The sequence below is a fragment of the Rugamonas sp. GW822-FHT03B10 genome (genome assembly GCF_058801745.1).
Window position 1 is genome coordinate 221110 of sequence record NZ_JBXANP010000004.1, and the last position, 54918, is coordinate 276027.

General features: G+C 67.3%; 56 protein-coding genes, 1 pseudogene and 1 riboswitch (1 of these 58 only partly in view). Of the genes and pseudogenes, 29 read left to right on the forward strand and 28 right to left on the reverse strand.

Annotated elements, in window-relative coordinates; translation table 11 throughout:
- Positions 1–452, reverse strand: the 5' portion of a protein-coding gene (locus AC1RQG_RS09060; protein WP_493130448.1) for a DJ-1/PfpI family protein. The gene continues 442 nt to the left of window position 1, outside the view; 452 of the gene's 894 nt are visible here — the first part of the coding sequence; its start codon is at positions 450–452; its stop codon lies beyond the left edge, outside the window.
- A 150-nt stretch (positions 453–602) separates the two neighbouring features.
- Here AC1RQG_RS09060 and AC1RQG_RS09065 point away from each other — a divergent pair, with 150 nt between their 5' ends.
- From AC1RQG_RS09065 to AC1RQG_RS09075, 3 genes are all read left to right on the forward strand, one after another.
- Positions 603–1691, forward strand: coding sequence for a sensor histidine kinase (locus tag AC1RQG_RS09065; RefSeq protein WP_493130450.1), 1089 nt, complete (start codon positions 603–605; stop codon positions 1689–1691).
- Positions 1688–2410 (forward strand): LytR/AlgR family response regulator transcription factor, encoded by a 723-nt coding sequence (locus AC1RQG_RS09070; RefSeq protein ID WP_493130452.1) that lies wholly within the window; start codon positions 1688–1690, stop codon positions 2408–2410. Before AC1RQG_RS09065 ends, AC1RQG_RS09070 begins: the two co-directional genes overlap by 4 nt.
- Before the next feature lie 92 nt (positions 2411–2502).
- Positions 2503–2970, forward strand: a complete 468-nt coding sequence (locus AC1RQG_RS09075) for an acyl-CoA thioesterase (protein ID WP_493130454.1) — start codon at positions 2503–2505, stop codon at positions 2968–2970.
- Positions 2971–2977: 7 nt separating this feature from the next.
- Here the strand turns inward: AC1RQG_RS09075 and AC1RQG_RS09080 are convergent, their stop codons facing one another.
- From AC1RQG_RS09080 to AC1RQG_RS09090, 3 genes are read right to left on the reverse strand one after another with little or no spacing between them, the layout of a single operon-like run.
- Positions 2978–3421, reverse strand: coding sequence for a MarR family winged helix-turn-helix transcriptional regulator (locus tag AC1RQG_RS09080; protein ID WP_493130456.1), 444 nt, complete (start codon positions 3419–3421; stop codon positions 2978–2980).
- Positions 3418–3894 (reverse strand): adenylyltransferase/cytidyltransferase family protein, encoded by a 477-nt coding sequence (locus tag AC1RQG_RS09085; protein WP_493130458.1) that lies wholly within the window; start codon positions 3892–3894, stop codon positions 3418–3420. Before AC1RQG_RS09085 ends, AC1RQG_RS09080 begins: the two co-directional genes overlap by 4 nt.
- 17 nt (positions 3895–3911) lie before the next feature.
- Positions 3912–5084: a PilT/PilU family type 4a pilus ATPase gene (locus AC1RQG_RS09090; protein ID WP_493130460.1), complete on the reverse strand. Its 1173-nt coding sequence runs from the start codon at positions 5082–5084 to the stop codon at positions 3912–3914.
- A gap of 190 nt (positions 5085–5274) precedes the next feature.
- Between AC1RQG_RS09090 and AC1RQG_RS09095 the strand changes: the two genes are divergently transcribed.
- The 4 genes from AC1RQG_RS09095 to AC1RQG_RS09110 all read left to right on the forward strand — a co-directional run bounded on the left by AC1RQG_RS09095 (position 5275) and on the right by AC1RQG_RS09110 (position 8585).
- Positions 5275–6213: a hydrogen peroxide-inducible genes activator gene (locus AC1RQG_RS09095; RefSeq protein WP_493130462.1), complete on the forward strand. Its 939-nt coding sequence runs from the start codon at positions 5275–5277 to the stop codon at positions 6211–6213.
- A gap of 75 nt (positions 6214–6288) precedes the next feature.
- Positions 6289–7143 (forward strand): 4-hydroxybenzoate octaprenyltransferase, encoded by an 855-nt coding sequence (gene ubiA, locus AC1RQG_RS09100; protein WP_493130464.1) that lies wholly within the window; start codon positions 6289–6291, stop codon positions 7141–7143.
- 110 nt (positions 7144–7253) lie between these two features.
- Positions 7254–7619, forward strand: coding sequence for an ElaB/YgaM/YqjD family protein (locus AC1RQG_RS09105; protein ID WP_493130466.1), 366 nt, complete (start codon positions 7254–7256; stop codon positions 7617–7619).
- 210 nt (positions 7620–7829) lie between these two features.
- Positions 7830–8585 carry a substrate-binding periplasmic protein gene (locus AC1RQG_RS09110; RefSeq protein ID WP_493130468.1) on the forward strand — a complete coding sequence of 252 codons (756 nt, stop codon included), beginning with the start codon at positions 7830–7832 and terminating at the stop codon, positions 8583–8585.
- Positions 8586–8610: 25 nt separating this feature from the next.
- On the opposite strand, the gene AC1RQG_RS09115 is transcribed toward AC1RQG_RS09110, so the two are convergent.
- Complete coding sequence (locus AC1RQG_RS09115) at positions 8611–8910, reverse strand: high-potential iron-sulfur protein (RefSeq protein ID WP_493130470.1); 300 nt, start codon at positions 8908–8910, stop codon at positions 8611–8613.
- A 185-nt stretch (positions 8911–9095) separates the two neighbouring features.
- Here AC1RQG_RS09115 and AC1RQG_RS09120 point away from each other — a divergent pair, with 185 nt between their 5' ends.
- Both AC1RQG_RS09120 and AC1RQG_RS09125 read left to right on the forward strand, forming a co-directional pair.
- Positions 9096–10346 (forward strand): parallel beta-helix domain-containing protein, encoded by a 1251-nt coding sequence (locus AC1RQG_RS09120; protein WP_493130472.1) that lies wholly within the window; start codon positions 9096–9098, stop codon positions 10344–10346.
- A 23-nt stretch (positions 10347–10369) separates the two neighbouring features.
- The gene (locus AC1RQG_RS09125; protein ID WP_493130474.1) at positions 10370–11548 is read left to right on the forward strand and encodes an SO2930 family diheme c-type cytochrome; all 1179 of its coding nucleotides are present in this window, start codon (positions 10370–10372) and stop codon (positions 11546–11548) included.
- A gap of 77 nt (positions 11549–11625) precedes the next feature.
- Here the strand turns inward: AC1RQG_RS09125 and proC are convergent, their stop codons facing one another.
- Both proC and AC1RQG_RS09135 read right to left on the reverse strand, forming a co-directional pair.
- Positions 11626–12450 carry a pyrroline-5-carboxylate reductase gene (gene proC, locus AC1RQG_RS09130; RefSeq protein ID WP_493130476.1) on the reverse strand — a complete coding sequence of 275 codons (825 nt, stop codon included), beginning with the start codon at positions 12448–12450 and terminating at the stop codon, positions 11626–11628.
- Positions 12451–12464: 14 nt separating this feature from the next.
- On the reverse strand, positions 12465–13166 hold the full coding sequence (locus tag AC1RQG_RS09135; RefSeq protein WP_493130478.1) for a YggS family pyridoxal phosphate-dependent enzyme: 702 nt from the start codon (positions 13164–13166) through the stop codon (positions 12465–12467).
- A 121-nt stretch (positions 13167–13287) separates the two neighbouring features.
- Between AC1RQG_RS09135 and AC1RQG_RS09140 the strand changes: the two genes are divergently transcribed.
- The 8 genes from AC1RQG_RS09140 (at position 13288) to AC1RQG_RS09175 (ending at position 20279) form a co-directional block, all read left to right on the forward strand.
- Positions 13288–14331: a type IV pilus twitching motility protein PilT gene (locus AC1RQG_RS09140; RefSeq protein WP_493130480.1), complete on the forward strand. Its 1044-nt coding sequence runs from the start codon at positions 13288–13290 to the stop codon at positions 14329–14331.
- 39 nt (positions 14332–14370) lie between these two features.
- Entirely contained in the window at positions 14371–15507 is a 1137-nt protein-coding gene (locus tag AC1RQG_RS09145) for a PilT/PilU family type 4a pilus ATPase (protein WP_493130482.1), read from the forward strand.
- On the forward strand, positions 15507–15992 hold the full coding sequence (locus AC1RQG_RS09150) for a glutathione peroxidase (protein ID WP_493130484.1): 486 nt from the start codon (positions 15507–15509) through the stop codon (positions 15990–15992). Before AC1RQG_RS09145 ends, AC1RQG_RS09150 begins: the two co-directional genes overlap by 1 nt.
- A gap of 195 nt (positions 15993–16187) precedes the next feature.
- A complete protein-coding gene (locus tag AC1RQG_RS09155) occupies positions 16188–18659 on the forward strand; it encodes a putative bifunctional diguanylate cyclase/phosphodiesterase (protein WP_493130486.1) in 2472 nt (823 codons plus the stop codon).
- A 21-nt stretch (positions 18660–18680) separates the two neighbouring features.
- Positions 18681–19166, forward strand: a complete 486-nt coding sequence (locus tag AC1RQG_RS09160) for a hypothetical protein (protein WP_493130488.1) — start codon at positions 18681–18683, stop codon at positions 19164–19166.
- 80 nt (positions 19167–19246) lie between these two features.
- Entirely contained in the window at positions 19247–19579 is a 333-nt protein-coding gene (locus AC1RQG_RS09165) for an ArsR/SmtB family transcription factor (protein ID WP_493130490.1), read from the forward strand.
- An 8-nt stretch (positions 19580–19587) separates the two neighbouring features.
- Positions 19588–19845, forward strand: a complete 258-nt coding sequence (locus tag AC1RQG_RS09170) for a hypothetical protein (protein WP_493130491.1) — start codon at positions 19588–19590, stop codon at positions 19843–19845.
- A gap of 32 nt (positions 19846–19877) precedes the next feature.
- The gene (locus AC1RQG_RS09175) at positions 19878–20279 is read left to right on the forward strand and encodes a hypothetical protein (RefSeq protein WP_493130493.1); all 402 of its coding nucleotides are present in this window, start codon (positions 19878–19880) and stop codon (positions 20277–20279) included.
- Here the strand turns inward: AC1RQG_RS09175 and glcF are convergent.
- The 3 genes from glcF to AC1RQG_RS09190 are packed head-to-tail and all read right to left on the reverse strand — an operon-like array spanning position 20276 to position 24083.
- Positions 20276–21523, reverse strand: coding sequence for a glycolate oxidase subunit GlcF (glcF, locus tag AC1RQG_RS09180; protein ID WP_493130494.1), 1248 nt, complete (start codon positions 21521–21523; stop codon positions 20276–20278). The two genes, AC1RQG_RS09175 and glcF, sit on opposite strands and share 4 nt — an antisense overlap.
- Positions 21524–21532: 9 nt before the next feature.
- Positions 21533–22582 (reverse strand): glycolate oxidase subunit GlcE, encoded by a 1050-nt coding sequence (glcE, locus tag AC1RQG_RS09185; RefSeq protein WP_493130496.1) that lies wholly within the window; start codon positions 22580–22582, stop codon positions 21533–21535.
- Positions 22583–22592: 10 nt separating this feature from the next.
- Positions 22593–24083 carry an FAD-linked oxidase C-terminal domain-containing protein gene (locus AC1RQG_RS09190; protein ID WP_493130498.1) on the reverse strand — a complete coding sequence of 497 codons (1491 nt, stop codon included), beginning with the start codon at positions 24081–24083 and terminating at the stop codon, positions 22593–22595.
- A gap of 180 nt (positions 24084–24263) precedes the next feature.
- Here AC1RQG_RS09190 and AC1RQG_RS09195 point away from each other — a divergent pair, with 180 nt between their 5' ends.
- Positions 24264–24818 (forward strand): cob(I)yrinic acid a,c-diamide adenosyltransferase, encoded by a 555-nt coding sequence (locus tag AC1RQG_RS09195; protein WP_493130500.1) that lies wholly within the window; start codon positions 24264–24266, stop codon positions 24816–24818.
- 63 nt (positions 24819–24881) lie between these two features.
- Entirely contained in the window at positions 24882–26021 is a 1140-nt protein-coding gene (locus AC1RQG_RS09200) for an alpha/beta fold hydrolase (RefSeq protein WP_493130502.1), read from the forward strand.
- 64 nt (positions 26022–26085) lie between these two features.
- Here the strand turns inward: AC1RQG_RS09200 and AC1RQG_RS09205 are convergent, their stop codons facing one another.
- The 4 genes from AC1RQG_RS09205 to AC1RQG_RS09220 form a co-directional block, all read right to left on the reverse strand.
- On the reverse strand, positions 26086–26853 hold the full coding sequence (locus AC1RQG_RS09205; protein WP_493130504.1) for a M48 family metalloprotease: 768 nt from the start codon (positions 26851–26853) through the stop codon (positions 26086–26088).
- Between the two features lie 177 nt (positions 26854–27030).
- Positions 27031–28902 carry a 1-deoxy-D-xylulose-5-phosphate synthase gene (gene dxs, locus AC1RQG_RS09210; protein ID WP_493130506.1) on the reverse strand — a complete coding sequence of 624 codons (1872 nt, stop codon included), beginning with the start codon at positions 28900–28902 and terminating at the stop codon, positions 27031–27033.
- A gap of 4 nt (positions 28903–28906) precedes the next feature.
- A complete protein-coding gene (locus AC1RQG_RS09215; RefSeq protein ID WP_493130508.1) occupies positions 28907–29791 on the reverse strand; it encodes a polyprenyl synthetase family protein in 885 nt (294 codons plus the stop codon).
- Positions 29788–30051 carry an exodeoxyribonuclease VII small subunit gene (locus AC1RQG_RS09220; protein WP_493130510.1) on the reverse strand — a complete coding sequence of 88 codons (264 nt, stop codon included), beginning with the start codon at positions 30049–30051 and terminating at the stop codon, positions 29788–29790. The genes AC1RQG_RS09215 and AC1RQG_RS09220 overlap by 4 nt, the downstream gene beginning before the upstream one ends.
- A gap of 364 nt (positions 30052–30415) precedes the next feature.
- On the opposite strand from AC1RQG_RS09220, the gene AC1RQG_RS09225 reads away from it, so the two are divergent.
- From AC1RQG_RS09225 to AC1RQG_RS09235, 3 genes are all read left to right on the forward strand, one after another.
- Entirely contained in the window at positions 30416–31516 is a 1101-nt protein-coding gene (locus tag AC1RQG_RS09225) for an aromatic ring-hydroxylating oxygenase subunit alpha (protein ID WP_493130512.1), read from the forward strand.
- A gap of 140 nt (positions 31517–31656) precedes the next feature.
- Positions 31657–32580, forward strand: a complete 924-nt coding sequence (locus AC1RQG_RS09230; RefSeq protein WP_493130514.1) for a DMT family transporter — start codon at positions 31657–31659, stop codon at positions 32578–32580.
- A gap of 9 nt (positions 32581–32589) precedes the next feature.
- A complete protein-coding gene (locus AC1RQG_RS09235) occupies positions 32590–33444 on the forward strand; it encodes a sulfurtransferase (protein WP_493130516.1) in 855 nt (284 codons plus the stop codon).
- A 16-nt stretch (positions 33445–33460) separates the two neighbouring features.
- On the opposite strand, the gene AC1RQG_RS09240 is transcribed toward AC1RQG_RS09235, so the two are convergent.
- The 5 genes from AC1RQG_RS09240 to polA form a co-directional block, all read right to left on the reverse strand.
- Positions 33461–33793, reverse strand: coding sequence for a type II toxin-antitoxin system RelE/ParE family toxin (locus AC1RQG_RS09240; protein ID WP_493130518.1), 333 nt, complete (start codon positions 33791–33793; stop codon positions 33461–33463).
- The gene (locus tag AC1RQG_RS09245; RefSeq protein WP_493130520.1) at positions 33741–34022 is read right to left on the reverse strand and encodes a hypothetical protein; all 282 of its coding nucleotides are present in this window, start codon (positions 34020–34022) and stop codon (positions 33741–33743) included. Before AC1RQG_RS09245 ends, AC1RQG_RS09240 begins: the two co-directional genes overlap by 53 nt.
- A gap of 96 nt (positions 34023–34118) precedes the next feature.
- Positions 34119–34868 (reverse strand): ZIP family metal transporter, encoded by a 750-nt coding sequence (locus AC1RQG_RS09250; protein WP_493130745.1) that lies wholly within the window; start codon positions 34866–34868, stop codon positions 34119–34121.
- 155 nt (positions 34869–35023) lie between these two features.
- Positions 35024–35908 (reverse strand): dienelactone hydrolase family protein, encoded by an 885-nt coding sequence (locus tag AC1RQG_RS09255; RefSeq protein ID WP_493130521.1) that lies wholly within the window; start codon positions 35906–35908, stop codon positions 35024–35026.
- Between the two features lie 85 nt (positions 35909–35993).
- On the reverse strand, positions 35994–38762 hold the full coding sequence (gene polA, locus AC1RQG_RS09260; protein WP_493130523.1) for a DNA polymerase I: 2769 nt from the start codon (positions 38760–38762) through the stop codon (positions 35994–35996).
- Between the two features lie 221 nt (positions 38763–38983).
- On the opposite strand from polA, the gene AC1RQG_RS09265 reads away from it, so the two are divergent.
- The 3 genes and pseudogenes from AC1RQG_RS09265 to AC1RQG_RS09275 all read left to right on the forward strand — a co-directional run.
- The gene (locus AC1RQG_RS09265) at positions 38984–39403 is read left to right on the forward strand and encodes a hypothetical protein (RefSeq protein ID WP_493130524.1); all 420 of its coding nucleotides are present in this window, start codon (positions 38984–38986) and stop codon (positions 39401–39403) included.
- 66 nt (positions 39404–39469) lie between these two features.
- A complete protein-coding gene (locus AC1RQG_RS09270) occupies positions 39470–40426 on the forward strand; it encodes a homoserine kinase (protein WP_493130526.1) in 957 nt (318 codons plus the stop codon).
- Positions 40426–41109 (forward strand): annotated as a pseudogene (locus AC1RQG_RS09275) (BPSS1780 family membrane protein); the annotation flags it as partial. The gene AC1RQG_RS09270 and the pseudogene AC1RQG_RS09275, both read left to right, overlap by 1 nt.
- A 114-nt stretch (positions 41110–41223) precedes the next feature.
- Here AC1RQG_RS09275 and AC1RQG_RS09280 read toward each other — a convergent pair.
- From AC1RQG_RS09280 to thiC, 9 genes are all read right to left on the reverse strand, one after another.
- Complete coding sequence (locus tag AC1RQG_RS09280; RefSeq protein WP_493130528.1) at positions 41224–43533, reverse strand: UvrD-helicase domain-containing protein; 2310 nt, start codon at positions 43531–43533, stop codon at positions 41224–41226.
- Between the two features lie 77 nt (positions 43534–43610).
- Positions 43611–44717 carry an S-(hydroxymethyl)glutathione dehydrogenase/class III alcohol dehydrogenase gene (locus tag AC1RQG_RS09285; protein WP_493130530.1) on the reverse strand — a complete coding sequence of 369 codons (1107 nt, stop codon included), beginning with the start codon at positions 44715–44717 and terminating at the stop codon, positions 43611–43613.
- 82 nt (positions 44718–44799) lie between these two features.
- Positions 44800–45276, reverse strand: a complete 477-nt coding sequence (locus tag AC1RQG_RS09290; protein ID WP_493130532.1) for a response regulator — start codon at positions 45274–45276, stop codon at positions 44800–44802.
- A gap of 272 nt (positions 45277–45548) precedes the next feature.
- Positions 45549–46178: an ANTAR domain-containing response regulator gene (locus AC1RQG_RS09295; RefSeq protein ID WP_182160421.1), complete on the reverse strand. Its 630-nt coding sequence runs from the start codon at positions 46176–46178 to the stop codon at positions 45549–45551.
- 82 nt (positions 46179–46260) lie between these two features.
- Positions 46261–46875 (reverse strand): thiamine phosphate synthase, encoded by a 615-nt coding sequence (gene thiE, locus AC1RQG_RS09300; RefSeq protein ID WP_493130534.1) that lies wholly within the window; start codon positions 46873–46875, stop codon positions 46261–46263.
- Between the two features lie 167 nt (positions 46876–47042).
- Positions 47043–47915 carry a bifunctional hydroxymethylpyrimidine kinase/phosphomethylpyrimidine kinase gene (gene thiD / locus AC1RQG_RS09305; protein WP_493130536.1) on the reverse strand — a complete coding sequence of 291 codons (873 nt, stop codon included), beginning with the start codon at positions 47913–47915 and terminating at the stop codon, positions 47043–47045.
- Positions 47912–48703, reverse strand: a complete 792-nt coding sequence (locus AC1RQG_RS09310) for a thiazole synthase (RefSeq protein ID WP_493130538.1) — start codon at positions 48701–48703, stop codon at positions 47912–47914. Before AC1RQG_RS09310 ends, thiD begins: the two co-directional genes overlap by 4 nt.
- Before the next feature lie 25 nt (positions 48704–48728).
- On the reverse strand, positions 48729–48932 hold the full coding sequence (thiS, locus tag AC1RQG_RS09315; protein ID WP_182160419.1) for a sulfur carrier protein ThiS: 204 nt from the start codon (positions 48930–48932) through the stop codon (positions 48729–48731).
- A 7-nt stretch (positions 48933–48939) separates the two neighbouring features.
- Entirely contained in the window at positions 48940–50859 is a 1920-nt protein-coding gene (gene thiC / locus AC1RQG_RS09320) for a phosphomethylpyrimidine synthase ThiC (protein WP_493130540.1), read from the reverse strand.
- 72 nt (positions 50860–50931) lie between these two features.
- Positions 50932–51044: riboswitch (TPP riboswitch) on the reverse strand.
- 286 nt (positions 51045–51330) lie between these two features.
- On the opposite strand from thiC, the gene AC1RQG_RS09325 reads away from it, so the two are divergent.
- The 4 genes from AC1RQG_RS09325 (at position 51331) to AC1RQG_RS09340 (ending at position 54877) form a co-directional block, all read left to right on the forward strand.
- On the forward strand, positions 51331–52215 hold the full coding sequence (locus AC1RQG_RS09325; RefSeq protein ID WP_493130542.1) for an FxDxF family PEP-CTERM protein: 885 nt from the start codon (positions 51331–51333) through the stop codon (positions 52213–52215).
- A gap of 92 nt (positions 52216–52307) precedes the next feature.
- Positions 52308–53165 (forward strand): AraC family transcriptional regulator, encoded by an 858-nt coding sequence (locus AC1RQG_RS09330; RefSeq protein WP_493130544.1) that lies wholly within the window; start codon positions 52308–52310, stop codon positions 53163–53165.
- 17 nt (positions 53166–53182) lie between these two features.
- Entirely contained in the window at positions 53183–53482 is a 300-nt protein-coding gene (locus AC1RQG_RS09335; protein ID WP_493130546.1) for a putative quinol monooxygenase, read from the forward strand.
- A 168-nt stretch (positions 53483–53650) separates the two neighbouring features.
- On the forward strand, positions 53651–54877 hold the full coding sequence (locus tag AC1RQG_RS09340; protein WP_493130548.1) for a DUF4382 domain-containing protein: 1227 nt from the start codon (positions 53651–53653) through the stop codon (positions 54875–54877).
- Positions 54878–54918: the final 41 nt, after the last annotated feature.

Below are 54918 nucleotides of genomic sequence, written 5' to 3' on the forward strand. Positions count from 1 at the left end.
AGCAGGAAGGCGCCCATGCAGACCGACATGGTGAGATCGGCCGTCCCTGCCGCCGTCCTGATCCAGTCCAGCATGGCCGCGTCCGGATCGCTCTGGGCCGGGATGACGATGACCTTGGGCGCCGGCGCCGTGGCGAACGTGTAGTCGGGCACGATGGTCATCCCGCCCGTCGCCCTGACCGGCGCGCTGGTTTCGGCCACCGTGTAAAGTTTGAACAGCGGCGCCGCGCGCCCCGGCACGCGCACGTTCTCGAACACCTCCCACGGCCCGGCGAAGTCGATGACGACGGCATCGTCCGACAGCACGAACGCCACCGGAATGCTGCCCTCGGCCGGCACCGGCAGCGGCGCGGGCGACGATGACGCCGGGCGCGTCCTGGCCTGGCCGGGTCCGGGCAAGGCGGCCGTCAGGCCCATCGCCGTCGACAATAGAAAAAGTTCACGTCTGTTCATCTTGGGTTCATCCCTGGAAAGCGCACCGGCTGGTGGCGGGAAAATGAGTGTCCCATCGCGCCGGCGCCGGCGCGAGCCGCTTGGCTGCACGCCGTCGTGCGTTGGCTGCAAACGGTCGCCGGGCGCCCGGTTTTCCCCTATGATGGCGCCATGAAAATTGTCACTGACCAAGCGCGCGGCGCGTGGCGCTACGTGGCCGGCGGCTGGCTGGCGCTGGCCCTGTTCGACGCGACCCAGACCGTGGTGTCGATGCGCGCCATGGGCATGCATCACGCCTGGCTCACGCTGTTTCTGGTGACGGCCGCGAGCTGGGCGCCCTGGGCGCTGCTCACCCCCGCCATCCTTACCTTGCTGCGGCGCTTCCGGCTGCCGTCCCGCAAGCTCGCGTCGTGGTGCGTGCATGGCGCCGCCTGCCTCGGCATCGGCGTGGTGTGGGCCACCTGGGCGGCCTTCCTCGAACACGCGACCAATCCCTTCGCCTATGCGGACGGCCCCGGCGCCTTCATTGCGCTGTGGCGGGCGAAGCTGCTGGGCACGGTGGTGGTCGATGTGCTGCTGTACGGCGTCATCGCCGCGCTCAGCATGACGCTGCATGCCCACCAACGGCTGTGGCAGCAGCGCGCCGCCAGCGCGCGCCTGGCCGAATTGCTGGCGCAGGCGCAACTGGCCTCGCTGCGCCTGCAGATCGAACCGCATTTCATCTTCAACGCGCTCAACGCCGTCACGGCGCTGATCCGCGAGCAGAAGGAGCAGGACGCGATCACGGCCATCGCCGCGCTGGGCGACCTGCTGCGCCGCGTGACCGAGCGCTCGGAGCGCCAGTTCGTGAGCATGGAGGAGGAGCTCGACTTCGTGCGCAAATACCTCGACATCCAGCGCATGCGCTTCGCCGAGCGGCTGCGCTACCGGATCGACATTCCGGCCGAACTGCTGCGCGCGCAGGTGCCCGATTTCATCGCCCAGGCGCTGGTGGAGAACGCCATCAAGCATGGCATCGCCCGGCGCGCCAAGGGCGGCGAGGTGCGCGTGTCCGCCGCCTGCGACGGCGCGGTGCTGACGCTGCGCGTCGCCAACGACGGCCCGCCATTGCCGGCGCAGTGGCAGGAGCGGGTCGGCCTGTCCAACACGCGGCAGCGCCTGCTGGCCCTGTTCGGCGACGCGTCGGCCCTGACGCTGCAAAACCAGGCCGACCATGGCGTGCTGGCCACCATCACCCTGCCCTACCGCGTGCCGGCATGAGCGCCAGCAGACCGCCGTTGCGCGCCCTGATCGTCGACGACGAACCGCTGGCGCGGCGCAATATCGCGGCCCTGCTGGCGCGCGAACCGGGCATCACCATCGTCGGCCAATGCGGTTCGGCCGACGAGGCGCTGGCGGCGATCGCCGGCACCACACCCGATCTGGTGTTCCTCGACATCGAGATGCCGGAATGCGATGGCTTTGAGCTGCTCGAACGCATCGGCCCGGCGCCGGCGTTCGCCATCGTGTTCGTCACCGCCCACCAGCAATTCGCCCTGCGCGCGTTCGACGTGGGCGCGCTCGATTATCTGCTGAAACCGTTCGACGACCAGCGCTTCGCGCGGGTGCTGGCGCGCGCGCAGGAACGGCTGCGCACGGCGGGCGAGACCCGGCGCTTCCTCGTCAAGAACGGCAGCGCGCTGGAGGTGGTCAGGTTCGCCGACGTCGACTGGGTCGAGGCCAGCGATTATTACGCGACCTTGCATGTGGGCGCCCGCAGCCACCTGCTGCGCCGCAGCCTGGCGGAGCTGGAGCTCGTGCTTGGCGGACATGGCTTCGCCCGCATCCACCGTTCCACCATCGTCAATCTCGATCGCGTCAGCGCGCTCGGCATCCGCGAGGACGGCGAATACGAGGTCGTGTTGCGGTGCGCGCGGCGCCTGCGCATCAGCCGGCGCTACCGCAAGGCGGTGCTGGAGGCACTGGAGGCGGCGCAATAACCGGGGTCAGGTCATTTTCCGACCACGCCCGCAACAAAGTTCAATTTTGAACTATACTGTTCAAAATTGAACCATTACCGGGAGTCCCCGCCATGAATCTGTTCGTCCGCCTGTTCTATGTGCTGATCACCACGCTGTTCCGTCCGCGCCTGCCGGTCGGCCCGGCCACCAGCGAACTGACGCTGCTGACCATGCCCAACGACCTCGACCTCAACCTGCACGTCAACAACGGCCGCTATCTGACGCTGTGCGATTTGAACCGGGTCGACATGTTCATCCGTTCCGGGCTGGCCAGGCTCATGGTCAAGCATGGCTGGATGCCCGTCATCACCGAGCACACGATGAACTACCGCAAGCAGCTGGGCGTGTTCCGCCGCTTCAAGGCCAGCCTGGAACTGACCCACTGGGACGAGCGGCACTTCTTCATGACGCACCGCTTCACGATCGGCGACAAGCTGATCGCCGAAGGCACGTCGAAGGGTCTGTTGCTGGGCAAGCAGGGCGTGGTCGCGCCCGAGGTGGTGATCGCCGCGATGCAGGCGCGCCGCGACGGCGCCTGAAGCGTCCTTACAGCAGCGCCTCCAGCTGGGCCGACACGCGCTCCATCACGCGGCCGATGGTGGCCAGTTCCGCCTCCGACGAGCCGGCCACCATGGCGTGCACCACCCCGGCCTGGATCTGCATGGCCTGCTTGGCCAGCGCCATGCCGGCATCGGTCAGGGTCAGGCGCTTGGTGCGGGCGTCGTCGGCGTCCGCGTCGCGCGTGACGAGGCCGCGCTCCTCCATCTGCGACAACAGCATGCTCACGCCGCTCTTGGTGATGAAGCAGCGCGCGGCCAGCTCGCGCTGGCTCAGGCCGGGCCGCGTGGCCAGCGTGGCCAGCACCTCCAGGTCGCCGACCCGCAGATGGATCTCGGCCAGGCGCCGGCTGACCACCGTTTCGCACAGATTGTAGGCGCGCACGGTCGCCAGCCAGGCCTGCGTGCCGTGCGGCGACGACGGCTGCTTCATGCCTGGCGGACCTTGTTCAGCAGTTTGGTGGTCGAGCGGTCGTGTTCGAAATCGATGGCGACGGCCTGGCCGCCGTAGGCCAGCACGGCCTGCCCTTCCGGGATGGCGCGCATGTCGTAGTCGCCGCCCTTGGCGTAGATCTCGGGCCGCGCCGCCAGCACCACCTGAAGCGCCGTGTCCTCGTCGAAGTCCACCACCAGGCTGACCGATTCCAGCGCGGCCAGCACGGCCATGCGGTCGGCGCAGCTGTTCAGCGGGCGGTCGTCGCCCTTGCCCAGCCGCTTGACGGAGGCGTCGGTGTTGGCCGCCACCACCAGCGAGGCGCCCAGCGCGCGCGCCTGCGCGAGGTAGGTCACGTGGCCGCGGTGCAGGATGTCGAACACGCCGTTGGTCAGGACCACGGGCTTGGGCAGCGCGGCCACGCGCGCGGCCAGTTGTTCACGGGTGCAAATCTTGTTCTCAAAAACGGGCATGGGGACTCTTGGTTCGGTTATTCGTCGTCTTCGTCTTCGTCGTCGATCTGCATGCTGAGTTCGCCGGCGCCCGAACTGGCCGGTCCGCCGTGGCGCTCGCCGCGCAGCTTGATCTGCAGCCGCAGGCCGTTGGCCGAGTCGGCGTTGCGGATCGCTTCGTCGTAGCCGATGAAACCCTTATTATAAAGTTCATACAGGGCCTGGTCGAACGTGCACATGCCGAGCTCGCGCGACTTGTGCATGATTTCCTTGATCGACTGGAAATTGCCCTTGAAGATCATCTCGGCGATGGTCGGCGTGTTGAGCAGGATTTCGATGGCCGCCTTGCGGCCCTTGCCGTCCTCGGTGCGCACCAGCCGCTGCGAGACGATGGCGCGCAGGTTGGACGACAAGTCCATCAGCAGCTGGTTGCGCCGCTCCTCGGGGAAGAAGTTGATGATGCGGTCCATGGTCTGGTTCGAATTGTTCGCGTGCAGCGTGCCCAGGCACAGGTGGCCCGTCTCCGCGAACGCGATCGCGTGCTCCATGGTTTCCGTGTCGCGGATCTCGCCGATCAGGATCACGTCCGGCGCCTGGCGCAGCGTGTTCTTGAGCGCGTTGTGCCACGACAGCGTGTCGACGCCCACCTCGCGGTGCGTGATCAGGCAGCCCTTGTTCTTGTGCACATACTCGACCGGATCCTCGACCGTGATGATGTGGCCGGCCGAGTTGGCGTTGCGGTAATCGATCATGGCCGCCAGCGTGGTCGACTTGCCCGAGCCCGTGCCGCCCACCACCAGCACCAGCCCGCGCTTGGTCATGATGACCTCCTTCAGGATGTCGGGCAGGTCCAGCTTTTCAAACGTCGGGATCTCGGAGGCGATGGTGCGGATCACCATGGCCACGTTCTGCTGCTGCACGAACACGTTGACGCGGAAGCGGCACACGTCCGGCAGCGAGATGGCAAAATTGCATTCCATCTCGGCCTCGAACTCGGCGCGCTGCTTGTCGTTCATGATGGACAGGGCCAGCGCGCGCGTGATGGGCCCGCTCAGCTTCTGCTGGCTGAGCGGCTTCATCGCGCCCTGCGACTTCATGCTGGGAGGGAAATCGGCGGAAATGAACAAATCGGAACCGCCCGTGTGGTGCATCACCTTGAGCAGCTTGTGCAGGTAATCCCGCGCCTCTTCAGGGCCAAAAGTGGAGGACATGCGAACCTTTCGATCTAGCGTTACCGCGACACGGCCAGCACCACGGCCATCTCGCGCATTATATCGGCAGCCATTGTCGCCACCGCTTTTTCGTCAACGGCACAACGCTCGCCATCGCCGTTGACAGCCGGGTTGATATTGGCCCCTTTATATCATTGCGTCGCCGCAATGCCTGTGTTCAAATACCTTTATGACACTGACCGAACTGAAATACATCGTTGCTGTTGCACGAGCGAAACACTTCGGCCACGCGGCCGAGGCGTGCTATGTGGCCCAGCCGACGCTCTCGGTAGCAATCAAGAAGCTCGAAGACGAGCTCGGTGTCGTGCTGTTTGAACGGGGCGGCGCGGAAATCTCCGTCACCCCGCTGGGCGCGCAGATCGTGGCCCAGGCCGAGCGCGTGCTGGAACAGACGGCCGCCATCAAGGAACTGGCCAAGCAGAACAAGGACCCGCTGGCCGGTCCGCTGCGCCTGGGCGTGATCTACACCATCGGCCCCTACCTGCTGCCGCCGCTGGTGAAGGCCATGATCGCCAATGTGCCGCAGATGCCGCTGATCCTGCAGGAAAACTTCACCGTCAAACTGCTCGAAATGCTGCGCCAGGGCGAACTGGACGCGGCCATCATGGCGCTGCCGCTGCCCGAGCACGGCATGGCCGTGCAGGCGCTGTACGACGAACCGTTCGTGGTGGCCATGCCGCCCCAGCACCCGTGGGCCAAGCGCACGGCCATCCCGGCCGAGGACTTGAAGACGGAAAACATGCTCTTGCTGGGCAACGGCCACTGCTTCCGCGACCAGGTGCTGGAGGTGTGCCCCGAGATGGCGCGCTTCTCCTCGCCCGGCAACGGCATGCAGCGCACGTTCGAAGGCTCGTCGCTCGACACCATCCGCCACATGGTGGCCTCCGGCATCGGCCTGACGGTGCTGCCGCGCGCGTCCGTGCCGGACATGGACAGCGCGGACGGCATGCTGCGCTTCCGCCATTTCACCCAGCCCGAGCCGTCGCGGCGGGTGGTGATCGTGTGGCGCAAGAGCTTCACCCGCAAGGCCGCCATCGACGCCATCTGCGCCGCCGTCGCGCAATGCAAGCTGCCCGGCGTGACCCCGCTGCCGCTGGACGGCCACTGACGCCCGCCACCCTCCCCTGACGCGCCGGGCCAGGATTTGCGATAATCGCGTTTTGTCCTGCAACGGATCGCCCCCATGAACAAGCTGGAGCTGTACGCGCGCCTGCTGCGCCTCGATAAACCGATCGGCACGCTGCTGCTGCTGTGGCCCACGCTGAGCGCGCTGTGGCTGGCCTCGGGCGGCAAGCCGGACTGGAAGCTGGTGCTGATCTTTTCGCTCGGCACGCTGCTGATGCGCTCGGCCGGCTGCGCCGTCAACGACTACGCCGACCAGGATTTCGACAAGCACGTCAAGCGCACGGCCCAGCGTCCCATCACCAGCGGCAGGGTCAGCGGCAAGGAGGCGCTGGCCATCGCCGCCGCGCTGGCGCTGCTCTCGTTCGGCCTGATCCTGCCGCTCAACACGCTGACCAAGCAATTGTCGGTGGCCGCCGTGATCATCGCCGCCACCTACCCCTACTTCAAACGCTTCTTCGCCCTGCCCCAGGCCTACCTCGGCATCGCGTTCGGCTTCGGCATCCCGATGGCGTTCGCCGCCGTGCAGGGCACGGTGCCGCCGCTGGCGTGGGTGATGCTGGTGGCCAACGTGTTCTGGGCCCTGGCCTACGACACCGAATACGCGATGGTGGACCGCGACGACGACTTGAAGATCGGCATCAAGACCTCGGCCATCACCTTCGGCCGCCACGACGTGGCCGCCGTCATGTTCTGCTACGGCGCCAACCTGACGCTGCTGCTGGCCTGCGGCTGGCTGCTGGGCTTGCGCGCGTGGTTCGTTACGGGACTGCTGGCAGCGGCCGCCATAGCGGCGTACCATTACACCTTGATACGGGGCCGTGAGCGCGACGCCTGCTTCCATGCGTTCCGCCACAACAACTGGCTGGGCGCGGCGGTGTTCGCCGGCGTGGCCCTGGATTACGCGCTGCGCTAAGCACCCGCGTTCCGCACGCGCTTGATCTGGCGCACAGCGCCGTCCGCGCAGCAACTTATACACTGGGCATTTCACGATGTCGTGATCCACCTGAACAAGGAGTGACCATCATGGAACAAACTGTGCAGCAAGGAAATGGCGCCGTCAACGGCAACGTGGCGCAAGGGCAAGCGGCCAACCACGAGGCGCGCGAAAAACTGATGAACGATCTGAAGCTGGTGATCGGCGACGCCGAGAGCTGGCTCAAGGAAGCCAAACGCAACGCGGCCCACAACGCCGGCGAAGCCCAGGCCCGCTTCGACGACACCCTGCGCACGGCCAAGACGGATTTGCTGCGCCTGCAGGACAGCATGAGCGCGCGCGGCAAACTGGCGGCCCAGTCCGCCAATGGCTATGTCAAAGGCCATGCGTGGCAGGCCGTGGGCCTGGGCGCGGCCGTGGGCGTGATCGCCGGCCTGCTGCTGGCGCGCCGCTAGGCGGCAAGGCACGCCGCGGCGCGGCGGCCGGCCGGTGCGGCCGGCCGCGATTCAGCCCGATGGTACTTGACGCGGTCGCCGCGACAGCGGCCGCCCGCCGGGTACCGGCGCAACACGCCGTCGTCGCGGTTGCGGGTGGCGTCGCGCCACCATGCCATAATGGCGCTGCGTCGCGCGGTCGTCTGCGCGCCACTTCCGGAATGGAGTTACATGCCGCCTCGTTCGCCCTATCGTCTGCTCATTGTGCTGGCGGCCTGCGCCGTGCTGACACCGGCCCGGGCGGTGGAGGTGCGCATGGCCTTCGGCGAAAAGATCCCCCCGTTCTGCTTTCCCGAAACGAACTCCGGCATCGAACTGGAGGTGATCGGCGAGGCCCTGGCCTACCGTGGCCATGTGCTCAGGCCCCAGTATTTCCCGTTCGCCCGCGTGCCCGTCGCGTTCAAGGGCCGGGTGGTGGACGCGGCCATGACCGACCTGGGCGAGGACTTGACGCCGGCCGGCGGCGTCTATGGCGACCCCGCCGTCCTGTACGACAACGTGTTCATCAGCCTCAAGGAACGCCACCTCGTGATCCACCAACCGCAGGACTTGCGCGGCTTGCGCGTGATCGCCTTCGCCGGCGCGGCCAAGCGCTACCCGGCCTGGCTGGGGCCGGTGAAGGACGCGGGCCTGTACTTCGAACAGAACGACCAGGCGCTGCAGGTGCTCACGCTGGACAAGGGCCGCTACGACCTGGTGCTCAGCGACCGCAACATCTTCAAATACTTCACCCTGCAACTGAAGCGCGAACACGGCGTGCCCCTCAGACCGACCGAGGAGCACAGCTTCGTCAAGCTCAACCCCATGGACTACCGTCCCGTGTTCCGCGACAGCCGCGTGCGCGACGACTTCAACGCCGGTCTCAGGCACTTGAAGGAAACGGGGCGCTACAACGCCATCTACCAGAAATACCTGGGCGACGATTAGCGCGCCCGGCGCCCCCCCCGGCCGCTCAGCTGAAGGCGCTGCACCAGCCGCCGGCCAGCACCAGCTTGCCGGGGAACAGCGGGCAGCCGCCCTTGCCATCGGGACCATCCTCGTAGATCTGGCATTTCGAACATTGCTGATCCGGCTGGTGCTCGGGGAATTTGGCCTGGTCGACGCGGGCCGTCTGCGCCACGTAGCCGAACTCGACCGCCTTGGGTTCGTCCTCGCGCAGCAGGGTGCGCTCGTCGGCCACGGCCAGCCGGCCCAGGCCGGCGGCGGCCAGTCCCGCGACGGCTTGCATGATGAAGATTCTGCGGTTGCCCATGGTGCCTCCGGATGTTGTTCAGCCGCCATGATACTACCGGCCGCCGGCCGCCGCCGCGGCGGGCCGGTGTCGTCCCCGCAACAAAACAGGACGAATGTCCAATATCAGCGTTGCAAAGCGGCGGACCACGGCTATACTGCCAGAGCCGTACTCTGCACACCAATAAAAAACAAGGGGACAGTTTCATGCACAAGGCACTGGGCGCGCTCGCGCTTTGCGGTTCCGTTTGCCTGTTGACGTCATGCGGCAAATCGGCCGACACCACGGCCGGCGCCAGCGCCGACGCCGCCTTCCAGCAACACCTGCAGGAGCAATTGCTGGACGCCAAACCGGGCGACGTGATCACCATCCCGGCCGGCCACTACCACCTGAGCAGCGGCCTCACGCTGCGCGCCAACGGCGTCACCGTGCGCGGGGCCGGCATGGACCAGACCGTGCTGTCGTTCAAGGGCCAGGTGACGGGGCCGGAAGGCATGCTGGTGTACGCCAGCGACTTCACCATCGAAGGCTTGACCATCGAGGACAGCAAGGGCGACGGCCTGAAGATCAACGACGGCGACCACATCACGATCCGCAAGGTCAAGGTGCAATGGACGGGCGGCTCCAAGGTCAGCAACGGCGCCTACGGCATCTACCCGGTCAAGACCCGGAACGTGCTGATCGAGGATTGCGTGGCCATCGCCGCCTCCGACGCCGGCATCTACGTGGGCCAGTCGCGCGACGTGGTGGTGCGCCGCTCGCGCGCCGAGCAGAACGTGGCCGGCATCGAGATCGAGAACACCATCAACGCCGACGTGTATGAGAACGTGGCCACCAACAACACGGGCGGCATCCTCGTGTTCAACATGCCCAACCTGTCGCAGGCCGGCTACGCCACGCGCGTGTTCCACAACAAGGTCGACAAGAACAACCTCGGCAACTTCGCCGCGCGCGGCACGGCCGTGGCCAGCGTGCCGGCCGGCTCGGGCGTGGTGATCAATTCCAACTCCAAGGTGGAAATCTTCGACAACGACATCACCGACAACCAGACCGCCAACGTCATCATCTCCAGCTACCACTCGACCGGCTACTACACGGAAAAAGGCGTGTCGGCCGGCTACGATCCCTATCCGAAAGCCATCTTCGTGTACGGCAACCGCTTCCACGGCGGCGGCGACTCGCCCGACGGCCTCGATCTGAAAGCGTTGAAGCTGGCCATGTACGGCCTGACGGGCCACCTGCCCGACGTGCTGTGGGACGGCTACGTGGACACCAAGCTGCTGGTGAACGGCAGGCTGCCGCCCGAAGCGCGTATCTGCATCCAGGATGGCGTGGACGTGCTCAACGCCGACGGCCCCCACAAATACCAGAACCCGAACAAGGACACGGCGCCCTACCGCTGCCAGCTGGCCAAGCTGCCGCCGGTCGCCATCCCGCAACTGTCGGCCGCCTCCTGAACCCCAGCAAACAGGCAACACACATGACGTTCGCCCCGATAGGCCGCCGCTGGCGCGCGGCCGCCCTGTCCCTGTGCGCGCTGGCCCTGACGGCCTGCACGCGCGGCCAGCCGCCCGTCGACTTCATCACCGACGGCAATCCCCAACACCTGAGCGACTGGCATCTGATGGCGGCCGAAGGCGGCCGGCTGGTGCTCAACAACGGCGTCGTCCCCTACGACCTGAACACGCCGCTGTTCACCGACTACGCCCAGAAACTGCGCACGCTGTGGATGCCCAAGGGCGCCAGCGCCGGCTACCAGGCCGACGCCGCGTTCGACTTCCCGGTCGGCACCATCATCTCCAAGACGTTCTTCTATCCGCGCCAGCCGGGCACGGGCGGGGGCGTTGGCGCCGGCGGGGGCAAGCCCGACGCCGTGCTGGCCACCTACGACAGCAGCCGCAACGGCGGCGAACGGCTGGACCTGGCCAACGTGCGGCTGGTCGAGACGCGGCTGCTGGTGCGCCGCAAGACGGGCTGGATCGCCCTGCCCTACGTGTGGAACGCCGGGCAGACCGACGCCGTGCTGGCCCGCACCGGCCAGCAGGTGGCGCTGGACGTGCAGCATGAGGACGGCGGCCACCGGCCGCTGACCTACGTGGTGCCCAACGTGAACCAGTGCGCCTCGTGCCACGTGGCCGACCTGAAGACGCGCCAGTTCCAGCCGCTCGGCCCGAAGGCGCGCCACCTGAACCGCGAGGTCACGCACGACGGCGTGACGGAAAACCAGCTCGCCTACCTGGCCCGCATCGGCTACCTGACGGGCGCGCCCGCGCCGCAGGCGGCGCCGCGCAACGCCAACTGGCGCGACGACAAGCAGACGCTGGACGCGCGCGCCCGCGCCTACCTCGACATCAACTGCGCCCACTGCCACAACGACCGGGGCGCGGCCAACACCACGGCGTTGCACCTGAACATCGGCGCGCCGGCCGACCTGCATCTGGGATTGTGCAAGCCGCCGGTGGCGGCCGGCGCCGGCACGGGCGGCCGGCCATACGACATCGTGCCGGGCAAGCCGGACGACTCGATCATGCTGTACCGGCTCGCCTCGTCCGAGACAGGCGTGATGATGCCGGAACTGGGGCGCGGCTCCGCGCACGCCGAGGGCGTGGCCCTGATCCGCGCCTGGATCGCCGCCATGCCGCCCGGCTGCGGCCAATAACAAAAACCGGGGTCAGGTCATGCCGTCCCGCAAGATGCGCGCATCTTGCGGGACGGCATGACCTGACCCCGGTTTTATCAGGCGGCGCCGCCCAGCTCGTCGCCGAGCTCCTTGCCGCGCTGGGCCGCCGCTTTCACGGCCGCGATGATGGCGTCCTTCACGCCGCTCGCTTCCATGCTGGTCAGGGCCGCGTAGGTGGTGCCGCCCTTGGACGTGACGCGCTCACGCAGCAGCGACACCGGCTCGTCGGACTGCGCGGCCAGTTGCGCCGCGCCGGTGAACGTGGCCAGCGCCAGCTGCTTGCCCTGCTCCGCGCTCAGGCCCAGCTCCGCCGCCGCCTGCTGCATCGCTTCGATGAAATAGAACACGTAGGCGGGGCCGCTGCCGGAGACGGCCGTCACCGGGTCGATCTGCGCCTCGTCGTCCAGCCACACGGTCTGGCCCACTGCCTTCAGGATGGCGTCGGCGGCGTCCTTCTGCGCGGCGCTCACGCCGGCCGTGGCCACCATGCCCGTGATACCCTGCCCGATCAGGGCCGGCGTGTTGGGCATGCAGCGCACGATGGCGCCGTAGCCACCCAGCCAGCGCGACAGGTCGGCGGCGCGGATGCCGGCCGCGATCGACAGGACCAGCGGCGGCGTGGTCTGGTCCAGCAACGGCAGCAGCTGGGCCGCCACTTCGCGCATGCTTTGCGGTTTGACGGCCAGCACGATCACGTCGCGCCCCGCCAGCTCGGCGCCGGCGGCGCCGGCCGTGGTCACGCCGAATCTGGCGCGCAGCTGGTCCAGCGCGGCGCCGTTGGGGTCGACCACGTGGATGTTCTGGCCGGCCGTCAGCTTGCCCGCCAGGCCCGCGATCAGGGCCGATGCCATGTTGCCGCCGCCGATAAATGCAATCTTCATGTGTATCTCTCGTCTTAGTGGTAGTTGCGTGATCCGAATATGGCGCTGCCGACGCGCACGATGGTGGCGCCTTCGACGACGGCGGCGCGCAGGTCGGCCGACATGCCCATCGACAGCGTGTCGAGCGCGAGGCCGCCAGCGCGCAGCTGCTCAAGCAGCGCGCGCAGCTGGGCGAACGGCGCCCGTTGTTGTTCGTAATCGGCGGCCGGCTCGGGGATGGCCATCAGGCCGCGCAGGCGCAGGTTCGGCAGCGCCGCCACTTGCGCCGCCAGCGCGGCCACCTCGCCCGGCGCCACGCCGCTCTTGCTCGCTTCGCCGCTGATGTTCACCTGCAGGCAGATGTTGAGCGGCGCCATGCCGGCCGGACGCTGCTCGGACAGGCGCTGGGCGATCTTGAGCCGGTCCACCGTGTGCACCCAGTCGAAATGTTCGGCGATGGGCCGGGTCTTGTTGCTCTGGATGGGGCCGATGAAATGCCATTCCAGCGCCACGCCGGGCGCGCCGCTGGCCACGGCGGCGATCTTGTCGAGCGCTTCCTGCAGGTAGTTCTCGCCGAACGCGCGCTGGCCGGCCCGCACCGCTTCCAGCACTGCCTCCGGGCCGAAGGTCTTGGACACGGCCAGCAACTGGACGGCGTCCGCCGGGCGGCCGCCTTCTTGTACTGCGGAAATAATTGTGCCGGCTATGGCTTGCAAGTTCTGGGCGATTGTGGACATAATCAATGAGGAAACCGTGGTATGCGGACAGTATAAGAGTTCGACTGAACAACGCGGCTGAACAACGCCGCGCCGGTGCGCCGTCCCGACGCGCGCCCGACAACAGGCACAGGGATTATAAATGGACATTTCAGAACTGCTGGCATTCTCCGTCAAGAACAAGGCCTCGGACTTGCACCTGTCGGCCGGCTTGCCGCCCATGATACGGGTGCATGGCGACGTGCGGCGCATCAACCTGCCGCCGCTGGAGCACAAGGACGTGCACGGCATGATCTATGACATCATGAACGATGGCCAGCGCAAGGCCTACGAGGAGATGCTCGAATGCGACTTCTCGTTCGCCATCCCCGGCCTGGCGCGCTTCCGCGTCAACGCCTACAACCAGGAACGGGGCGCATCGGCCGTGCTGCGCACGATCCCGTCCAAGATCATGAGCCTGGAGGAACTGAACTGCCCCAGGATCTTCGCCGAGCTGTCGCTCAAGCCGCGCGGCCTGGTGCTGGTGACGGGCCCCACCGGCTCGGGCAAATCGACCACGCTGGCGGCCATGGTCAACCACGTCAACGAGAACGAGTACGGCCACATCCTGACCATCGAGGACCCGATCGAATTCGTGCACGAATCGAAGAAGTGCCTGATCAACCAGCGCGAGGTCGGGCCGCATACGCTGTCGTTCAACAACGCGCTGCGCTCGGCGCTGCGGGAGGACCCGGACGTGATCCTGGTGGGCGAACTGCGCGACCTGGAAACCATCCGCCTGGCCCTGTCGGCCGCCGAGACGGGCCACCTGGTGTTCGGCACGCTGCACACCTCGTCGGCCGCCAAGACCATCGACCGTATCGTCGACGTGTTCCCGGCCGATGAGAAGGAGATGGTGCGGGCCATGCTGTCCGAATCGCTGCAGGCCGTGATCTCGCAGACGCTGCTGAAAACCAAGGACGGTTCGGGCCGCGTGGCCGCGCACGAGATCATGGTGGCCACGCCGGCCATCCGCAACCTGATCCGCGAGGCCAAGATCGCCCAGATGTATTCGGCCATCCAGACCGGCAGCAACATGGGCATGCAGACGCTGGACCAGACCCTGACGGACCTGGTGCGGCGCAACGTCATCTCGTCGGCCGCCGCCCGTTCGGCCGCCAAGACGCCCGACAACTTCCCCGGCTGACCGGCGCACTCACCCCGCACGTGAAAAGGAGCGGTCACCATGGAACGGGACCAGGCATCAAAATTCATGTTCGACCTGCTGCGCCTCATGCTCAGCAAGAAGGGCTCGGACTTGTTCATCACGGCCGGCTTCCCGCCCGCCATCAAGATCGACGGCAAGATGACGCCCGTCTCGGCCCAGGCCCTGACGGCGGCCCACACGGCCGATCTGGCCCGTTCCATCATGAACGACAAGCAGACCGCCAACTTCGAGCTGACCAAGGAGGCCAACTTCGCCATCAGCCCCGGCGACCTGGGACGGTTCCGCGTCTCGGCCTTCGTGCAAATGAGCTCGGTCGGCATGGTGCTGCGGACCATCACCAGCGAGATCCCCAAGCTGCAGGACCTGGGCTTGCCGGAGGTGCTGAAGGACGTGGTGATGGCCAAACGCGGCCTGGTGATCATGGTGGGCGCCACCGGCTCGGGCAAATCGACCACGCTGGCGGCCATGGTCGGCTACCGCAACGAGAACAGCTACGGCCACATCATCACCATCGAGGACCCGGTCGAATACGTCCACCCGCACAAGAACTGCATCGTCACCCAGCGCGAAGTGGGGGTGGACACGGAGGACTGGGAGGTGGCGCTGAAGAACACCCTGCGCCAGGCGCCCGACGTGATCCAGATCGGCGAGATCCGCGACCGCCAGACCATGGACCATGCGATCGCCTTCGCCGAGACGGGCCACCTGTGCCTGGCCACGCTGCACGCCAACAGCGCCAACCAGGCGCTGGACCGCATCATCAACTTCTTCCCCGAGGAACGCCGCCAGCAATTGCTGATGGACCTTTCGCTGAACCTGAAAGGGATGATCTCCCAGCGCCTGATCCCGCGCAAGGAGAGCAAGGGCCGCGTGGTGGCCATCGAGATCATGCTCAACTCGCCGCTGATCTCGGACCTGATCTTCAAGGGCCAGGTGCACGAGATCAAGGAACTGATGAAGAAGTCGCGCGAACTGGGCATGCAGACCTTCGACCAGTCGCTGTTCGACCTGCACGAGGCCGACCTGATCACCTACGAGGACGCGCTGCGCAACGCCGACTCCGTCAACGACCTGCGGCTGTCCATCAAACTCGAAGGCAAGGCCGCCAAGACGCGCGACCTGTCGGCCGGCACTGAACATTTGGGGATCATCTGATGCACACCATTTTCGACCTGGAAGCGGACACCCTGTCCGGCAAGCCCGTCAGCCTGGGCCAGTACAAGGGCCAGGTGCTGTTGATCGTCAACACGGCCAGCAAGTGCGGCTTCACGCCCCAGTACCAGGGGCTGGAGGCCGTGTACGAGCAATTCAAGGACAAGGGCGCCGTGGTGCTGGGCTTCCCGTGCAACCAGTTCGGCGCCCAGGAACCGGGCTCGGCCGACGAGATCGGCGCCTTCTGCGAGAAGAACTACGGCGTCACCTTCCCCATGTTCGCCAAGGTGGACGTGAACGGCAGCCAGGCCCACCCGCTGTTCAAGCAGCTCAAGAAGGAAGCGCCGGGCGTGCTGGGCACGGAGGGCATCAAGTGGAACTTCACCAAGTTCCTGGTGCGCAAGGACGGCACCGTCTACAAGCGCTACGCGCCGGCCACCAAGCCGGAGGAGCTGATCGCCGACATCGAAAAACTGCTGGCCGAATAGCGATCGGCCCGCCATTGCTTGCAAAGCGCAAGCGACTGGCCGGGCCACGCCGCCTGTCGTGGCAATATCTTTACAAACGGCAAAATAAAATGCTGGTGGATTAACTTTTCGGTAATAATGAGTGTGGATTAATTCGCCGGATGAGATCGACCACCTATGCCGCTGCTGGGGAAACTATTGTCGCGCTGGATGCAGATGGGAACCTACTCCCGCCTGTTCCTGCCGATCTTCGTCATCATCGCCGTGGTCACGGGCGTGCGCTACACGCTGCTCGTCGACAGTGAATCGCAGGCGGCCGCCGCCCGCTACCGGCAACAGGCGCGCGAGCTGGAAAGCTATCTGAGCACGGCCCTGCAACCGGCGCTGGCCACGCGCGACCGCGCCGCGCTCGACGCCACCCTGGCCGGCGCCCTGCTGCTCAACGCCGACGTGGCCGACGTCCATCTCGACTACCCCGGCGGCCATCTGGAGGCGCTGCGCGCCGCGCCCGCGCCGGTGCTGCACCCGGCCTGGTTCGCCGCGCTGGGCACGGTGCAGCCGCTGGCCGTGGAGCGCACCATCGTCCCGCGCGCCACGCTGGCGCTGCGCTTCGCGCCCACCGCGCCGCTGAACGCCGTGTGGCACACGGTGCGCCAGCAAGCCGTGATCTCGGCCATCAACATCACCATCATCTACGCGCTGCTGGGCCTGCTCGTGTGCCTCAACCAGCGCATGCTGCGCCGGCTGGAACTGGCCACCGACCGGTTCCAGAACGGCGACTACGCCGTGCGCATGCCGGTGCGCGGCACGCTGGAGGCGCGCGCGCTGGCGCGCACCTTCAACAACATGGCCGAGAAGGTGGCCGCGCTGGTGCACACGCTGCGGCGCAGCCAGCAGCAACTGCGCGAGGAGAAGGAGCGCATCGAGGTGACGCTGGCCTCGATCGGCGACGCCGTCATCACCACCGACACGGCCGGCCGCATCGCCACCGTCAACGCGGTGGCGCAGGCGCTCACCGGACGCAGCGAGGAGCAGGCGCGCGGCATGGAGCTGCACCAGGTGTTCGTGCTGGCCAATAACTTCGGCCAGCACACGCTGCTCAAGGCCACGGACGCCATCTGCGCCGGCGGCGACGCCGTCAAGATGGCCAACCAGGCCCTGCGCCACCCGTCCGGCGCGCTGTCGAACATCGAATACACGGCCGCCGCCATCCGCTCGGCCAGCGGCGCCGTGCACGGCATGGTGCTGGTGTTCCGCGACGTGAGCGAGCGGCGCCAGCTGATCCAGCAGATGTCGTGGCAAAGCAACCATGACGTGCTGACCGGCCTGCCCAACCGCAGCGCGCTGGCGGCCCGCTTCGAACACGAGCTCGCGCGCGCCCGCGAGGGCCGGTACCGGCTGGCCGTGTGCCTGTTCGACCTCGACCACTTCCAGCACATCAACGACAGCCTGGGCCAGGCCGTCGGCGACGCCCTGCTCACGCAGGTGGCCAGCCGCCTGCACGAACAGGCCGAACAACGGCAGTACGTGGCGCGGCTGGGCGGCGACGAGTTCGTGCTGCTGCTGCCGGAACTGGGCGAGCGGGCCGCCATCGCCCCGCTGCTGCAACGGCTGATGACGGCGCTCGAACGCGACTACCTGTGCGTGGGCGAGGTAGTGAAAATGTCGGCCAGCGTGGGCGTGGCCATCTACACCGGCAGCGAGGCCAGCGCCGACCACCTGCTGCGCCAGGCCGACCAGGCCCTGTACCAGGCCAAGCTCACGGGCCGCAAGCGCGTCCATTTCTTCGACGCCGACCTCGACGAGCAGGTGCGCACCCACCACAACCGCCGCACGGAAGTGCGCGCGGCGCTGCGCGCCGGCCAGCTGCGGCTGCACTACCAGCCCAAGCTGGACATGCGCTCGGGCCGCATCATCGGCATGGAGGCGCTGCTGCGCTGGCAGCACCCGACGCGCGGCATCGTGGGGCCGATGGAATTCCTGCCCATGGTCGAGCACAGCGACATCATCGTCGACATCGGCGAATGGGTGCTGCGCGAGGCGCTGCGCCAGATGCAGGCGTGGCGCGCGCACGCGCCGCACTGGGTGGTGAGCGTCAACATCGCGGCCCGCCATTTCCAGCGCGCCGATTTCGTCGAGCGGCTGGGCGCCATCCTGGCCGAATTCCCGGACGTGCCGCCGGCCATGTTGGAACTGGAGATCCTCGAATCGTCGGCCCTGAGCGACGTGGCCCATGTGCGCGCCATCATGCAGGCCTGCCAGCGCCAGGGCATCAGCTTCGCGCTCGACGATTTCGGCACCGGCTACTCGTCGCTGTCCTACCTCAAGCGGCTGCCGGCCGACACGCTGAAGATCGACCAGAGCTTCGTGCGCGCCATGCTGGTGGAACGCGAAGACTTGCACCTGGTGTGCGCCATCATCAATTTGGCGCGCTCGTTCGGCATGCGCATCATCGCCGAGGGCGTGGAGACGGTCGAACATGGCGCCATGCTGATGCGGCTGGGCTGCGACCTGGCCCAGGGCTACGGCATCGCCCGCCCCATGCCGGCCGACGAGGTGCTGGCCTGGGTGGCCGCGTTCGACAGCGCGCCCGTGTGGCAGGCGGCCGCGCAGCTGCCGCCCATCGTCACGCTGCACGGCGAGCAGGCCGATGGCGGCGCCCAGATCCCGCTGTTCACGGCGGGTTGATCCCCTTTTATGGAGTACGACATGAAGCACATCCTGCTGGCAGCGAGCCTGCTGCTCACCGCCACCGGCGCCCTCGCCGACGAGGCCGCCGCTTGCAGCGCCGCCGCCGGTTCCTACCGCACCGGCGTGGTGGTGCGCGGCCCCGCGTTTGCCCACGGCCAGTACCGCAAAGGCGTGGAGCTGTCGCACACGCACCTGACCATGAAGGCGGACCAGGACGGCCGCATCTACGACGTCGCCATCGACAACGTGTTCGTGCCCGGCTTCGACCGCAACCACGCCGGCATCCCGGCGCCGCTGACCGCCATCCAGGTCAACGACCGGATCGGCGTGTGCGGCCAGCTGTACACCAAGGGCGTGGGGATCCACTGGGTGCACACCAATTGCGGCAAGCGCCCCACCCCGGCCCATCCTGACGGCTGGCTCAAGGAGCTCAAGCCGGACGGCACGCCCGGCCCCAGCGTGACCGACAACGGCGCCTTCTGCCCGCTGTTCCAGCGCCACTGAGCACAGCCCGCGCGCAACGCCGTGCGCACACCACGGCGAATTTGCTTGCCTAATTTTCATGTGTAAGATATTCTTTACACGTGAAAACGAAAAACGTACAACTCGACGGCGATCAACTGCTGGCCATGCTGGCGGCACTGGCCAACCCGCACCGGCTGCGCATCATCGCGCTGCTGGAATCGGGCGGGCGCAACTACGTCAGCCAGCTGGCGCGGGAGCTGGGCATCAGCCGCCCGCTGCTGCACCTGCACCTGCAAAAGCTGGAAGACGCGGGCCTGGTGACGAGCCAGTTGGAACTGTCCCCGGACGGCAAGGCACTCAAATTTTTTGAAGCGGCGCCGTTCGACGTCGAACTGACCCCGGCCGCCATCGCACAGGCGGCGCAGTCCCTGTCCAATAACACTGAAACGTAGAGGCCATCATGTCCGTAAGTGTGTATCTTTTGACGATCTGCCTGCCGCTCGCCGCCATCGTGCTGGTGTTCGGCATGCGCTCCTATGCCACCATCCAGCAGGCCAAGGCGCACCAGGCCAACGACAACGCCTACCGCCAGCTGGCCGAACAAGCGGCCGCCGCACAAGCGGAAACGGCGCGCCGGCTGGCTTCCATGGATGCGGCGCTGGGCGAACTGAAATCGCGCGTGGCGACGGTGGAAAAAGTGCTGAAGGAAGTCGAGTAAATCCCATCCCCCTGAAATAAGGAGCAAGCGAAATGAAAGAAGTGTCCGTGATCCGGTTGTATCTGCTCAGAGCGCTGTACCTGCTGGTTGTGGTGGGCCTCGGCCTCCTCATCTGGCCCGGTGTGATCCACCATGACAAGCCATGGGAACTGATGCAGGGCGTGGTGGTGTGCATGCTGGCCGCGTTCTCCGCGCTGTGCGTGCTGGGCCTGCGCTATCCATTGCAGATGCTGCCACTGCTGCTGTGGGAACTGACGTGGAAGCTGATCTGGCTGGGCACCGTCGCCTACCCGCTGTGGAAAACGGGCAGCCTGGCCGGGGCCACGCTGGAAAACACCATCCAATGTCTGGTGGTGCTGATCTTCCCCTTCATCATCCCCTGGCGCTACGTGTACGACCACTACCTCGTCAAACAGGCCGAACGCTGGCGTTAAGCGCCCGACATCAGGGCGCGGTCGATCAGTTCTATCCAGTGCTGCACCGGTGTGTCGGTGCCCGATTGCAGGTGCGCCTGGCAGCCCACGTTGGCCGACACGATCACCTGCGCCTCGGTGGCCGCCAGATTGGCCAGTTTGCGGTCGCGCAGCTGCAATGACAATTCCGGCTGCAGCAGCGAATAGGTGCCGGCCGAGCCGCAGCACAGGTGGCTGTCCGCGCACAGGCGCACATCCACGCCCACCGCGCGCAGCACGCCTTCCACCTTGCCCCGTATCTGCTGCCCATGCTGCAGCGTGCACGGCGGATGGTAGGCCACGCGCTCGCTGATCCTGCCGCGCAGCCGGCGTCCCAGCTCCTCCTCGAATTCCGGTATCACCTCGCTCAGGTCGCGCGTCAACGCCGAGATACGTTCCGCCTTGACCGCGTACGCGGCGTCGTGCGCCAGCAGGTGGCCGTATTCCTTGACGGTGGCGCCGCAGCCGGACGCCGTCATCACGATCGCCTCGACGCGCGGCGCACCGTCCGTGCCTTCCACGTAGGGCCACCATGCGTCGATGTTGCGGCGCATGTCATCCAGTCCGCCGTCCTGGTCATTCAAGTGATAGCGCAATGCGCCGCAGCAGCCGGCCCTGGGGGCGCTCAGCAACTGCACGCCGAGCGCATCGAGCACGCGCGCCGTGGCGCTGTTGATGTTGGGCGCCATGCCCGGCTGCGTGCAGCCTTCCAGCACCAGCATCTTGCGCGCATGCGCGCGCGCGGGACGCAGGCCCGCGCTGTGCGCATGCGGGATCTTGTCCTGCAAGGGTTTGGACAGCAAGGGCCGCAACAACTGGCCCGCCTTGAGCGCCGGTGTGAACACCCAGCGGCGCGGCAAAGCCTCCTTGAGCACAGCGCGCTTGAGCCGTTCGGCCAGCGGGCGCTGCACGCGCTGCTCGACCACCTTGCGGCCGATGTCCACCAGCCGGCCGTATTTGACGCCGGACGGGCAGGTCGATTCGCAATTGCGGCAGGTCAGGCAGCGGTCCAGATGGCTCTGGGTCTTGGCCGTGACGGGTGCCCCTTCCAGCACCTGCTTGATCAGGTAGATGCGCCCGCGCGGGCCGTCCAGCTCATCGCCCAGCAACTGGTAGGTGGGACAGGTGGCCGTGCAAAAGCCGCAATGGACGCAGGCGCGCAGGATGGCGTCGGCTTCTTCGCCGTCGCGCGTGTTCTTGATGAAATCGGCGAGATCAGTTTGCATGGTGCTCCGTCAGTACATGCGGCCGGGGTTGAAGATGCCGGCCGGGTCGAAGCTGGCTTTGAGACGCTGGTGGATGGCCGCCACGGCCGGCGCCAGCGGCTGGAACACGCCCGCGCTGCGGTCGCCGTCCCGGAACAGCGTGGCGTGCCCGCCCACGGCGGCCACCGTGCGGCGGATGCCGGCCGCGTCGCCGCCGCTCACCCGCAGCCAGCGCTGCGCCCCGCCCCACTCGATCAGTTGTTCCCCTTTTAGCACCAGCGCGCTGGCGGTCGGCGGCACCGACAGCCGCCACAATTCGCCGCCGTCGAAGAACGCGTGGCGCTGGTCGCGCAGGCTGGCCCAGAAAGCCGCGTCGTCGTCCAGCGGCTGGCCGCCCAGCTTGCGCCGCGCGGCCGCCACGGCCGCCTCGGCGCCCGACAGGCGCAGCGACAGGATGCCGTCGTGCCAGCAACTGGCCGAGACGGGCAGCGGCTGGCCACCCCATTCGTTCAGGCGCCGCAGCGCGTCGATCTCCGACAGTTCGAAGCGCACGCTGGCCTCGCATACGGGCAACGGCAGCACCTTGAGCGACACGTCCATGATCAGGCCCAGCGTGCCGAGCGAGCCGGCCAGCAGGCGCGACACGTCGTAGCCGGCCACGTTCTTCATCACCTGGCCGCCGAAGCACAGCAGCTCGCCGTGCCCGTCCATCAGGGCCGCGCCCAGCACGAAGTCGCGCACGGCGCCGGCGCTGGCGCGGCGCGGGCCGGACAGCCCGGCCGCCACCACGCCGCCGATGGTGGAGGCGGCGCCGTAACGGGGCGGCTCGAAGGCCAGCATCTGGCGCCGTTCGGCCAGCAGCGCTTCGATCTCGGCCAGCGGCGTGCCGCAGCGGGCCGTGATCACCAGTTCCGTCGGTTCGTAGGCCAGCACGCCGCTGTAGGCGCGCGTGTCGAGCGGTTCGCCGGCCGGCGTGTTGCCGTACCAGTCCTTGGTGCCGCCGCCGCGCAGGCGCAGCGGCGCGCCGGCGGCCGTGGCCGCGCGGATCTGTTCTTGGTATTGGGTGATGATGGCGTGCAAAGGAACTCCGTCAGAAACGCGGCAAATTGGGGAATTTCAGCACCCCGCCTGTGACCCGCATCTTGCCCATGTCGGCGCAGCGGTTCAGGGTCGGTATCGCCTTGTCGGGATTGAGCAGCTTGAGCGGATCGAAGGCGCGCTTGACGGCGAAGAACGCTTCCAGCTCCTGCGCCGTGAACTGCTCACACATGGAATTGATCTTCTCGATGCCTACCCCATGCTCGCCCGTGATGGTGCCGCCCACTTCCACGCTCATCGCCAGGATCTCGGCGCCGAACGCCTCGGCCCGCGCGAATTCGTCGGGCTGGTTGGCGTCGAACAGGATCAGCGGGTGCAGGTTGCCGTCGCCCGCGTGGAACACGTTGGCGCAGCGCAGGCCGTATTTGGTTTCCATGCGCGCGATCCCGGCCAGCACCTCGGCCAGCCGTTTGCGGGGAATGGTGCCGTCCATGCAGTAGTAATCGGGCGAGATACGGCCGGCGGCCGGGAACGCGTTCTTGCGACCGGACCAGAAGCGCAGCCGCTCGGCCTCGTTCTGCGACACCGCGATGGCGCTGGCGCCGGCTGCCTGCAGCACGGCCGTCATGCGCGCGATGTCCTCCTCCACCTCCTCCGGCGTGCCGTCGGCCTCGCACAACAGGATGGCGGCGGCCTCGGTGTCGTAGCCGGCCTTGCAGAACGGCTCGACCATGCGGGCCGAGGTCTGGTCCATCATCTCCAGCCCGGCCGGGATGATGCCGGCCGCGATCAGGTCGGCCACGGCGTTGCAGCCGGCGCCCACTTCGCCGAACGAGGCCATGATCACACGCGCCGTGGACGGTTTGGGGATCAGCCGCACCGTCACCTCCGTCACGATGCCCAGCATGCCTTCCGAGCCGATGAACACGGCCAGCAGGTCCAGCCCCGGCGCGTCCAGCGATTCGCCGCCCAGCTCCACCACCTCGCCCTCGATGGCGACCATGCGCACGCGCAGCACGTTATGCACGGTCAGGCCGTATTTGAGGCAGTGCACGCCGCCCGAGTTCTCGGCCACGTTGCCGCCGATGGTGCAGGCGATCTGGGACGAGGGATCGGGCGCGTAGTACAGGTCGTGGCGGGCGGCCGCGTCGGAAATGGCCAGGTTGCGCACGCCGGGCTGCACCACGGCCGTGCGCGAATAGGCGTCCATGCGCACGATCTGGTTCATGCGCGCCGTGGACAGCACCACGCCGTCCGCGATCGGCATGGCGCCGCCGGACAGGCCGGTACCGGCGCCGCGCGGCACGATCGGCACCTTGAGCTGGCGGCACACGTTGACGATGGCGACCACCTGCGCCTCGCTGTCGGGCAGCACCACCACCATCGGCAGCTGGCGGTAGGCCGCCAGGCCGTCGCATTCATAGGGCCGGGTATCCTCGGGCTCGGCCAGCACGCAGCGCGCGGGCAGCACGGCGCGCAGGGCCTCGGCCACTTGCTGGCGACGCGCGAACAGGTTGGCCGGATCGGGGGGAGCGGTTTGCATGATGGCGTAGGGATCGTGTCGACAGGCATAGATTGTAAGCACAAACGGCCTCGCCGTCCCGTCGGGCGATCAATTGATGGCGACCGCTGATGCTAATTCGCCGCGTCGCCGGTGGGGGAAATGCGCTTCGGCGCGCGGAATTGGCGTATCCTCACAGCTTTTCACGGATCAGGAATCATCATGGGCAACCGACTCTCCAAGATCGCCACCCGCACCGGCGACAACGGCACCACCGGCCTGGGCGACGGCACGCGCACCGACAAGGACAGCGCGCGGGTGCATGCCATGGGCGACGTGGATGAACTCAACTCCAACATCGGCCTGCTGCTGTGCGAAGCCATGCCCGACGCCCTGCGCGAGGAACTGGTGACGATCCAGCACGACCTGTTCGACCTGGGCGGGGAGCTGTGCATCCCCGGCTACCAGATGATCACGGAAACCCACGTGGCCCGGCTCGACGACCTGCTGGCCAAATACAACGCCGACCTGCCGGCGCTGACGGAATTCATCCTGCCGGCCGGCTCGCGGGCGGCGGCCGTGGCGCATGTGTGCCGCACCGTGTGCCGCCGCGCGGAACGGGCCATCGTCACGCTGGGCAAGACCGAGACCATCCACGACCACCCGCGCCAGTACGTGAACCGCCTGTCGGACCTGATGTTCGTGCTGTCGCGCGTGCTGAACCGCTTTGCCGGCGGCAGCGACGTGCTGTGGCAGCACGAGCGCAAGCGCGGCTGACACCCCGCTTCGCCCGGTTCCGCCGCGCGCGCCGGAACCGGCCGCCCCTCGCCTGGAGATCGCATGACATCACGCTTCCCCTCGCCATCCGCCATCGCGCGGACCCTGCTGTTGTGCGGCGCCGTGCTGGCCGTGACCACGCGGGCGCACGCCCAAACGCCCACCGCGCCCGCGCCGCCCCAGCAGTTCGCCCGCCTCGGCGACGTGACGCTGGAGAGCGGCGCCGTGATCCGCGACTGCCAGCTCGGCTACCGCACGCTGGGCACCCTCAACGCGGCGCGCGACAACGCCATCCTGGTGCCCACCTGGCACACGGGCACCAGCGCGCAGCTGCTGGAGGTGCTGGGGCCGCAGGGCCTGTTCGATCCGGCGCCCTACTTCGTGATCCTGGTCGACGCGCTGGGCAACGGCGTCTCGTGCTCGCCGTCCAACAGCGCCAGCCAGCATGGCAAGGCCTTCCCCGCCTTCACCATCCGCGACATGGTGGCCAGCCAGCACCGGCTGCTGACGGAAAAACTAGGCCTCCACCACCTGCGGGCCGTGGTCGGTTACTCGATGGGCGGCATGCAGACGCTCCAGTGGACGGTCAGCCATCCGCGCTTCATGGATACCGCGGTCGCCATTGCGGCCACGCCGCGCCTGTCGAGCTACGACCTGCTGTTCTGGCGCACGGCCGAACAGGCCATCGTCACCGACGCCGCCTTCGCCGCCGGCGACTACCAGCGTAACCCGCCGCTGCCGCTGTTCCAGATGGTGTTCGCTCTGAACGCCACCTCGCCCGACTTCCGCCTGCGCAAGACAGCACCGGCTGATTTCGACAAATTCCTGAACGAGACGGTGGCGCCCGACCCGGAAGCACCCGACGCCAACGACAACCTGGCGCAGATCCGCGCCCTGCTGGGCCAGGACATCGGCGCCGGGCCGGGCGGGCCACAAGGGCTGGAACAGGCGGCGGCCCGCGTGCGGGCGCGCGTCCACCTGATCAACGCAAGGCAGGACCAGCTGGTCAACCCACGCGCGGCGCAGGCGCTGGCGTCGCTGCTGCATGCGCGCATGACCTTGCTCGACAGCGACTGCGGCCACTTCGCCATCCAGTGCGACATGGCGTCGATACGCGCGGCTGTCGAAGGGGCGCTCAAGCCGGAACCGGGCAACGTCCCCGAAGCGGCCAGCAAACAGCACGCAGCACCGGTATCAAAGTGACGCCGAAGTGATGGCGGCGCAGTCCGTGCGTGCAGAGCGCGGCGGCGCGATCAGCGCGCGCGGTTCAGGGCGACACGGCCAACGGCGCATCGGCGCCCAGCAGCAGGGCCATGCCCCTGGCCATGCTGAGGCGCGAAGCGGCGGCCGGATGGTCGGCGATCAGCGCGGCCGGTTCCCGGGCCGCCAGCTTGCCGTAGAAGCGCACCATGGCCGCCGGCGGCCAGCCGGCCCGGTAGGCCAGCACCATGCCCAGCTGGTCGGCCTCGCTCTCCTGCATCGTCGACAGGTCGGACAGCCGGATTTGCAGCGACAGGTCGCTGTCGAGCCGCTCCATGAGCACGTCCAGCGGCAGTGGCGGCCGGCGCACCAGCAGGAACGCTTCGGACAAGGTTTCGCGGACATGCTCGGCCACGGCGTGGGCCACCTCATGCGCCAGCAGCGTGGCCAGTTCGCCGTCGTCGAGCGCCAGCTCGCGCACGAAGGCGCTGCCGACGAGGATTTTGCCGCCCGCCATGCAGACGGCGTCGGCGTCGGGATCGCTGGTGGTGTGCAGTTCCCACTGCCACTGGGCCGCTTCCGGCTTGAGCGCGACGGCTTCCCGTATCAGGCCGGCGCTGATGGCGCGCAGCCGCGCCAGCAGCACCCGGTCGTCATCGAGCTTGCCGTCGGCGGCCAGGGCCACCACGCGTTCGATATAGCGGTCTTCGACCTGGCTGTCGACCGCGTCCTCGGAAAAGCGCAGTTCCTGCCAGCGCCCCGAGTCCGGCACCTGCCCCCGTGCCGCGCCGCAGCACAGCCACAGAACCGCCGTCCAAAAGGAAATCCGGTGCATGCCGCCCTCCCCGCGCGGGGCCGCAACCACCAGCCATGCGCCGATATAAACGATTTATACCAATATAGGACCTGCGGGTCCCCGGCGCAAGGTTTTGGGTCAGGTGTGTCGTAACGGCGAAAAAAAAGCGGCGCTTGCGCACCGCTTTCTTGTCATGGTCCGCACGCGGCGGCCGGATCAGCCGTTGTTGACCACCAGGCGCGGCACGTCGGCGCCGAAGCGTTGGCGGATCGAGGCGGCGATGCCGTCCGCGTCCAGCCCCACGCCGGCCAGCAGCTTGGCCGGGTCGCCATGGTCGATGAATTTGTCGGGCAGGCCCAGCATGAGGATAGGTTTGACGATGCCGGCGGCGGCCAGCGCCTCGGCCACGGCGGCGCCCGCGCCACCCATGATGCAACCTTCTTCCACCGTCACCAGGTAGTCGTGGCTGGCCGCCAGTTGCTTGACCAGTTCCACGTCCAGCGGTTTGACGAAGCGCATGTTGGCCACCGTGGCGTCGAGCGAGGCGGCCGCTTTGACGGACGGCGCCACCATGGAGCCGAACGCCAGGATGGCGATCTTCTGCCCCTGGCGCTTGATCTCGCCCTTGCCGATCTCAATGGTCGTCAGCGCCGGGTCGATGGCCGCGCCGATGCCGGCGCCGCGCGGATAGCGGATCGCGGCCGGACCGTTGTACTGGTAGCCGGTGGTGAGCATCTGCCGGCATTCGTTCTCGTCCGACGCGGCCATGATGACCATGTTGGGGATGCAGCGCAGGTAGGCCAGGTCGTAGTTGCCGGCGTGGGTGGCGCCGTCCGCGCCCACCAGGCCGGCGCGGTCGAGCGCGAACGTCACGTCCAGGTTCTGCAGCGCCACGTCGTGGATCAGCTGGTCGTAGGCGCGTTGCAGGAAGGTGGAGTAGATCGCCACCACAGGTTTGAGTCCTTCGCATGCGAGGCCGGCGCCGAAGGTGACGGAGTGCTGCTCGGCGATGCCGACGTCGAAATAACGGTCCGGGAACTGCTGTTCGAAGCGCACCATGCCCGAGCCTTCGCGCATGGCGGGCGTGATGCCGACCAGGCGCTTGTCGGCGGCGGCCATGTCGCACAGCCAGTTGCCGAACACTTCCGTGTAGGTGATCTTGCCCGGCGCCGTGGACGGCTTGATGCCTTCGGCCGGGTTGAACTTGGGCGTGCCGTGGTACAGGATGGGCTCGGCCTCGGCCAGCTTGTAGCCCTGGCCCTTCTTGGTCACCACGTGCAGGAACTGCGGCCCCTTGAGGTGCTTGATGTTCTGCAGCGTGGGGATCAGCGATTCGAGGTCGTGGCCGTCGATCGGGCCGATGTAGTTGAAGCCGAATTCCTCGAACATGGTGGCCGGCACCACCATGCCCTTGGCGTGTTCTTCGAGCCGCTTGGCCAGCTCCAGCACCGGCGCCGGCAGCACCGATTTGCCCACGTTCTTGGCCGCAGCGTAGAACTGGCCCGACATCAGGCGCGCCAGGTAGCGGTTCAGCGCGCCCACCGGCGGCGAGATCGACATGTCGTTGTCGTTCAGGATCACCAGCAGGTTCAGGTCTTCCTGCACGCCGGCGTTGTTGAGCGCCTCGAAGGCCATGCCGGCCGTCATCGAGCCGTCGCCGATGACGGCGATGGCGTGGCGCTGCTCGCCCTTGATCTTGGCCGCCTGCGCCATGCCCAGCGCGGCCGAGATCGAGGTCGACGAGTGGGCCGTGCCGAAGGTGTCGTATTCGCTCTCGTCGCGCTTGGGGAAGCCGGAGATGCCGTCCAGCTGGCGCAGCGTGTGCATGCGCTCGCGCCGGCCGGTCAGGATCTTGTGCGAGTAGGTCTGGTGGCCCACGTCCCACACGATGCGGTCGTGCGGCGTGTTGAACACGTAGTGCAGCGCCACCGTCAGTTCCACCGTGCCCAGGTTGGACGACAGGTGGCCGCCCGTCTTGGAGACGGAATCGAGCAGGTAGTGGCGCAGTTCGTGGGCCAGCGGCGTGAGCTGATGGCGCGCCAGCTTGCGCACATCGGCCGGGGAATCTATGTTTTCGAGCAAATTCATGTTGTTATGCCTTCCGCTGGACGATCAGATCCGCGAGTTCGCGTAAGCGCAGCGCTTGGTCGCCGAACGGCGCGAGCGCGGCGTGCGCGTCGCGCCGCAATTGTTGGGCCAGCGCGCGCGACGGTTCCAGGCCGAGGATGGACACATAGGTCGGCTTGTTGTCGGCCGCGTCCTTGCCGGCCGTCTTGCCCAGCGTGGCCGAATCGGCCGTCGCGTCGAGCACGTCGTCCACCACCTGGAACGCCAGGCCGATGGCGCGCGCGTAGGCGTTCAGGGCCGCCGTCTCGGCCGCGTCCAGCGTCTTGCCGGCCAGCGCGCCCAGCACGACGGAGGCGCGCAGCAAGGCGCCCGTTTTCAGTTGATGCATCTGTTCCAGCTGTTCCAGCGTCAGGCTCAGGCCCACGCTGTCGAGGTCGATGGCCTGGCCGCCGCACATGCCGGCCGAGCCGGAGGCGTGCGCCAGCAGCCGCAGCATCGGCACCAGCCGCTCGCACGGCGCCGCTTCCGACAGCACCAGGAACGCTTGCGACTGCAGCGCGTCGCCCACCAGCAGCGCCGTCGCCTCGTCGTAGGCCACGTGCACGGTGGGCTTGCCACGGCGCAGCGCGTCGTCGTCCATGCACGGCATGTCGTCATGCACGAGCGAATAGGCGTGGATCATTTCCACGGCCGCCGCCGCCCGGCTCAGCAGCGCCTCGTCGGCGCCGAACAGGGCGCCGGCCGCGTACACCAGCAGCGGGCGCACCCGCTTGCCGCCGCCCAGCAGCGCGTAGCGCATGGCCTCGTGCAGCTTGGTGGGCACCACGTCGGCGCCCGGCAGGTAGGCGGCCAGGTCGCGCTCGGAGGCGGCCTGCACGGTCTTCATCCAATCGTCGAACGCGGGCGTCATGCCAGTTCCTCCTGGTTGTCGGCGAACGGCTTGAGCATGTCCCCCTCCAGCAGCTTGACCTGGGATTCCACCTTGTCGAGCTGCTGGGCGCAGTATTTCACCAGCTCCGAACCGCGCTGGTAGGCCGCCACCGACGCTTCCAGCGGCAGCTGGCCGGCCTCCATCTGGGCCACCAGTTGGGCCAGCTCGGCCATCGCTTCCTCGAACGAAGCGGGCGGCACGGCCGTTTGCGCGGCGTCCGCGCTTGATTTCTTAGACATAAATTCGGATCTTTACAGGCAATATGCGCCCGGGTTGTGCAAAAAACATCGCGGCGGGCGCAGTGTAGCCCGATATTTTAGAACAAACCAACTTATCCGGTGGAACAAATGGACCGGCCGCACGGGGCGCCTGGGCCGCCATCGACCGGGAAAACTGGATTTTATCGCAATTGCCCGGCCCCGGCCCCGCGCCAGCGCTGCCGGATCAAGGCCGGGACAGATGGCCACCGTTACCCCCGCAGAGGGGGTGGAAACACGGTATAATCGCCGGTTCTGTCCGAAATACCATTTTCAACAACTTGAATTCAGGTCTTTACGGATTCTGTCTCTCTTTGGTTTGATGCACATATTAAGGGGGGTTTGGATGTCCGATCTGGGTAGCCACGCCAAGCTCGCGCCGACTGAAGCGCAACTTCCGGTTAACGTCTATTTTGACGACGCGCTGTTGCAGCGCGAAATACAACAATTATTCCAGACGGGGCCGCGCTACGTGGGCCACGAACTGATGGTGCCGAACGCCGGCGACTACGCGACCCTCGTTTCCGAAAACGAGGGCCGTATGCTGGTGCGCAACGCCAGCGGCGTGGAGCTGGTGTCCAACGTGTGCCGCCACCGCCAGGCGCTGATGTTCAATGGCCGTGGCAACGCGGACAACATCGTCTGCCCGCTGCACCGCTGGACCTACGACCTCAAGGGCGAGCTGATCGGCGCGCCCCACTTCGAGACCACGCCCTGCCTGAACCTGCCCAAGACCCAGCTGCAAAACTGGAACGGGTTGCTGTTCGAGCAGAACGGCTACAACGTCATGGAGCAGCTCAACGCGCTTTCCGTGACCAAGGATCTCGACTTCTCGGGCTATATGTTCGACCATGTGGAGGTCCAGACCTGCAATTACAACTGGAAGACCTTCATCGAAGTCTACCTCGAGGATTACCACGTCGAGCCGTTCCACCCCGGCCTGGGCGGCTTTGTCAGCTGCGACGACCTGCGCTGGGAATTCGGCCGCGACTACAGCGTGCAGACGGTGGGCGTGAACCGGGGCCTGACCAAGGCCGGTTCCGACATCTACAAGCGCTGGCAGGAGCAGGTGCTCAAGTTCCGCGGCGGCGAGGCGCCGCCCTACGGCGCCATCTGGCTCACGCTGTACCCGAACATCATGGTCGAATGGTATCCGCACGTGCTGATCGTCTCGACCCTGTGGCCGGAAGGCCCGCAGCGCACCAGGAACGTGGTGGAGTTCTACTACCCCGAGGAGATCGTGCTGTTCGAGCGCGAGTTCATCGAGGCCGAACGGGCCGCCTACATGGAAACCGTGGTCGAGGACGACGAGATCGCGCTGCGCATGGACGCCGGCCGCAAGGCCCTGATGGATCGGGGCACGACGGACGCCGGCCCCTACCAGTCGCCGATGGAAGATGGCATGCAGCACTTCCATGAGTGGTATCGCGGCAAGATCACGCTGTAACAACCAAGAAGTCGTTTCAACATGACCGTGGCCAGGCGTGGCGCCGAAGGCAGTGCGCCGGCACGGCAAGGCGCCACAACGACGCCATGGGCTTTTTGAAACGACTTCTCATGCCGCATGGCGGCGGGACCGGAAAGTCGATGCAATCGTTGTGGATGTTGTTTGCCAGTTTCATGTTCGCCGCCATGGGGGTGTGCGTGAAGCTGGCCTCCGATCAGTTCGGCACCTCGGAAATCGTGTTTTACCGGGGCGTGGTGGGCGTCACCACGCTGTACTGCATGATCCGCGTGCAGGGCGGCGACCTGCGCACCGCCATGGCCGGCGCCCACCTGTGGCGCGGCGTGGTGGGCGTGCTGTCGCTGTGGCTGTGGTTCTGGACCATCGCCCGCCTGCCGCTGGCCACGGCCATGACCCTCAACTACATGGCGCCGATCTGGATCGCCGTGTTCCTGTTCGCTGCCGGCTGGTGGCATGCGAAGAACCGCGTGGCCTGGCCGCTGCTGGCGGCCGTCGGCATGAGCTTCGTCGGCGTCACGCTGCTGCTGCAACCGGCCTTCCACGCCAATCAGCTGACGCCGGCGCTGGTGGCGCTGGGCTCGAGCGGGCTGTCGGCCATGGCCTACATGCAGGTGCGCAAGCTGGGCCTGGCCGGCGAGCCCGAATACCGGGTCGTGTTCTATTTCTCCGTGATGAATCTGGTGGCCGGCGCGGCCGGCACCATGCTGTCCGGCGGCCCCGGCCAGTCCGGCTGGCATGCCATCAACACCCTGCACGGCGCCTTGCTGCTGCTGGGCGTGGGCGTGTGCGCCACCAGCGCCCAGATGGCCATGACGCGCGCCTACCGGCTCGGCAGCACGCTGGTGGTGGCCAACCTGCAATACACGGGCATCGTGTTCTCCAGCGTGTGGGGCGTGCTGGTGTTCGGCGACGTGTTCGGCTGGCACAGCTGGACCGGCATCGCCGTGATCCTGGCGTCCGGCAGCGCCGCGACGTTTTACAATACGCGCAGTACCGAACGCGGTAAGGCCATCGCCAACACCGACCCGATCGCAAGCGAAGTTTAAGGAGCAGCCATGCATACGACGTTGATAGACGCGGCCACCCTGGCCGGGCACCTGACCGATCCCGACTGGGTCGTGATCGACTGCCGCCACGATTTGATCGACCTGGAAGCGGGCCGCCTTGCCTACGCGGCCGGCCACATCCAGAACGCCCAGTTCGCCAGCATGGAGGACGATCTGGCCGGCGCCAAGGTCGGCGCTGACGGCAAGTTCCACGGCCGCCACCCCCTGCCCGACCGCGCGGCCCTGATCGAGAAGCTGCGCCAGTGGGGCGTGAACGACCAGTCGCAGGTGGTGGCGTACGACGCGCACGGCGGCATGTACGCGGCCCGTCTGTGGTGGATGCTGCGCTGGATCGGCCACCCGGCCGTGGCCGTGCTCGACGGCGGCCTGGCCGCGTGGCAGGCCCAGGGCCTGCCGCTGGTGACGCCAGTGGCCGCCCGTCCGCGCGGCCACATCATGGAAAAGCCGTCGCTGACGAAAACCGTGACGGCGGGCGAGCTGGTGGCCAACCTGGCCGGCGGCCCGCTCAAGGTGATCGACGCGCGCGCGCCCGACCGTTTCCGTGGCGAGAACGAAGTGCTGGACCCGGTGGGCGGCCACATCCCCGGCGCGCGCAACCGCTTCTTCAAGGACAACCTGCTCAGCGACGGCCGCTTCAAGCACCCCACCCAGCTCACCAAGGAATTCGGCCCGCTGTTCGACACGGTGTCGGACGTCGTCATGCAGTGCGGTTCGGGCGTGACGGCCTGCCACAACCTGCTGGCCCTGGAAGTGGCGGGCCTGAGCGGCGCGGCCCTGTATCCGGGTTCGTGGAGCGAATGGTGCGCCGATCCGGCACGGCCGGTGGCGACGGGCGAGGCGTAAGGGAGAATCCGGCGGCTTAACCCGGCCGGTGCCGGGTTTGGCGAGCCCAATGCATGATGCGCAACTCATCCCGCACAACGCGGTAATCGATTGTGTGGCCGGTACGAGGGATAGGAAACCTTCGCCGGCCCGGCGCCAAGGTCAGCGTGCCGATACCAGGCTGCGTCGCGAGCACGGCAAGCGCCTGCTCAACACGCCGCATCATCTGGTTCGCGGCCATCGCATCCTGAGCGCCGATATGCCGCAACGTGCGAACGAAAGATTGCCAGGCGCGTGGCTGCCAGACTATCCGGAGCTCAGTCACCTTTGTCTTGTTGCCTGGCGCAATCGGCAACAATACGCCACGCATCGGCCATCACTTCGGCGTGAGGTATACCAGGATTGTTCTTGAAATACTCCTGCCCCTCCAGATCGGCCAGGATGCCTTCTTCCACATCATCCCAACCATAGCGCCTCACATCGCCCCATACGTCTTCTGGCCGCACCTTGGCCAGCTCGGCCAACCGTTGCAACCTTGACAGCTCGTCCGCTGACAACGCACTGAACTCCGCGTCCGCCTTACTGTTCGTGGTTTCCATGGCACTCGCCTTGCGCGACTGACTAAAACGCCATCATACCGCAGGCCACAAGACTGCGTTTGTGTCCGCGCAAGGACGCGCGGGCCATGTTGGTGCTCAGTGCCCGCGCGTGAGGAACAGCACGAGACCCACGCCGACGGCGATCAGGATCACTTGCGGCACCGTCTCGCGCAGCGTGGCGCGGCGCTGCATCTGCGGCATCAGGTCGCTCACGGCGATGTAGATGAAGCCGGACGAGGCGAACACCAGCACGTAGGGAATCATACCGCTGGCGCGGTCCAGCATGAAGTAGCCGAGCACCCCGCCGGCGATCGCCATCAGGCTGCACAGCAGGTTGTACACGTAGGCGCGCGTGCGCGTGAAGCCGGCGTTGAGCAGCACGATGAAGTCGCCGATCTCCTGCGGGATCTCGTGCGCGATGATGGCCAGCCCCGTCACCAGTCCCAGTTCCGGGTTGGCCAGGAAGGCGGCCGCGATCAGGATGCCGTCCGTGAAGTTGTGCATGCCGTCGCCCACCAGGATCATCCAGCCGGCCTTGCCGGCCTCGCGCTTGTCGTGGCCGTGGTGGTGGTGGTGGCCGTCGCCCTCGTGGTGGTGCGAGTGGCGCAGGATGGCCAGCTTTTCCAGCATGAAGAAGGCCAGCAGGCCACCGAGCAGGGTGGCGAACAGGCTGCGCGCGTCGGCCTGCGATTCGAACGCTTCGGGCAGGGCGTGCAGCAGGGAGGTGGACAACATGATGCCGACCGACAGGCTGACCATGCGCTCGACCACCTTGGACAGCAGCGCGAACGAGAAGATGGCGGCGGCCGTGATGCTGACGACGCCGGCCACGGTGGTGGCCAGCAGGATGGAAATGAGTGTCGAGTCGATTTTGAACCTCTAATGGCTGGGGCCGGGCGCGGCGGCAGGGCTGCCAGCGGCGCGGGCCGGACGGTATTTTACCGCCCGGCCCGCATATTTGCCCAATCGGCGCCAGATGACGCCCATCGGACGTCAATTGCCTACATCACGCCGTGCTCGCGGAACCAGGCGATGGCGCGCGCGAAACCATCCTTGGCGTCCGCCTCGACGTAGCTGGGACGGTAGTCCGCATGGAAGGCATGGCCCGAATTCGGGTACACGACGAACTGCGACTTGTTGCCGGCCCGGTTCAGCGCTTCCTTCATGCGGGCGATGGATTCCTGGCTGATGCCGGGGTCCTTCAAGCCGTACAGTCCCAGCACCGGCACCTTGAGCTGCGGCGCGATGTCGATCGGATAGGTCGGCGTCATGGCGTTGGCCTCGCCCACCAGCCGGCCGTACCAGGCCACGGCCGCCTTCAGCTGCGGGTTGTGGGCCGCGTACATCCACGCGATGCGGCCGCCCCAGCAGAAGCCGGTGATGCCCATCTTGTCGGGATTGCCGCCGTTGGCCTTGGCCCACGCGAACGTGGCGTCGATATCGCCCATCACCTGGGCGTCCGGCGTCTTGGCGATGATGTCGCGTTGCAGGTCGGCGATGGTGGCCGCCTTGCTCGGGTCGCCCTGGCGCACGAACAGTTCCGGCGCCAGCGCCAGGTAGCCGAGTTTGGCGAAGCGGCGCGCCACGTCCGCGATGTGCTCGTGCACGCCGAAGATCTCGGACACGACCACGATCACGGGCAGGTTGGTCTTGCCCTCGGGCTGGGCGCGGTAGACGGGCACGGTCTGCCCGTTCACGGTGAGGTGCAGCGTGCCGGCCGTCAGGCCCACGGTGTCGGTCTTGATGACGTTTTGCGCCACCACCGGCAGCGCGGCCACGGCGAAGCCCGTGCCCAGCGCCACCTTCAGGAAATCGCGGCGGTCCACACCATCCGACAACGACGTTTTCGACAGCAGACTTGCAGCATCTTGTACCAGATCTTTCATATGTCTCCTCTTTTAGTTTAACGTCTCCAACCGGGCCCCTTGTGAGGGCCCGCCTTTCCAAACACCGTTGCCGGGACGGCGCGCGTCAGTGCGCCTCGTCCCAATTCCTGCCCACGCCCACCTCGGCCGTCAGCGGCACCTTCAGTTCGGCCACGCCGGCCATCAGGCGCGGCAACTGCTCGCGCACCAGGGCCAGTTCCGCGTCCGGCACCTCCAGCACCAGTTCATCGTGCACCTGCATGATCATCTTCGTCTGCAGGCCGTCGCGCTCGAGCCAGCCCTGCACGGCGATCATGGCCAGCTTGATCAGGTCGGCCGCCGTGCCCTGCATCGGCGCGTTGATGGCCGCCCGCTCCGCGCCCTGGCGGCGCGGGCCGTTGGGCGAATTGATCTCGGGCAGCCACAGGCGGCGGCCGAACACCGTCTCCACGTAGCCGCGCGCCTTGGCCTGCGCGCGCGTGTCCTCCATGTACTGCTTGACGCCGGAGAAGCGGGCGAAATAGCGGTCGATATAGCTTTGCGCCGCGCCGCGCTCGATGCCCAGGTTGGACGCCAGGCCGAACGCGCTCATGCCGTAGATCAGGCCGAAGTTGATCACCTTGGCGTAGCGCCGCTGCTCGCTCGACACCTCATCGGCCGGCACGCCGAAGATCTCGCCGGCCGTGGCGCGGTGGATGTCCACGCCCTCGGCGAACGCCCGCAGCATGTTCTCGTCGCCCGAGATGTGGGCCATGATGCGCAGCTCGATCTGCGAATAGTCGGCCGACACGATATGGCTGCCGGCCGGCGCCACGAATGCCTCGCGGATGCGGCGCCCTTCCTTGGTGCGGATCGGGATGTTCTGCAGGTTGGGATCGTTGGAGGCCAGACGGCCCGTCACGGCCACGGCCTGCGCGTAGTTGGTGTGCACCCGGCCCGTGCGCGCATTGATCATCTTGGGCAGCTTGTCCGTGTAGGTGGACTTGAGCTTGGACAGGCTGCGATACTCGAGCAGCACCTTGGGCAGCGGATAATCCTCGGCCAGCTTCTGCAGCACCTCCTCGTCCGTGGACGGCGCGCCGCTCGGGGTCTTCTTCACCACCGGCAGCTTGAGTTTGTCGAAGAAGATCTCGCCGATCTGCTTGGGCGAACCGAGGTTGAACGGCTGCTCGGCCAGTTCGTGCGCCTTCTGCTCCAGCTCCGCCACGCGCGCGCCCAGTTCGGCCGACTGGGCGGCCAGCAGGCCGGCGTCGATCATCACGCCGTTGCGCTCGATCTTCTGCAGCACCACGGCCGTCGGCAGTTCGATGGCGCGGTAGATGTGGTTCAGCTTCTCGTCGCATTCCACCTTGACTATCATGTGCTGGTGCAGGCGCAGCGTGATGTCGGCATCCTCGGCCGCGTAGGCCGTGGCGCGGCCCAGCTCCACCTGGTCGAATGTGATCTGGCTGGCGCCCTTGCCGCACACGTCGGTGAACGGGATGGTGGTCACGTTCAGGTGGCGCAGCGCCAGGCTGTCCATGTCGTGCGGGCGGTGCGACTCGAACACGTACGATTCAAGCAGCGTGTCGTGCACGATGCCGCGCAATTGCACGCCGTGGTTGGCGAAAATGTGGCTGTCGTACTTGAGGTTCTGGCCCACCTTGGGCTTGTCGGCGTCCTCCAGCCACGGCTTCAGGCGCGCCAGCACATGCTCGCGCGACAGCTGTTCCGGAACGCCCGCGTAGGCGTGGGCCACGGGGATGTAACAGGCCACGCCCGGCTCCACGGACAGCGAGATGCCCACCAGCTGGGCCGTCATCGGCTCCAGCGACGTGGTTTCCGTGTCGACGGCCGTGAGGGCGGCCGCGTCGATCACGGCCAGCCAGTGGTCGAGCTGGGCGTCGGTCAGCACGGTGTCATAGCGCAGTTCGGCGGGCGGCTCGGCGAACAGGTCGTCGGTGACGGGGCCGGCCACCACCACGGCGGCGCCCGCCGCACTGGCAGCGGCGGCGGCCGGCGCGGCCTTGCCGCTGGCCGCGCTCAGCTCGCGCTGCAAGGTCTTGAAGCCGTATCTGGTGAAGAAGGCCAGCAGCGTCTCCACGTCCTCGGGCCGCGCCGCCAGCGATTCCGTGATGGTCGTCATGTGGCCCGACAGGTCGCAATCGGTCTTCACCGTGATCAGCTCGCGCCCGCGCGGCAGCCATTCCAGCGCCTTGCGCAGGTTCTCGCCGACGGCGCCGCCCACGCTGGCCGCGTTGGCCATCACGCCATCGAGGCTGTCGTACTGGGTCAGCCACTTGAGGGCCGTCTTGGGGCCGCACTTGTGCACGCCGGGCACGTTGTCGACCGTGTCGCCGATCAGGGTCAGGTAATCGATGATGCGGTTGGGCGGCACGCCGAACTTGGCCAGCACGCCGGCCTGGTCCAGCTTCTCGTTGCTCATCGTGTTGATCAGCATGACGCGCTCGTTGACCAGCTGCGCCAGGTCCTTGTCGCCGGTCGACACCACCACGTCCATGTCCGCCTGGGCCGCCTGGACGGCCAGCGTGCCGATCACGTCGTCCGCCTCCACCCCCTCCACCATCAGGATCGGCCAGCCCATGGCCTTGACGGCCTCGTGGATCGGTTCGATCTGCAGGCGCAGGTCGTCGGGCATCGAGGCGCGCGTGGCCTTGTATTCGGGGTACATCTCGTCGCGGAAGGTCTTGCCCTTGGCGTCGAACACGCAGGCGATGTAGGCGGCCGGATAGTCGGCCCGCAGGCGGCGCAGCATGTTGACCATGCCGTGCATGGCGCCGGTCGGGTGGCCGTCCGGGCTGCGCAGGTCGGGCAGCGCGTGGAAGGCGCGGTAAAGGTAACTGGAACCGTCAACTAACAGCAGGGTTTTATGCATAAGGCCGGGGAAAAAGGGACGCGCGCGCGCGCGAAACAGCCATTATCGCAGACTTTGGCAGCCCCATCGCCCCCATTGCACTATTTGCAGAACGACAATGAAACAACAGCCGCCCCGCCCTTTCGCGGCCCGGAATGACGCTTTAGAAACAGCTAAGCGTGTCTGTTTGTTACAATGGGTTCTCACACTGTATTCATCCCGTTTTCACAGGCGAACCCACCATGATGCGCACCTCCACTCTCTGGCAAGTCCTCCTCCTGGCGCTGTGCGCGCAGGTGGGCGTGGCCAGTGCCCAGACGCCCGCTGCCAGCGCCCCGCCCAAGCTCGAAAAACTCGAGGAAGTGGCGGACGACCCGATCACGGTCAACGCCAAGCCCGCAGCGGCCGAGAAGAAGATCACCGAGAAGCGCGAAGGCGGCCGCGTGACCGAAGCCAAGGTCAAGAGCGGCAAGAGCACCTACACGGTCAAGCCCAACATCCCGGTCGGCAGCGCGCTGCCGGGCGACGCCATGGGCAGCGCCAACCGCGGCCCCAACTGGACCGTGATGGAATTCGACATCGGCAAGAAAAAGAAGAAAACCCCGGAAGAAGAAGCGGCCGACACCAGCGTGCCGCCGCCACCGCCGCCGGCCAAGCAGTAAAGCCGGCCAGACCGCCGCGCCCCGTCCGACACGGGGCGCGCCCACCGAACCTCACCCCCGACACTCATGGCAGTTTTTACCCCGGTCACGCTGGACGACATCAGCCAGTGGATACAGCAATTCCCTCTCGGCAAGGCGCTGGCCATCAAAGGCATCGCCTCCGGCATTGAGAACAGCAATTTCTTCCTGACCACCGAGCGCGGCGAATACGTGCTCACCATCTTCGAGAACCTGTCGTTCGAGCAATTGCCGTTCTACCTGCGCCTGATGGACCACCTGGCCACGCGCGGCGTGCTGGTGCCGGCCCCGGTGGCGACCAGCACCGGCGAACTGCTGGCGTCGCTGCACGGCAAGCCGGCCGCCATCGTCAGCAAGCTCGAAGGCCGCTCGCAGATGGACCCGCAGCCCGTGCACTGCGCGGCCGTGGGCGCCATGCTGGCGCGCATGCACCTGGCCGGGCTCGACTACCCGCTGCAACAACCGAACCTGCGCGGCCTGGCATGGTGGAACGAGACCACGCCGCTGGTGCTGCCCTACCTGTCGGACGAAAGCGCGCACCTGCTGCGGTCCGAGATGCACTTCCAGCAAGCGTACGCCGGCAGCGACACCTACCACCAGCTGCAGCAAGGCCCGGTGCACGCCGACCTGTTCCGCAACAACGTCATGTTCGACGGCGAACGGCTGACTGGCTTCTTCGACTTCTATTTCGCCGGCTGCGACAGCTGGCTGTTCGACGTGGCCGTCACCGTCAACGACTGGTGCATCGACCTCGACACGGGCGTGCTCGACGAAGCGCGCGTGCGCGCGCTGCTGGACGCCTACCACGGCGTACGTCCGTTCACGGCCGCCGAGCAGACCGCCTGGCAACCGATGCTGCGCGCCGCCGCGCTGCGCTTCTGGCTGTCGCGCCTGTACGACTTCTACCAGCCGCGCGAAGCGGAGATGCTCACCCCGCACGACCCCACGCATTTCGAGCGCATCCTGCGCGAACGCATCGCCACGCCGGCGCCGGGCCTGTACTGATGAACGGGCTGCCCGCAAGTACCGGCTGGCTGTGGGTGAAACAGGGCCTGCTCCTGTTCCGCCAGCAGCCGGCCGCGCTCTCGACCCTGCTGCTGGGCTCCATGTTCATCTCGCTGCTGGCCAGCGTGGTACCGCTGCTGGGGCAGTTCATGCCCGTGGTCCTGGTGCCCGTGTTCTCGGTGGCCTTCATGCAGGCCTGCCTCGACATCGACCAGGGCAAGCGCATCGTGCCGGCCCGGCTGCTGGTGGGCTTCCACAAGCCGGCCGTGGCCACGCTGCTGAAACTGGGGGTGCTGTACCTGTGCGCGGCCGCGCTGGCGCTCGGCGCCTCGGCGCTGGCCGACGGCGGCGTGCTGTTCCAGCTGATCACCGGGCAGATCGAATCGAACGCCGAAACGGCGCAACGACTCCGTGAAGCCAACCTCGGCGGCGCCATGCTGCTCGCCTGCGCCGTCTACATCCCGGCGGCGATGGCGTTTTGCTTCGCCGCGCCGCTGATCTACTGGCAGAAAATGGCACTCGGCAAAGCGATCTTCTTCAGCTTCTTCGCCGTGCTGCGCGCGATCAAGGCCTTCATCGTGTTCGCGCTGGGCTGGTTCGCCATCAGCGCCACGGTGAGCGAAGTGGTGCTGATGCTGATGGGCCGCAGCCAGGCGGCCCTGGTGGTGCTGCTGCCGCTGTCCGTGGTTCTGACGGTGCTGCTGCATTGCTCGTTCTACGCCAGCTACCGGCAGATCTTCGGCCTGCCGGCCGCTACACCAGCACCAGCCCCGCATGACCTGACCCCGGTTTTTTTGTCAGCGACCCAGCCGCTCCAGCTTGGCCACGCTCAGGTCCAGCACCTTCATGCCGTGGCTGCCGAAATTGATCTGGGCCCGCGCGTTGCCGCCGCTGCCTTCAATGTTGACGATCACGCCTTCGCCGAATTTGCCGTGGGCCACCGATTCGCCGATGCGCCAGCCGGCGCCGGCCGATTTCTGCGCGATCTTCTGTGCGATGGCGTTGTCCGAGCCCACCAGCGGCACCACGTCGTCCCACGCCGACCTGCGGTTGTTGGACGCCGACCAGTGCGACTGCACCTTGGGCGACAGCCACTTGAGCGATTCCTCCGGCAGCTCGTCGAAGAAGCGCGACTTCATGTTGTAGCGGGTCTGGCCGTGCAGCATGCGGGTCTGCGCGAAGCTCATGTACAGCCGCTTGCGCGCGCGCGTGATGGCCACGTACATCAGCCGCCGCTCCTCCTCGATGCCGCCATCCTCGCGCGAACTGCTCTCGTGCGGGAACAGGCCTTCTTCCAGACCGGTGATGAACACGTTGTCGAATTCCAGGCCCTTGGCCGAGTGCACCGTCATCATCTGCAGCGCGTCCTGGCCGGCCTGGGCCTGGTTGTCGCCGGCCTCCAGCGAGGCGTGCGACAGGAAGGCCGACAGCGGCGACATCACGGTCGGCAGCGGCGCGTCGGCGTCGTAGATCTCCACGCCGTCGGCGTTGACGATGGCGTCGCCGGCCTGGGCTTGCGCCTTCGGTCCCAGATGGGCCGGCGCGCCCTGGCCGTAGCCTTCCTCGGACACGAACTGGGTGGCGGCGCTGACCATCTGCTCCAAGTTCTCGATGCGGTCGGCGCCCTCCTTCTCGGTCTGGTAGTGGGCCAGCAGGCCGCTCATCTCCAGCGTCACGCGCACCAGTTCCGGCAACGCCATCTGCTGCGTCTCGAATCGGGCGCCTTCGATCAGGCGCACGAAACCGCCGAGCGAACTGCCGGCCTTGCCCGCCACGTAGGGCACGGCCGCGTACAGCGAGATGCCATGCTGCTCGGACGCCGCCTGCAACTGCTCGATCGAACGCAGGCCGATGCCGCGCGTGGGGAAGTTCACCACGCGCAGGAAGGCCGAGTCGTTGTGCGGATTGTCCATCAGCTGCAGGTAGGCGATGGCGTGCTTGACCTCGGCGCGCTGGAAGTAGCGCAGGCCGCCGTACACGTGGTAGGGAATGCCGGCCGAGAACAGCGCATGTTCGATCACGCGCGACTGCGCGTTGGAGCGGTACAGCACCGCGATCTCGCTGCGCGACACGCCGTCCGCGATCAGATTCTTGGACTCCTCGATGATCCACTGCGCTTCGGCCAGGTCGGAGCTGGCCTCGTACACGCGCACCGGCTCGCCGTGCCCGGCGTCGGTGCGCAGGTTCTTGCCCAGGCGCTTGCTGTTATTGGCGATCAGCATATTGGCCGCGTCGAGGATGTGGCCGTGCGAGCGGTAGTTCTGTTCCAGCTTGATCAGGTTCTGCACCTTGAACTCGCGCTCGAACGCGCTCATGTTGCCCACGTTGGCGCCGCGGAAGGCGTAGATGCTCTGGTCGTCGTCGCCCACGGCGAACAGCGCGCCGCCGCCCTGGCCGCCATGGCCGGCCATCAGCTTGAGCCAGTTGTATTGCAGGTTGTTCGTGTCCTGGAACTCGTCGACCAGGATGTGCTTGAAGCGCTGCTGGTAATGCTCGCGCAAGGGCTGGTTGCGGCTCAACAGCTCGTAGGTGCGCAGCAGCAGCTCGGCGAAATCGACCACGCCTTCGCGCTGGCACTGGTCGTCGTACAGCTGGTACAGCTCGACCTTCTTGCGCTCGTCCGGGCCGTACGGGTCGATCTTGTTGGCGCGCAGGCCCTGGTCCTTGGCGCCATTGATGAAGTACTGCAGCTCCTTGGGCGGGAACTTCTCGTCGTCCACATTGTTCGCCTTCAGCAGCCGCTTGATGACCGACAGCTGGTCCTGCGAATCGAGGATCTGGAACGTCTGCGGCAGCGCCGCGTCGCGGTAGTGGGTGCGCAGCAGCCGGTTGCACAAGCCGTGGAAGGTCCCGATCCACATGCCGCGCGTATTGATCGGCAACATGGCCGACAGGCGCGTCATCATCTCCTTGGCCGCCTTGTTGGTGAAGGTCACGGCCAGGATGCCGGCCGGCGACACCTGGCCGGTCTGGATCAGCCACGCGATGCGGGTGGTCAGCACGCGCGTCTTGCCGGAGCCGGCGCCGGCCAGGATCAGGGCGCTCTGGGGCGGCAGCGTGACGGCGGCCAGTTGTTCGGGATTGAGGTTGTGGAGGAGATTTTGCATCCCGTGATTATACCGGGCCGGCGCGCCAGTGCTGTGGTTTTATACAGTCCACAACACCGGCGCGCCGGCCCGCCGGTTCAGTACAGCACCACCGAGCGGATCGACTCGCCCCGCTTCATCAGGTCGAAACCTTCGTTGATGCGCTCGAGCGGCAGCCGGTGCGTGATCAGGTCGTCGATATTGAGCTTGCCTTCCATGTACCAGTCCACGATCTTGGGCACGTCGGTGCGTCCGCGCGCGCCGCCGAACGCGGAGCCCTTCCACACCCGGCCAGTCACCAGCTGGAACGGCCGGGTGGCGATCTCCTCGCCGGCCGCCGCCACGCCGATGATGATGGACTGGCCCCAGCCCTTGTGGCAGCATTCGAGCGCCTGGCGCATGGTGGTGGTGTTGCCGATGCATTCGAAGCTGTAGTCGGCGCCGCCGTCGGTCAGCTGGACGATGGCGTCCACCACGTTCTCCATCTGGGACGGGTTGATGAAGTGGGTCATGCCGAACTTGCGCGCCATGTCCTCGCGGGCCGGGTTGAGGTCGACCCCGATGATCTTGTCCGCGCCGACCATGCGCGCGGCCTGGATCACGTTCAGGCCGATGCCGCCCAGGCCGAACACCACCACGTTGGCGCCCGCCTCCACCTTGGCCGTGAACAGCACGGCGCCCACGCCGGTGGTCACGCCGCAGCCGATGTAGCACACCTTGTCGAACGGCGCGTCCGGGCGGATCTTGGCCAGCGCGATCTCCGGCACCACGATGTAGTTGGAGAAGGTGGAGGTGCCCATGTAGTGGAAGATCGGCTTGCCGTCCAGCGAGAAGCGGCTGGTGGCGTCGGGCATCAGGCCGCGGCCTTGGGTCGAGCGGATCGACTGGCACAGGTTGGTCTTGCGCGACAGGCAGAATTTGCACTGGCGGCACTCGGGCGTGTAGAGCGGAATCACATGGTCGTCGCGCTGCAGGCTTTTCACGCCCGGCCCCACGTCCACCACCACGCCGGCTCCCTCGTGGCCGAGGATGGCGGGGAAGATGCCCTCCGGGTCGGCGCCCGACAGCGTGTAGTAATCGGTGTGGCAGATGCCGGTGGCCTTGATCTCGACCAGCACCTCGCCCTCGCGCGGGCCGCCCAGCTCCACTTCCTCGATCGTCAGCGGCTGGCCCGCCCTCCATGCAACGGCTGCTTTGGTTTTCATGTGTTCGTCCTGTGTTGGCGTTATTCGGCGATCCGGCACGGCCGGTCCGTCATCATAGCAAACCGCCAACGTGGGCGGAACGTCAGTATGTGGACTGCGCCACCGTGGCCGGCGCGGGGGCGTCCAGCAGCCGCGACATGGTCAGCCATAGCTGGCGCGGCGACGTCCACGGCTTGGGCAGGAAGGCCATGGCCTGGTCGTAGCGGTTCGGCCGGCGCGCCGAATACAGCAGCACGGGCGTGGCCCGCTGCGCTTCGCACAGCAGTTCCAGCAGGGCCGCACCGTCGCCATCGGGCAGGTCCGGATCCAGCACCACCAGCGCGAAGCGTCCGGCGCGCACGGCCCGCAGCGCGGCCTCCAGCGTGCCGGCGTGCGTCACCTGGGTTTCGGGCACCAGCAGCGTGGCCAGCACCAGCGCGGCCTCATGGTCGCCGTCCACGTGCAGCACGCGCGACGCGGCGCCGTGACCATGCAGCTCGTCATGGACAACGCGCGCCTGCTCCAACTGCGGCGCGGTGGCACAGAACGGCTCTGGCGCAACGGCTGGCTTGATCGTCATGGCATGTCTCCGGCAAAAAGGGAATCGGACTGTCCCGCGCGCACGGCGGCCGCGCGGCGACGGCGCGAGGCAACGGTGGTGGCGGAAACGGTTCGGCGGAGCTGGGCCGGACTGGAATGGCGGCGCGGGGGACGGGCGGCCGCAAGGTGAGGCAAGGCAGCGGAGGCGGGTTACGGCCCGCTGCGCATCAACGCGGTGGCCAATCGCGACGGCCACGGGGTTTCATCTTACAACAAAACCGGGGGCAGGCAAGCGACCGGCCGGCCCGGCGTTTACTTTTTGAGACGGTTGTTGAACGCCGCGTGCAGGCTGTTCAGGGTTTCCTCGGCCGACAGCAGCTGGTCGGCCACCTCGTTGACCTTGCGCCGGCTGGAGCGGGCGTGGTCGCGCAGCACTTCGAAGGCCGTGTTGCGGTCGGTCTGGAATTTGCACATCAGCAGGCCCACGGCCAGGCTGGTTTCACGCCCGGCCGCCAGCGCCGCGTTCAGGTTCAGTTCCGTGCGGCGCAGCTGGCGGATCTCGTCGGCGCGCGCCAGGCCGGCCGCGAAGGCGGGCATCAGGTGCTTCTCGTCGACCGGCTTGACGAGGAAACCGACGGCGCCATAGGCGGCCGCCTGTTTGCCGGCGTCGGCGTCGCCGCGGCCGGACAGGAACATGAACGGCACGGACGTCTGGGCGTGCAGGCGCTTGGCCAGCTCCAGGCCGTTCATGCCGGGCATGTGGATGTCGAGCAGGGCCAGGTCCGGTTCGCGCTGGGCGATCAGTTGCAAGGCTTGCTCGGACGAGGAAGCCTGCTGCGTGTCGTAACCGGCGTGGCGCAGCACCTCGCCCAGGTAATCGAGCAGCAGTTGGTCGTCGTCGACGATCAGGATCAGTCGCTTAGCGCTGGCGGAGACGTTCATGTGGCGGACCCGTGGACAAGTAAACGCCTGAATTATAAGGCGTAACGGCCCACGGGTTGTCAGCCTCTTATCAATGCCGTTGTTAATTTACCAAGAACAGCGCCCGGAAGCGGTGCACGGCGGCGGCCGGGTCGTCGGCCAGGTACACGCTGCTGATGGCCGCCACCATATCGGTGCCGCGCGCCACCAGCGGCGCCGCGTTCTCCGGCGTCATGCCGCCGATGACGACACTGGGCACGGTGATCACGGCGCGCGCCTGGTCGAGGATGGACGGCGCCGTCGTCACGGCGTACTGCTTCACGCGCGACGGGTAGAAGCCGCCGAAGGCCACGTAGCTGGCGCCGGCCGCCTGCGCCGCCAGCGCGCGCGGCAGGTCGCCGTAGCACGAGGCGCCGACGATCTTGCCCGGCCCCACGGCGGCGCGCACCTCGGCCAGCGTGGCGTCGGTGCCGCCCACGTGGATGCCGTCCGCGTCGAGCGCGCGGCACAGATCCACATGATCGTTGATGATCAACGGCACGCCGTGGCGGCGGCACAGCGCCAGCAGGGCCGCGCCCTGCTCCGCGCGCAGCGCCGGGCTGGCATCCTTGTGGCGGTACTGCAGCAGCGCCACGCCGGCGCCCAGCGCCTGTTCCGTCACGGCCAGCAGCCGCTCGGTATCGTCCCAGTTGGGGGTGACCAGATAAAGTCCTTGCATCGTGCTCTCTCAAATAATTGGGGACGTCACACTGACGCCCGTTGATTCAGGTTCGTCGTCCCTGCGGAAGCGAGTACCCATAGAACGCAAGCGTTGTAACAGCTCACGCGCTCCATGGGGGGAATTCAGGCAATGCCTGGATTCCCGCCTGCGCGGGAACGACGTGGTCAGCGCAGCGGGATGCGCTGGCCGTCGGCGATCGGATAGGACGCCTCCAGCGCGTGGTGGCAGTACAACTGCGCCCGTTCCAGCGCCACGGCCATCGGCACCTGCTGCGCCAGCAGCCCGGCGATGGACGCGGCCAGCGTGCAACCGCTGCCGTGGAAGCCGCCCGGCAGGCGCGGCCAGCGCCATTGCTGCTCGCGTTCCGGGCCGTACCAGCGGTTGACCACCTGTTCGCCGTCATCGTGGCCGCCCGTGATCAGCACGTGCCGGCAGCCACGCCCGCGCAGCACGCGTGCCTGCGCGGCCGGCGTGTCCTCGCCGCTCAGGGCCCGCGCTTCCGGGCCGTTGGGCGTGAGCACCGTCACCAGCGGCAGCAGCGGCGCCAGCGCCTGCGCCGCGTCGTCGCGCGACAGCAGGTCGCCGTGGCCGCTGGCCAGCACCGGGTCCAGCACCACGGGCAGGTCCGGCTGGCGCATGCGCAGGCGCGCGATCAGGCCGGCGATCGCCTGCGCGTTGGCGGCGCTGCCGGTGATGCCGATCTTGACGGCGGCGATGGCGATCTTGGCCGCCAGCACCTCGGCCTGGCGCAGCACCATGGCACTGTCGACCGGCAGCACCTGGTAGACGCGGTCGTTGTCCTGCGCCGTCAGCGCAGTGACCACCGTCAGCGCGTGCGCACCCTGGCCGGCCACGGCTTGCAGGTCGGCCGCGATGCCGGCGCCGCCGGACGGGTCGACGCCGGCCAGCACCAGCACGGCAGCCCGCTCATCGGGACGGCGCGCGGGCGCCGCCGCCGGCGAAACCGCGCCGGCCGGCCCGCGCACGCCGGTGGCGCCGGCCAGCCCGTCCATGGTGGTGGCGCCGCCGCCCGTCATGCCAGCCGGCCGGCCATCGGCGACGATGGCGAGGCGGCGAAGCGCTTCGGTATGCGGCCAGCCAGATAAGCCTCGCGGCCGGCCTGCACACCGAGCCGCATGGCGCGCGCCATGCGCACCGGATCCTGGGCGCCGGCGATGGCGGTGTTCATCAGCACGCCGTCGCAACCGAGTTCCATGGCGATGGCCGCATCCGAGGCCGTGCCCACGCCGGCGTCCACCAGCACCGGCACCGTGGCCTGCTCGATGATCAGCGACAGGTTCCACGGGTTGAGGATGCCCATGCCCGAACCGATCAGCGAGGCCAGCGGCATCACGGCCACGCAGCCGATGCTGGCCAGCAGCCTGGCCTGGATCGGGTCGTCGCTGCAGTAGACCATCACGTCGAAGCCGTCGCGCACCAGCGCCTCGGCCGCGACCAGGGTTTCCGGCATGTGCGGGAACAGGGTCTTCTCGTCGCCCAGCACTTCCAGCTTGACCAGCTTGTGGCCGCCCAGCAGTTCGCGCGCCATCTGCAGCGTGTAGACGGCGTCCTTGGCCGTGTAGCAGCCGGCCGTGTTGGGCAGGATGGTGTACTGCGACGGCGGCAGCACGTCCAGCAGGCTGGGCGCGGTCGGGTCCTGGCCGATGTTGACGCGGCGGATCGCCACCGTGATGATCTCGGCGCCGGCCGCGTCGGTCGCTTCCCTGGTTTGCGCCAGGTCCTTGTATTTGCCGCTGCCCACCAGCAGGCGCGAGTTGTAGCTCTTGCCCGCGATGGTCAGCAGGTCTTGGTTCTGCTCTTGCATTTTCATGTTCCTTTGTCGTCCGAGGTTAGCCGCCGCCGATGGCGCGCACGATGTCCACCTTGTCCTGCGCCTGCAACTGGCGCTCGCGCCATTGCTGGCGCGGCACCACCGTGCGGTTGATGGCCAGCGCCAGCGCCTGGCCCGTCAACGACAGGGCGTCGACCAGGTCGTTGGCCGTGTGGCCGGCCGGCACGCTGTGCGGCGCGCCGTTCAGTTCTATCGCGATCATGGCCGCCTCACAGCTTGCGATACAGCTCGGCGCCGTTCTTGACGAACTCGATCGCCTTGGTCTGCATGCCCTGCTCCAGCGCCGCCTTGTCGTCGATGCCGCCGTTGGCCGCCGCGAACTCGCGCACTTCCTGCGTGATCTTCATCGAGCAGAAATGCGGGCCGCACATGGAGCAGAAGTGCGCCACCTTGGCCGAATCCTTGGGCAGGGTCTCGTCGTGGAATTCGCGCGCCTTGTCCGGGTCCAGGCCCAGGTTGAACTGGTCGTCCCAGCGGAATTCGAAACGGGCCTTGGACAGCGCGTTGTCGCGGATCTGGGCGCCCGGATGGCCCTTGGCCAGGTCGGCCGCGTGGGCCGCGATCTTGTAGGTGATGATGCCGTCCTTGACGTCGTTCTTGTCGGGCAGGCCCAGGTGCTCCTTGGGCGTGACGTAGCACAGCATGGCCGTGCCGTACCAGCCGATCTGCGCGGCGCCGATGCCGGAGGTGATGTGGTCGTAGCCGGGCGCGATGTCGGTCGTCAATGGGCCGAGCGTGTAGAACGGCGCCTCGTGGCACTGCTCCAGTTGGAGGTCCATGTTCTCCTTGATCAGCTGCATCGGCACGTGGCCGGGGCCCTCGATCATCACCTGCACGTCGTGCTTCCAGGCGATCTGGGTCAGCTCGCCCAAGGTCTTCAGTTCGCCCAGCTGGGCTTCATCGTTGGCGTCGTAGATCGAGCCGGGGCGCAGGCCGTCGCCCAGCGAGAACGACACGTCGTAGGCCTTCATGATCTCGCAGATCTCTTCGAAGTGCGTGTACAGGAACGACTCCTTGTGGTGGGCCAGGCACCACTTGGCCATGATGGACCCGCCGCGCGAGACGATGCCGGTCAGACGCTTGGCCGTCATCGGCACGTAGCGCAGCAGCACGCCGGCGTGGATGGTGAAGTAGTCGACGCCCTGCTCGGCCTGTTCGATCAGCGTGTCGCGGAAGATTTCCCAGGTCAGATCCTCGGCCTTGCCGTTGACCTTCTCCAGCGCCTGGTAGATCGGCACGGTGCCGATCGGGACCGGGCTGTTGCGGATGATCCATTCGCGCGTCTCGTGGATATGCTTGCCGGTCGACAGGTCCATCACGTTGTCGCCGCCCCAGCGGATGGCCCACGTCATCTTCTCCACTTCCTCGCCGATGGACGAGGTGACGGCCGAGTTGCCGATGTTGGCGTTGATCTTGACCAGGAAATTGCGGCCGATGATCATCGGCTCGATCTCGGGGTGGTTGATGTTGGCCGGGATGATGGCGCGGCCGCGGGCGATCTCGTCGCGCACGAATTCGGGCGTGATCTCGGCCGGGATGGCGGCGCCGTAGGCCTGGCCCGGATGCTGGCGGCCCATCAGGTCGGCCAGGCGCTGGCCCATGGGGCCGGACGTTTTCAAGTTTTCGAGGTATTCCTTGCGGCGCAGGTTTTCACGGATGGCGACGAACTCCATCTCGGGCGTGACGATGCCCTGGCGCGCGTAGTGCATCTGCGTGACGTTCCTGCCGGCCTTGGCGCGGCGCGGCTGGCGGTGCAGGTTGAAGCGCAGCTCGGCCAGGGCCGGATCGGCCAGGCGCGCCTTGCCGTAGTCGGAGGTGGGGCCGGCCAGCTCCTCGGTGTCGTCGCGCTCGAGGATCCATGGCAGGCGTGGCGTGGCGGCCAGGCCGGAGCGGATGTCGATTTTGGCGTCCGGGTCGGTGTACGGACCGGAGGTGTCGTACACATAGACGGGCGGGTTGGCTTCAAAGCCGAACGAGGCGGGCGTGTCGGCCTGGGTGATCTCGCGCATCGGCACGCGGATGTCGGGGCGGCTGCCCTGCACGTAGACCTTGCGCGAATTGGGCAGCGGCGCGATGGCGGCCTGGTCGACCGTGGCGGTGGCGGAGAGGAATTTCGGATTGGCGTTCAATTTGGCTCCTTGGTTGGCTACAGGAGCCAGCAAAGGAGGTGGGGATGGCGCTGATGATGGCCTGACGGCGGCCGGCGATATCCTGAGCTTCCCTTCGCTGGCATTATCCAGATCAGGTTCGGAGGGTATTTCTCACCCGCGCGGCGCTCCATTGATGGCGCTTTGCAGGACCCCTAGCGTATGCCGCCCCGCCGTGAGGCCGGGCAGCGGATCGCATTATACATCGGCGCGCCGGCCGTGCGGCGCCCAGGCGCACGCGGGTCGCGCCAATAGCGCGTATGCCTGGCGGCCCGCTTGACAACGGGACGCGCCGGCCGTGTCGCGCCTGCAACACCGGCACAATTTGGCCGGGCCTGCTTGATTTTTAGGCATGGAATGCTGCTACAATTCCCGTCGATTATAAAAAAACCATTATTTTTTAACATGCATCCGGCCGCGCCCAACGCCCCCACCCATACTCCAGGAGCCACCATGAAACCGACTTCCCCCCTGCTGTCCTCCCTGCTGCTGGGCGCCGCGCTCAGCTGCGCGCTGCCCGCCCACGCCACCGTCTACGCGAGCTATTCGGGTTCCCAGCTCGGCGTGACGCAGCGCACCGACGCGCTGGTGCAAACCAACTACTTCGGCACGGGCGTGCAGGCGCGCGGCCTGGCGCTGGGCGCGAACAACGACCTGTACATCGCGGCCGGCAACCACCTGATCAACTACAGCACCAGCGGCGCCCTGATCAACGACATGGCCTTCCCCGTCGCGTCCATCAACTACACGGACGTGGACGTGGGCGGCGGCCACGTGGTCGCTTCCTACAATGGCTCGCAGCAAGGCTTCACCGTGCGCGACTACGGGCTGAACCAGTCGAACGCCGTCAGCACCGGCTTCAACATCAACGGCATCGCCGCCGGCGACAACAACCACGTCTACCTGGCCTCGGGCAATCACTTGTACGATTACCTGACCAACGGCACCCAGGTCACCAACATGACCTTCCCCGACCTGGGCATCAACTACACCGATGTCGCCTATGGCAACAATCTGCTGGTGGCGTCCTACGCCGGCTCCCAGCACGGCGTGACGCTGCGCGACCTGGCGCTGAACCAGACCAGCTATTTCGGCGTCGGCTTCAACATCGACCGGCTCACCCTGGGCAACAACAACGACATCTACCTGACCTCGGGCAACAACATCTACGACTACTCGCTGACGGGCATGCTGCTCAACCACATGGCCTTCCCCGACAACGGCATCAACTACACCGGCATCGACGTGGCGGCGCCGGTGCCGGAACCGGATACGGTCGCCATGTTGCTGGCCGGCCTGGGCCTGGTGGGCTGGATCGCGCGCCGCCGCAAGGCCTGAGCATCCGTCCGCCAACGCCGGCGGGCGCCGCGCGCGCTTCCCGCCGCCGCGCGCGCATGGCATGATGGCCGCCTGACCCGCCATCGTCCGCCATGCGCCGCTTCCACCTGCTCCCCATCCCGCCACTGCGGCCGTATATCGACCGGCTGTGGGGCTGGGAAAGCGCCCCCGGCGAGACCATCGCCCTGCCCACGCTGCTGCCGGGCACCGGGGCCGAACTGTATTTCCACTACCGCCAGCCATTCCGCCAGATGGGCGCGCCCGATGACGGCGGCGCGGCGCTGGCGCCGATGGCGCACGCCCCGGCCCATCTGCTGTGCCTGCGCAGCGTCGCGCTGGCGCTGGCCCCGATGGCCGGGGTCGGCTTCATCGCCGTGCGCTTCCGCAGCGGCATGCTGGCCCGCTTCAGCGAGGTGCCCGCCGCCGAGTTGCACGACGGCCCGCGCGACATCGCCGACGTCTGGGGCGCGCCGGGCAGGATCTGCGCCGCCCGCGTGGCGGGCGCCGGCACGCAAGCCGAACGGCTGGCCCTGATCCAGGATTTCCTGCTGCGCCAGTTGCGCCCCGAGCGCGCCGACGCGCTGGTGGAGGCGGCCGTCGACCTCCTGTACCGCAGCCGGGGCGGCGTGACGATCGAACAACTGGCGGCCCGGCTGCGGCTGGGCCGGCGCCAGCTCGAACGCCGCTGCCTGGCCGTCACCGGCCAGTCCCCGGCGGCGCTGCGCCGCCTGTGCCGTTTCCACCACACGGTGCGGGCGCTGCTGCTGGCGCCCGAGGCCGGCGGCCTGGACACGGCGCTGCGCCACGGCTATTTCGACCAGGCCCATTTCATCCACGACTTCCGGGCGCTGGCGCAGACCACGCCCCAGCGCTACCTGCGGCTGGCGCGCGACATGACGCATTTTTACAATCCACCACGCGCACCGGACGGCACCATACGGGCTCCCTGAACCTCGAAGGAGCCAACATGTTGTTAATTGCCAACCTGCATTCCCATCCACACACGGCCGACGACGTGGCCGCCACATTGTGCGCGCTGGCCACCACCAGCCGCGCCGAACCGGGTTGCCTGTCCTACACCGTGCACCGGCGCCGGGACCAGCCCACCGTGTTCGTCGTCTGCGAGCTGTACCGCGACCAGGCCGCCTGCGACGCGCATCTGGCCTCGGCCCCGCTGCGCCAGGCGCTGGCCCGTTTCGACGTGCTGCTGAGCTCCCCACCGACGCTCGAGATGTGCGACACTATTTCCATGCCGGGCATGCCCTGACCGGGTTCGCGGGCGCTGCCTTGGTTGTTGGCAAAACTCAGACGTAAGATTTGTAACAAATTCTCACTATGTGCGTGAACTAACATTCTTGTTTCCGCAGGGAACGCATAATGTCTGTGCAGCGAACTCGTCACTGCAGTCGAACGTCAACAGAATAAGAGGCCCATCATGAAACTGCCAGGCTATCGCCCCCTTCGCACCGCCAGCGCGGCACTCGCCGCGCTCGCCGCCCTCACGCTTGCCGCCTGCGGCGGCGGCGGCGGCAGTTCCACGGCGCCCACCAGCACCCTGGGCACGCTCACCGTGTCGCTGACCGATGCGCCCTCGTGCGGCTTCGACGCCGTCAACGTCACCGTCAACAAAGTGCGCGTGAACCAGAGCGCAACGGCCGGCGACCCCGATGCCGGCTGGACCGACATCACGCTCAACCCGGCCCGCAAGATCAACCTGCTCAACCTGACCAACGGCGCGCTCGACGCGCTGGGCCAGACGGCGCTGGGCGCCGGCCACTACGCGCAGCTGCGCCTGGTGCTGGACGCCAACACCGGCAACGGCCTGGCCAACTCCGTGGTCCCCACCGGCAGCACGACCGAAGTGTCGCTCGACACCCCGAGTGCCGTGCAAAGCGGCATCAAACTGAACAATGAATTCGACGTCGCCGCCGGCCAGAAAGTGGACCTGGTGCTGGACTTCGACGCCTGCAAATCCGTCATCACCAAGGGCAACGGCAAGTACGCGCTGAAACCCGTGGTCAAAGTGATCCCGACCGCGCTGAACGGCATCGGCGGCTTCGTCGCCCCGGCCCTGCTGACCAGCCACGTGATGGTGTCGGCCCAGCAGAACGGCGCCATCGTCAGCGCCACCACGCCCAACGCCACCACCGGCGAATTCTCGCTGACCCGCCTGCCGCTCGGCAACTACGACGTGGTGGTGACGGCCGACGCCCACGCCGCCGCCATCGTCGGCGCCGTGCCCGTGACCAGCACCAGCGTCATCGTGCCGGTCAGCACCTCGGCCGCGCCGATCACGCTGACCGATTCGACCACGGGCAGCATCAGCGGCACCGTGCTGCTGGCCCCCGTCAGCACCACGGCCACCGCCTATGTCGACGCCAAGCAGAGCATCGCCTCGGGCCCGACCGTCACCATCAAATACATGGGGGCCGACCTGACCACGGGCGGCTACACGCTGACCGGCCTGCCGACCAAGGCGCCGCAGTACGCGGCCTACAGCGCGACGCTGCCGCTGACGTTCGCCAGCGCCACCACGGTGCTGCCGGGCGTGGGCAAATACATGCTGGAAGCGTCCGCCGCCGGCTACACCACCAAATCGCTGGCCTCGGTCGACATTTCGACCGCCGACCAGACCGGCGTGAACTTCAACCTGATGCCGTAAGCAACTGCCAGCTTGACCCGGAGGGGGCGCTGCGGCGCCCC

Coding starts and splice junctions, on each gene's coding strand:
- AC1RQG_RS09065 (WP_493130450.1), top strand. CDS start 603: ATGAAAATTGTCACTGACCAAGCGCGCGGCGCGTGGCGCTACGTGGCC.
- AC1RQG_RS09070 (WP_493130452.1), top strand. CDS start 1,688: ATGAGCGCCAGCAGACCGCCGTTGCGCGCCCTGATCGTCGACGACGAA.
- AC1RQG_RS09075 (WP_493130454.1), top strand. CDS start 2,503: ATGAATCTGTTCGTCCGCCTGTTCTATGTGCTGATCACCACGCTGTTC.
- AC1RQG_RS09080 (WP_493130456.1), bottom strand. CDS start 3,421: ATGAAGCAGCCGTCGTCGCCGCACGGCACGCAGGCCTGGCTGGCGACC.
- AC1RQG_RS09085 (WP_493130458.1), bottom strand. CDS start 3,894: ATGCCCGTTTTTGAGAACAAGATTTGCACCCGTGAACAACTGGCCGCG.
- AC1RQG_RS09090 (WP_493130460.1), bottom strand. CDS start 5,084: ATGTCCTCCACTTTTGGCCCTGAAGAGGCGCGGGATTACCTGCACAAG.
- AC1RQG_RS09095 (WP_493130462.1), top strand. CDS start 5,275: ATGACACTGACCGAACTGAAATACATCGTTGCTGTTGCACGAGCGAAA.
- ubiA (WP_493130464.1), top strand. CDS start 6,289: ATGAACAAGCTGGAGCTGTACGCGCGCCTGCTGCGCCTCGATAAACCG.
- AC1RQG_RS09105 (WP_493130466.1), top strand. CDS start 7,254: ATGGAACAAACTGTGCAGCAAGGAAATGGCGCCGTCAACGGCAACGTG.
- AC1RQG_RS09110 (WP_493130468.1), top strand. CDS start 7,830: ATGCCGCCTCGTTCGCCCTATCGTCTGCTCATTGTGCTGGCGGCCTGC.
- AC1RQG_RS09115 (WP_493130470.1), bottom strand. CDS start 8,910: ATGGGCAACCGCAGAATCTTCATCATGCAAGCCGTCGCGGGACTGGCC.
- AC1RQG_RS09120 (WP_493130472.1), top strand. CDS start 9,096: ATGCACAAGGCACTGGGCGCGCTCGCGCTTTGCGGTTCCGTTTGCCTG.
- AC1RQG_RS09125 (WP_493130474.1), top strand. CDS start 10,370: ATGACGTTCGCCCCGATAGGCCGCCGCTGGCGCGCGGCCGCCCTGTCC.
- proC (WP_493130476.1), bottom strand. CDS start 12,450: ATGAAGATTGCATTTATCGGCGGCGGCAACATGGCATCGGCCCTGATC.
- AC1RQG_RS09135 (WP_493130478.1), bottom strand. CDS start 13,166: ATGTCCACAATCGCCCAGAACTTGCAAGCCATAGCCGGCACAATTATT.
- AC1RQG_RS09140 (WP_493130480.1), top strand. CDS start 13,288: ATGGACATTTCAGAACTGCTGGCATTCTCCGTCAAGAACAAGGCCTCG.
- AC1RQG_RS09145 (WP_493130482.1), top strand. CDS start 14,371: ATGGAACGGGACCAGGCATCAAAATTCATGTTCGACCTGCTGCGCCTC.
- AC1RQG_RS09150 (WP_493130484.1), top strand. CDS start 15,507: ATGCACACCATTTTCGACCTGGAAGCGGACACCCTGTCCGGCAAGCCC.
- AC1RQG_RS09155 (WP_493130486.1), top strand. CDS start 16,188: ATGGGAACCTACTCCCGCCTGTTCCTGCCGATCTTCGTCATCATCGCC.
- AC1RQG_RS09160 (WP_493130488.1), top strand. CDS start 18,681: ATGAAGCACATCCTGCTGGCAGCGAGCCTGCTGCTCACCGCCACCGGC.
- AC1RQG_RS09170 (WP_493130491.1), top strand. CDS start 19,588: ATGTCCGTAAGTGTGTATCTTTTGACGATCTGCCTGCCGCTCGCCGCC.
- AC1RQG_RS09175 (WP_493130493.1), top strand. CDS start 19,878: ATGAAAGAAGTGTCCGTGATCCGGTTGTATCTGCTCAGAGCGCTGTAC.
- glcF (WP_493130494.1), bottom strand. CDS start 21,523: ATGCAAACTGATCTCGCCGATTTCATCAAGAACACGCGCGACGGCGAA.
- AC1RQG_RS09190 (WP_493130498.1), bottom strand. CDS start 24,083: ATGCAAACCGCTCCCCCCGATCCGGCCAACCTGTTCGCGCGTCGCCAG.
- AC1RQG_RS09195 (WP_493130500.1), top strand. CDS start 24,264: ATGGGCAACCGACTCTCCAAGATCGCCACCCGCACCGGCGACAACGGC.
- AC1RQG_RS09200 (WP_493130502.1), top strand. CDS start 24,882: ATGACATCACGCTTCCCCTCGCCATCCGCCATCGCGCGGACCCTGCTG.
- AC1RQG_RS09205 (WP_493130504.1), bottom strand. CDS start 26,853: ATGCACCGGATTTCCTTTTGGACGGCGGTTCTGTGGCTGTGCTGCGGC.
- dxs (WP_493130506.1), bottom strand. CDS start 28,902: ATGAATTTGCTCGAAAACATAGATTCCCCGGCCGATGTGCGCAAGCTG.
- AC1RQG_RS09215 (WP_493130508.1), bottom strand. CDS start 29,791: ATGACGCCCGCGTTCGACGATTGGATGAAGACCGTGCAGGCCGCCTCC.
- AC1RQG_RS09220 (WP_493130510.1), bottom strand. CDS start 30,051: ATGTCTAAGAAATCAAGCGCGGACGCCGCGCAAACGGCCGTGCCGCCC.
- AC1RQG_RS09225 (WP_493130512.1), top strand. CDS start 30,416: ATGTCCGATCTGGGTAGCCACGCCAAGCTCGCGCCGACTGAAGCGCAA.
- AC1RQG_RS09230 (WP_493130514.1), top strand. CDS start 31,657: ATGCAATCGTTGTGGATGTTGTTTGCCAGTTTCATGTTCGCCGCCATG.
- AC1RQG_RS09235 (WP_493130516.1), top strand. CDS start 32,590: ATGCATACGACGTTGATAGACGCGGCCACCCTGGCCGGGCACCTGACC.
- AC1RQG_RS09240 (WP_493130518.1), bottom strand. CDS start 33,793: ATGCGTGGCGTATTGTTGCCGATTGCGCCAGGCAACAAGACAAAGGTG.
- AC1RQG_RS09245 (WP_493130520.1), bottom strand. CDS start 34,022: ATGGAAACCACGAACAGTAAGGCGGACGCGGAGTTCAGTGCGTTGTCA.
- AC1RQG_RS09255 (WP_493130521.1), bottom strand. CDS start 35,908: ATGAAAGATCTGGTACAAGATGCTGCAAGTCTGCTGTCGAAAACGTCG.
- polA (WP_493130523.1), bottom strand. CDS start 38,762: ATGCATAAAACCCTGCTGTTAGTTGACGGTTCCAGTTACCTTTACCGC.
- AC1RQG_RS09265 (WP_493130524.1), top strand. CDS start 38,984: ATGATGCGCACCTCCACTCTCTGGCAAGTCCTCCTCCTGGCGCTGTGC.
- AC1RQG_RS09270 (WP_493130526.1), top strand. CDS start 39,470: ATGGCAGTTTTTACCCCGGTCACGCTGGACGACATCAGCCAGTGGATA.
- AC1RQG_RS09280 (WP_493130528.1), bottom strand. CDS start 43,533: ATGCAAAATCTCCTCCACAACCTCAATCCCGAACAACTGGCCGCCGTC.
- AC1RQG_RS09285 (WP_493130530.1), bottom strand. CDS start 44,717: ATGAAAACCAAAGCAGCCGTTGCATGGAGGGCGGGCCAGCCGCTGACG.
- AC1RQG_RS09290 (WP_493130532.1), bottom strand. CDS start 45,276: ATGACGATCAAGCCAGCCGTTGCGCCAGAGCCGTTCTGTGCCACCGCG.
- AC1RQG_RS09295 (WP_182160421.1), bottom strand. CDS start 46,178: ATGAACGTCTCCGCCAGCGCTAAGCGACTGATCCTGATCGTCGACGAC.
- thiE (WP_493130534.1), bottom strand. CDS start 46,875: ATGCAAGGACTTTATCTGGTCACCCCCAACTGGGACGATACCGAGCGG.
- thiD (WP_493130536.1), bottom strand. CDS start 47,915: ATGACGGGCGGCGGCGCCACCACCATGGACGGGCTGGCCGGCGCCACC.
- AC1RQG_RS09310 (WP_493130538.1), bottom strand. CDS start 48,703: ATGCAAGAGCAGAACCAAGACCTGCTGACCATCGCGGGCAAGAGCTAC.
- thiS (WP_182160419.1), bottom strand. CDS start 48,932: ATGATCGCGATAGAACTGAACGGCGCGCCGCACAGCGTGCCGGCCGGC.
- AC1RQG_RS09325 (WP_493130542.1), top strand. CDS start 51,331: ATGAAACCGACTTCCCCCCTGCTGTCCTCCCTGCTGCTGGGCGCCGCG.
- AC1RQG_RS09330 (WP_493130544.1), top strand. CDS start 52,308: ATGCGCCGCTTCCACCTGCTCCCCATCCCGCCACTGCGGCCGTATATC.
- AC1RQG_RS09335 (WP_493130546.1), top strand. CDS start 53,183: ATGTTGTTAATTGCCAACCTGCATTCCCATCCACACACGGCCGACGAC.
- AC1RQG_RS09340 (WP_493130548.1), top strand. CDS start 53,651: ATGAAACTGCCAGGCTATCGCCCCCTTCGCACCGCCAGCGCGGCACTC.